Genomic DNA, 57671 nt, shown 5'->3' with positions numbered 1-57671 from the left:
ACTCTTTAAGAGATAGTCAGAGTTTGAAGAGATGGTCATGGATTAAGCCTGATGAAACCGTTCGCGCAACCGTTCTTGGTGCTGGTACACAAACGACTGAAATCAGTGGAGCTACGATTCAAGTGGAAAGCAAAGATTTACCTGTACGAAATATACCCGTTTATCAAATTTCGTTTAAGGATGGGTTTCAAAAAAGTGTTCATCACTTAAAGGATGCTGTAAAAGATGCAATTGAGATAAATGACCCGCAGCAGGAGGGGCAAAATTTTGCCTTGTACTTATCTGGGCTTCCGTACGTAGGATTTCGAGATATTCAGCAATTAGCAAAAGGTCTGCTAGAAGCGGTGAAACAAAAAAACAAAAGAGATCAGCCGCTGATTATTGTTCTTGAGAGCGATCATGCCAAGGTATTGGGTCAAACGCTTGTTGCTCAAGATTCGTCGCAAAGCATTATTTGTATTGATCAAATTAAGGTGGAACACGGTGACTACTTAGATATTGGCCAATTGCTGCAAACAAGTGTGGTACCGGTAGTAGTCAAAACCCTTACGTTCCATTCATAAGAAAGGGGGCTTCACTGTTGAAGTTACATACACATTATTTAGGTGCTGTCTATCAATTTTCTGATTTGAAAGATTTGTTTGCTAAGGCAAATGAAGAAAAGTCTGGTGACCGGCTGGCAGGTTTAGCTGCAGAAACCGTTCAAGAAAGAATTGCAGCAAAGGAAGTGCTTAGTGAATTAACACTTGCTGATATTCGCGAAAACCCAATGATCTCACCTGAAGAAGATGAAGTATCTCAAATTATTGAGAGTGAAGTAAATGAACCTATCTATCAAGCAATGAAAAATTGGTCCATAGCAGAGCTTAGAGAGTATATCTTAAGTGATGAAACAACGGGTGAGGATTTAAAGAGGATTAGTCGAGGGTTAAATAGTGAAATTATTGCTGCAGTAGCAAAATTAATGTCAAACCTCGATTTAGTTCACGCCGCAAATAAGGTTGAAATTTTAACAAAATGCAACATTACTATTGGCCAAAAAGGAGTCTTAGCTTCTAGACTGCAGCCTAATCATCCTACAGATAATGTAGAGGGTATGATTGCTTCTTTAAAAGAAGGGCTGTCTTACGGAATTGGAGACGCTGTTATTGGTATTAACCCTGTAGATGATTCAGTTGAAAGTGTAAAACGACTGCTCCACGCCACAAAAAATTTTATGAATGATTGGGAGATTCCAACTCAAAACTGTGTCTTAGCTCATGTTACGACTCAGATGAAAGCCATTAAACAAGGAGCACCAGCGGATATGATTTTCCAAAGTATTGCTGGAACAGAAGCCGCTAACCGTTCATTTGGAATCAGCGCTTCCTTACTAGAAGAGGCAAATCAATTAGCAAAAAGTCACGGAACAGGAACAGGGCCTCAACGCTTATATTTTGAAACAGGACAAGGTTCTGAGCTATCAGCTGAAGCGCATTTTGGAATGGATCAGCTAACGTTAGAGTCGCGTAACTATGGGTTTGCACGTCATTACGACCCTTACATTGTAAATACCGTGGTCGGTTTTATTGGACCTGAGTACTTATATAACAACAAACAAGTTATTCGCGCAGGCTTAGAAGATCATTTTATGGCAAAGATGCATGGAATTCCGATGGGTGTAGATATTTGTTACACCAATCATATCAAAGCAGATCAAAATGATATTGAAGATCTGGGTGTATTGCTAACAGCTGCAGGTGTTAATTTTATTATCGCAACACCAATGGGTGATGATTGTATGCTTAACTACCAATCAATGAGCTACCACGATGTAGCGACTTTAAGGCAAACGATGGGGAAACAGCCTTCTCCTTTATTTGCAGAATGGCTTGAGAAAATGGGGATTTTTGAACAAGGGAAATTAAGTAAATATGCAGGAGATCCAAGTATTTTTACAAGGTAGGTGATAAAGAGGATGAATCCTGAATTGATTGAAAAAATTACACGATCCATTGTTGAAAAGCTAGAAAAACAATCTAGTTTCGAACAAAATTCTCCTACTGACGAACGTCAAAGCAGCGTAGCTTTTTGGGCTCACACATCCAATGCCAATACGAAGGTAACTAATGGGCCTCTAGCTGAAGTGGTAGAAGAAGAGTCGGCAAAGGAATTAATTAAATTTCCGAATATTCAAGAAGATAATTCGGCATCTCTGCCTGAAAGTAAAATGCCTATTCAGCAGGAAGAGAACATTGAACCAAAGCAGCAGGTGCCGGGTATTAAAAACCCAGTGAATCAAGAAGAATTAGATACATTGATTCAAAAAACACCTGCCCGAATAGGGATTGGCAGAGCAGGTTTACGTCCGCGAACAGAAACATGGCTGAAATTCCGCTATGACCATGCAGCAGCCGTTGACGCTGTGTATGGCAATGTGAACGACGACCTTTTAAAACGGCTGAACTTATTTAAAGTAAATACTCAGGTAACGGATAAAGAAGTATACATTCGCCGGCCGGATTATGGACGAAAGCTATCAGACGAAGCAAAAAAGTGCATTCAAGAGAGATGTACCAAATCACCAACTGTTCAAATTATTGTTTCTGATGGTTTAAGCTCCAAGGCCATTGAAGAAAATGTCGAAGATGTTTACCTATCTCTTCAACAGTCCTTAAAAAGCGCTGGTTTAGATGTCGGCGTTCCGTTTTACATAGAAAAAGGTCGAGTTGCTGTAATGGACGACATTGGTGAACTTCTGACGCCAAAAGTGGTGGTACTTTTGATTGGAGAACGCCCGGGACTTATAAGCGCAGAATCTTTAAGTGCCTATTTATGCTATGAACCGAAAAAAGGAATGATTGAAGCTGAGAGAATGGTGGTTTCCAATATTCATAAAGGCGGTATTCCTCCAGTTGAAGCGGGTGCTTATCTCGGTACATTGGTTCAAAAAATTTTAAAATATGAAGCTAGCGGAGTATCGCTTGTTCAAAAAGAACAATAGAGGTGAATAAGAGTGGCTTTAACACGTATCCATGCTGACATTTTAGCTGTTCGTGTGATTCCAAATGTGGATGACGCCTTAGTTCAACAGTTTAACTTGCAGCCTTACCATAGAAGTTTAGCCATGTTTACATCAAGTATTGATGACGTAGGCTATACAGCTTTAGATGAAGCCACTAAAAGAGCAGACGTTGAGGTAGCTTATGCCCGTTCCTTTTATGCTGGCGCTGCCCATGCGTCAGGTCCGCTATCAGGTGAAATGATTGGGGTATTAGCAGGTCCAAGTCCAGATGAAGTTAAAGCTGGTATTGAGGCTGTTTTACAAGTGACAAAATCAGATGCCTATTTTGAAGCGTTAGATGAAGAGAAAAATCACGCGCTGTATGCACATGTGGTGGCAAGAACAGGTTCTTATCTTTCTAAAGAAGCAGGAATCGATATTGGCGAACCGCTAGCTTATTTAATTGCCCCTCCACTAGAGGCTATGTATGGACTTGATGTAGCGCTTAAAGCAGCTGATGTAGAACTTGTGAAATTTTTTGCCCCTCCTTCTGAAACAAATTTTGGCGGTGGGTTTTTAACAGGATCTCAATCAGCCTGTCAAGCAGCTGCTGATGCGTTTCGCCAGGCTATTTTAGACATTGCAAGAAATCCAGTTCATTATTAAAAAGCTTATAGACAGTAGAAAGGAGTTGTTGGATATGCAGTTTGATCAAGATCTTCAATCTTTGCAAGAGATGCGAGATGCAGTGGAAAAGGCAAAAGCCGCACAGCAGGTATACTTGAATTTTTCACAAGAACAAGTAGATCGCATTGTTGAACAAGTTGCCGAAGCAGCCTATTCTAAAGCATTGGAATTAGCGAAAATGGCAGTGGAAGAAACGCGAATGGGTGTTGCAGAACATAAGAAAATCAAAAATGAGGTAGGATCTAGAGCTGTTTATGAATCAATTAAAAATGAAAAAACAGTAGGTATTGTTCACGAAGATAGAGCGAACAAAGTGATAGAAGTCGCCTCTCCTTTTGGAGTTGTTGCTGGAATTATTCCTACAACTAACCCAACTTCAACGGCTATCTTCAAGACATTAATTAGTTTAAAAACTAGAAATGCTCTAGTGGTCAGCCCTCATCCTCGGGCAATGAACTGTACAGTAGAAGCACTTAAAATTTGTTCCCGTGCAGCAGTTGAAGCAGGAGCTCCAGAAGGGATTATTGGTTGGATTTCTAATCCTTCTATGGCAGCAACCAATGAATTAATGAAGCATAAAGATGTGAACTTAATTCTAGCAACAGGTGGAAGTGGTCTCGTTCGAGCAGCGTATAGTTCTGGGAAACCAGCTTATGGTGTAGGTCCAGGAAATGTACCTGTATATATTGAAAAGACTGCGAAGGTTGACCAAGCAGTAAAAATGATTGTCGATAGCAAAACGTTCGACAACGGCACGATCTGTGCAACCGAGCAAGCAATTGTTGTCGATCTTAATATTCAACAAATGGCTATTAGAGAATTAAAGAATAATGGAGCCTACTTTTTAAATTCAGAAGAGAAAGCCAAGATGGAAAAAGTGATTTCACCGATTCCAAAGAAGCTTAATCCGAATATTGTTGGTCAAAGTGCTGTGAAAATTGCTGAAATGGCAGGTATTACAGTACCTTCTGATACACGCATCTTAGTTGCTGAAGAAACAAAGGTGGCCAAGGATGTACCATTTTCGATAGAAAAGCTAGCACCTATCTTCCCATTGTATACAGCTAAGAACAACGAACAAGCAAGGGAATTATGTTTAAGCTTATTAAACCTTGGAGGAAGAGGTCATAGTTTATCGCTTCATACAAACGATGATGCTGTAGCTAAAACGTTTGCTCTTGAAATGCCCGTCTCAAGACTTATGGTTAACACACTCTCGTCAGTTGGAGCTGTGGGTGGTACCACTGGACTTAAGCCTTCCTTTACATTAGGATGCGGTTCGTTCGGAGGTAACATTACATCAGACAATGTGACCGCTCGACATTTATTAAATATTAAGCGAATGGCTTATGGTACAAAAGAGGTGACAATTCCGAAACCATCCCTATCTTTTACCTCTGCTTCGTCAGATACAAAAGATCATCAAGACGTACAGGAAATTGTCAACGAAGTTATGAATCATTTAAAACCACAGGGACCAATTGATTCGGCAGCAATTGCTGAAATGGTTAATCAAGCACTTCAAAAATATCAAACAAACTAATTAGGGGGAATTAAAAATGGCAAGAGAACTAACAGCATTAGGAATGATTGAAACAAAAGGATTAGTAGCATCAGTAGAGGCAGCAGACGCAATGGTAAAAGCAGCAAACGTACATTTAGTTGGTAAAGTTCACGTAGGTGGAGGGATTGTAACGGTTTTAGTACGCGGTGACGTAGGCGCGGTAAAAGCAGCGACAGATTCTGGTGCAGCAGCTGCACAGCGCGTTGGAGAACTTATTTCCGTTCACGTTATCCCACGCCCACACAATGAATTAGAAAGTATTTTACCAAAAATTGATAGTGAACTATAAGCTTAAAAAGTTAGGAGCATAGCGCATGAATAAGCAGGCCATTCAATCGATTGTAGCAGAGGTTGTTCAGCAGCTAAGTCAAACAACCAAGCAAAGCAATACAGTCCCAATGGCTGTATCTGCTAGACACTGTCACTTAAGTATAGAAGATGTAGAAGCTCTTTTTGGAGCAGGGTATGAGCTAACAAAAAAATCAGACCTGTCTCAGCCTGGGCAATTTGCAGCTAATGAAACAGTTACCATTGTGGGACCTAAAGGAAGCATCGAAAAGGTGCGAGTCCTTGGTCCAGCAAGGAGTATAACTCAAGTGGAGGTCAGTAAAACAGATTCAATTAAACTTGGTTCTGTTCCTCCACTACGTGAGTCTGGAGATATAAAGAATTCAGAAGCGATTACATTAGTTGGACCAAAGGGTAGCATCTACAAGAAAGAAGGCTTAATCATTGCACGAGCTCATATTCATATGACGCCGGATGATGCTGAAGCTTATGGTGTGAAAAATGGTCAGTGTGTTCGCATTACCGCTCAAGGAGAAAGACCTACTACGCTCGAACGTGTATTAATTCGAGTTTCGCCAAAGTTTAAGCTTGAAATGCATATTGATACAGATGAAGCGAATGCTGGGCTAATTTCTACTGGAGCTACAGGGATTCTTTCTCTATACGAGGAAGCTTTATGAACAATCATGCTCTGATTGAACAAATTGTAGTAGAAGTTTTAAAACGATTAGATAAATCAGACAAGCAGCACCTAAATGTAAAGCCAAAGCTGCTGATCGTGAAAGAGTCGGCGGAAATTGATCTAATTCAAATCAAAAAGTTAGAAACAAGCTGGACACTGGTTTACAGCGATGACCAAAAAGAAAACCTTCCAAAAGATATACAAGGTATTTTATTTGCAGAAGCAAAGCAGGACCTGCTAGTAAAAGGGGCTCTTGGTATGACAGATACACTAGAAAGTTATCTTTTAGCTGAGGCTTTGCTAGAAGGAATTTCTGTTTCACTCATTCCTTCTGTAACTTTAGGAAACGTTTTGCTATCCAGTAATCAAAAAAAAACAGTAAACAATAAGTATGCAGCACATTTAATCGCTTATAAAAATACATTAGAAAGCTTTGGAGTAAAAATCCAATCATTTGAGAGATTTTTGCAATCAGGCTTAAACAGACATTCTGTATCATTTACAGAACGAGTGCTAACCCAAAGACATGTGAAATTAGTAGAAGAAGAAAAAATTACTGTTTCACCTAAAACGATTATCACTCCTTTAGCGCGCGATACAGCAAGAGAATTAGGAAAAGAAATTTGCGTGATAGACGTAGAGGGAGCGGATGTTTTATGAAAATAGGGACAGTAATTGGCAACGTCTGGGCAACAAGAAAAGAAGATAACTTACGCGGTTTAAAGTTTTTAGTTGTTCAACCTGAACTTTTAAATAAATCGAATAACGACTCTTCTTTTATTGCAGTTGATCGTATTGGAGCCGGGATTGGTGATAAGGTAATGGTTACTCAAGGAAGTGCCGCAGCACATATGGCATCCCACACTCCATTACCCATTGATGCAATTATTATCGGGATTATAGATTCTGTTGATATAGAAAGAGGTGGAGAGAATGGCTAAAGCTCTTGGCATGATTGAAACAAGAGGCTTAATAGGTTCAATCGTCGCAGCGGATGCGATGTTAAAATCAGCTGATGTCCGCTTAGTGAAGCAAGAAAAAGTGGATGCAGCCCTTGTAACAGTGTTAGTTGAAGGTGATGTTAGTGCAGTACAAGCAGCTGTAGATATGGGAAAAGAAGAAGCGGCTCGCGTTGGAGAATTAGTGTCAGCGCATGTAATTCCCCATCCTGATGAAGAGGTTGGAAATAGCCTATTAAAAGATGAAAATAAAGAATCGCAGTCAAAGGAGACACCTAAAGACAATAAAGCGACTAAAAAATCATCTGCTGCTAAAACAAAATCCAGTATTCAATATAAAGCAAAAGCAGATTCTGCTGCTGTAGAAGAAGATCAAAAAGTAGAATAACATACATATAAACGACGGAGAACGGGGGATAAATCATGGCATTTAAGCGTAAAAAAATAGCTGTAATTGGAGCGGGATTTACAGGAGCCACAGCAGCATTAATGATGGCACAAAAAGAACTTGGAGACGTAGTGTTAGTTGATATTCCTTCCCAGACTAACCCGACTAAAGGAAAAGCACTTGATATGTTAGAGGCAAGCCCAGTCCAAGGATTTGACGCTAATATTAAGGGAACATCTAGCTATGAGGACATTCAGGATGCAGATTTAGTATTAATTACTGCAGGACTTCCAAGAAAACCGGGAATGAGCCGTGATGACCTAGTCTCAACAAACGCAAAGATTATGAAAGAAGTATCGGAAAATGTAAAAAAGCATGCACCAAACAGTTATATTATTGTATTAAGTAATCCAGTTGATGCAATGACATACGTTTGTTATAAGACTACGGGGTTCCCTAAGAATAGAGTAATAGGCCAATCTGGTGTATTAGATACAGCCCGCTTTAATACATTTGTGGCTCAAGAATTAAATATCTCTGTTGAAGATGTATCAGGATTTGTTTTAGGGGGCCACGGAGATGATATGGTACCATTAGTTCGTTATTCGTATGCCGGAGGAATTCCACTTGATAAAATCATTTCACCTGAACGTATAGAAGCGATTGTAGAGCGAACCCGCAAAGGTGGAGGAGAAATCGTTAACCTGCTTGGAAATGGAAGTGCCTATTATGCTCCTGCTGCTTCTATGGTTCAAATGGCAGAAGCAATCCTAAAGGATAAGAAGCGAATTCTCCCTTCTGTAGCTTATCTAGAAGGGGAATATGGCTGTAATAACCTTTACCTAGGTGTACCCACAATTCTAGGAGGAGATGGAATTGAACATATCATTGAACTTCCTTTAACGGAAAAGGAAAATGAAGGGCTAAAACGTTCAATCGAATCCGTACAAAGCGTTATGGCTATCTTAGAGTCTTCAGAAGTATTCAGCTAAACCAGCCTTTAGTCAAAGCAAAACATAAAATAGCTTTTAAAACCCTTTAGCTGCTCGGGACTGCCCCCATGAATGAGACAAATAAAAAACACCTTTAAGTTAAAAAACAGGTATGTAGTACCTAACAATAACCTAGAGGTGTTTTTTCTATGGGAGCAAGAGTGAGCTATCCAGTAGAAGTGAAATTAAAAGCAATTGAATTGAATCGTTTCATTCCAGCCTGAAGTCTGAAACATTTTACCTCGATGAGTTAACATGTACTACGACTGACATCGTAGAACAAACTGTCGAAAGCTATATTATTTATTATAACCATATCCGTATTCAAACAAAACTAAATAACCAGTCACCGGTACAATACCGAAAACTGGCTGTTTAAAAGGTGTTTTGATCCTTGTCTCGAAATCAGGGGCCCTTCCCATATAACTAAGTGCTTTTTGGTGAATGATGAGCAAGTTTCTTTTTCAACGGTAGAACAATCATAAAAACGCCTATGATACTTAATATGCTCTCTAGAACGTAGAATTGATGTTCTTTTATATATCCCATAACGCATTGGCTACCAAAGATCAGAAATAAAACAGCTCCTAAATAAAACGAAGGATTTTTAATACACCAACTCATTTTTGATTCCATCTAATTCCTCCTTGTACGCTGTCTATCGCGTATTTATTGTATGTCTACTAAGAAAGGAGTAAGGTTGCTTCTTATGGATCTACGAGTGGGTGTAAGAAAAGTTTCAAAAATAACATCAACTCTCTTTTAGTATAGGCGTTTATTTTACATTCAAAAATGAAACTAATTTTTTTAGTGTTGTTCCTTGAACAAGAAGAGAAAAGACTACATTACTAAATGTCATGGCTAATAACAGATTTTTCCCTTCAAATTCGGGTGTAATGCCTAAAACAAGCGCAATTGAAAGAGAGCCTTTTAACCCTCCCCACGAAATAATAGGTTTCCATGAAGTTGGAATGGATTTATCAAAAGCTAAGCTTATATAGACAGCGAGAAAACGTGCTAAAAGAACAATAAGAATACTTCCAACGATAAGCCATCCTTTATCTAAAAAATCAATACGACTCACTTCTAACCCTACCAGTAAGAAAATAAGTGCATTAGAGAGAAAAGCAATCGTTTCCCAAAAGGAATTCACTTTTTCATGTGTTAGATCTGACATACCTACGTTTCGTCCATAAGTTCCTAAGATTACGCCACCTACTACTACAGATATTACCCCAGAAACATCAAAGTGTTCAGCTAGCTGAAACGTACCATAAAATAGAACCATCGATAATCCAGTCTCCACTAAATAATGATCAATCTTAGATGTAATACGAGAAGCTAATAAACCAAACACTCCACCAATCAATATGCCTCCACTTACAACTTTCAGAAATTCAAGCAGCGCATTCAATGTACCTGTTAAGCTCAAGGCAGTAGTTACCACAGCAATTTGAAATAGTACAACAGCAACTCCGTCATTTGCTAAACTTTCTCCTTCGACCACAATGGAGAGGCGCTTGTTTAGGCCCATTGACTTAAAAATACTTAGAACGGATACAGGGTCAGTAGCTGCCATAAGTGCACCGAAAATTAAGGCTTCCTGTAAAGAAAGGTGCAAGAAAAAATAAGTAGAAGCAGCAACTAGTAAGAAGGTAAGAAATGTGCCTAAAAAAGCTAATAAAGAAATAGATTTCTTATTACTTTTTAGTTCATCAAAAGGCAGTTTAAGTGCTGCATCCCCTAACAAAGCTGATAAAAAGATAAAAATAACGGTCGTTTGAAACACGGTATCATTGGCTGCATAACTTTTTATTTCTCCCAATGCAGGAATTGGTACCAAACCAATGATTAATCCTATTACTACAAGAAAAGTGGGATAAGGTTGTTTCATTTTTTCTGCGATAAATACTACACCTACAGCGATAGCTAATAAAATAATCCAATATGTAACCATTCTTATGCTCCTTTGTCTCTTTAAAACTAAAATTATGCTTCATGTGCCAAGTATTGGTAAGGGTATATTCTCTTTAGGGATAGGTTTCTGTTCACCTGGAGAGATGTACTGCTTTACTAATTTTTGTTTCAATAATGCGCGATCCTTATAACTTTGTTTATTATAGATGATATTTTCCTAAGGTATCATTAATAAGTAATAAATTACTTATATAATGCTAAATAATATCAATTTGAATACAACTTCAATCATAGAAAAGTAAGTTTGTGCTTACAAACATGCAAGAAGAGAAAGGTTGTTTCCTCATTAAGAGGAAACAACCTTTAACATAGCTTACATACATTATGTGTAATATAAAGTTTCCCTCAATCAAAAGATATAAATGCCGATTTAAAAATAAATCGTAAACCTTTTAAAGCTGCTTGATATTGAAATAAGTTAAGCAGTTTTTTTCTTTTGCTTTTTATCTTCAGAAACTTCTTGTCGGAAGGACTTAATTAATGCGTAAGACATGAATAGAAGAACAATCCCTAAGGGTAATGCAGTGACAATAATAGCTGCTTGCATGCCTTGCAGGCCACCTGTACCTAATAAAATTGCTGAAATAGCAGCTAAAATGATTCCCCAAATAAATGTAACAAAGAAAGGTGGATTTAAATTCCCATTTGTAGTTTGCATCCCCAGAACAAAAGTGGCTGAGTCTGCAGAGGTCACAAAGAACGTCAAAATAAGGACTACAGAGATAGTAGAAAGAAACCCTCCAAACGGCATTTGATCATACACAAAGAATAGAGACGTTTCTAAGCTTTGTTTTGCCACATCTAATCCTTTAACAAAATCAAAATAAATACCGGTACCTCCAAATACGCCAAACCATAGTGAGCATACAAGTGTTGGAACGATTAATACAGCCATAATAAATTCACGAACCGTTCTTCCTTTAGATACGCGTGCAATGAAAGTTCCCACAAATGGGGTCCATGATATCCACCAAGCCCAATAAAAAATGGTCCAATCTTTTACCCACTGGTTATTGTCAGAATTAAAGGGAGCAAATCGCAGCCCCATGCTTGGTAATTGTTGAACGTAGGAACCAAAGGTTGTAGAGAAAAGCTCTATTAAGTATTGTGTAGGTCCAAGAAAAAGAAAGGAAACAAATAGAACGACAGCTAAAACCATGTTAGTGTTGCTCAAATATTTGATACCTTTTGAAACACCAGTTCCTGCAGAGGTAATAAATAAAATAGTCGTAATGGCAATAATAACGAGTTGAACTTTATAGCTAATTGGCATACCTGTTAGGTAATGGAATCCACTATTTATTTGTGAAGCGCCTAACCCTAAAGATGCTGCCACCCCAAATATAGTAGCAAACACAGCTATAATATCCACTGCGTATCCAATTGGTCCTTTGCTCTTATTTCCAATAAGAGGGGTCAGGGTTGCACTCATTAATCCAGGCATGTCTTTCCGAAATTTATAATAGGCTAAGGCAAGTGCCACTACAGCATAAATCGCCCAAGCATGAAATCCCCAGTGTAAATATGTATATTCTAGACTCAGTTTTGCAGATTCAATTGTTTGAGGTTTCCCAAAAGGGGGAGTGGCATAGTGGGAGATTGGCTCAGAAATCCCGTAAAAAAGTAAACCAATTCCCATCCCAGCGCTAAATAACATAGCGAACCAAGTAGGGGTACTAAACTCAGGTTTTTCATGGGGTTTCCCCAATTTTATTTTTCCAAATCGACTAAAAGCTAATACTAAGGCAAAGATTAAAAAGAATGTGGCAGAAAATTGATAAAACCAACCAAAACGATTAAGCAAATAACTTTCGGCGGTGGTCATGACGTGAAGTAGATTATTTGGGTTTAATATACCCCAGCCTACAAATAAAACGCTAATGATTAAAGATATCCAAAAAATAGGTGTTGTTTTCTTCACGATCTTCCTCCTTTATATTTTAAATTAAAATTAAGTCGTTTCAGAAAGACTTAATTTTACTATTATAATTTCAAACATAAGTTTTGGAATATTTCAAATTGCTATTTGCATTTACCTATTTCAATTTCTCTATTTTGATTCCCTTAATAAGGAATAAAAAAACGTCTTTTATACCAGCTATTCAGTAAGGATAGAGCTTTTACAACCTTATAATCATTTCAATAGACTAAGCCTGGAATAAATGTCTTTTAAAACAGAAATAAGTTTTTCTTTTTTTGCGATCTATATTCTCTTTTTCATAACGCCCCAATCTTAATTGATATATAAATTATGATAAAAAGAAGACATGAGAATATAAAGACTCTGTTTCAAAATTTTATCCAGTATAAGTTGGCTATAGCAATCAAACTAAAAACTATAAATCTTGCAATTTTTAAAGGGTGAGTAATTTTATATTCAACAAAGGGGTTAATCTGCCTTATTACCTATGCAAAGATTAAATTATCTGTGAATGCAAGAACTATCGCAAATCGTAAGACATTATCATTTAACTTAACGAAATCAAAAATTAAATAAATAAGAAAAATTCATACATAAGCTAAAATATAGTTGCAGCAAAACACAAAAATTAAGTTATTATTTATTGTGGGGGTGAAATTTATGAAAGTAGCAATTTTAACGTTAGGCAGTAGAGGAGATGTACAGCCTTATATTGCACTTGCTCGAGAAATGATTAAGAATGGGCATGAAGTAGTTATTTGTACAGGTGCGACGTTTCAACGTTTTATTGAAGAAAATAGGGTTTCTTTTCATCCCGCTTCTACTGATTTGATGGCAATAATGGAGAGCGAGGAAGGAAGAGATATACTTAATGGTAAAAGGTTTTCACCTTTTAAGATAATGAAGTTTTTAAAAGAAAAAATTGCTCCATCCTACAGAAAAAGTATGGATGATTTTTATCAGGCTTCCCAAGGAGCAGATCTAATCATTTATCATCCTAAGGCTCTTGGTGCGGTTGATATTGCTGTGTACTATCATATTCCTTGCATTTGCTTACCGCCCGTTCCAATTATGTACCCAATTACAGAGTTCCCAAATTTCTCTTTATCGTCAAAAAAAAGCTTTGGCTCTACATTAAATAAATTATCCTACAAGCTAATAAAATTCAGTGAATACCCTTTTATGAAAGAAATTAACGATTTTAGAGAAAAAACGTTAAAATTCCCAAAGAGAAAAGCCGGACTTTACACATATGACGTAAACGGTGCACCTATTCCTATACTTTATTCGATTAGTCCTTTTCTTTTCAAAGAAGTAGAGAGTTGGAAAGGTTCTGTATTTCTACCAGGGTTTTTCTTTTTAGATGTAGAGGAAGAGGTGCTACCCAATCAAATAGAAAACTTTCTAGAAAAAGGAAAGAAGCCTATTGTAGTATCATTTAGTTCTATGCCTTTAAAGAGTCCATCAATTTTTAAACAAAAGTTGGTTCAGGCATTAGAGGAGACGGACAATCGCGCAATAGTGTTAACAGGAACAAGCGGTATGAAGTTTAATCAACAAGAGAATATACTCGCCGTTGACCAAGCACCCCATAGACTTTTATTTAAACGTGCTAAAGGCATTATTCATCATGGAGGTGTTGGAACAATGTCTGAAGCTTTACTGAGTGGCGTACCACAAATTATCGTTCCGTTTACAGTGGATCAACCGTTTTGGGCAAATCTCCTCTATAAAAAAGGGTATTCACTAAAGCCGTTACAAGAAAAAAATCTCCAGGTATTCGAATTGGTTCAGGCGTTAGAACAAGTAGAAAATAAAGAGTATATTGAAAACGCTCAACAAATAAAAAGCATCATTCAATCGGAAAATGGTGTATACCAAGCGGTGAAACATATAGAAAGCGTAGTACATAAATTGCGGGATAAATAGATGGGTTGAAGGATAGCTAAACAGCAAGTATGTGTTTTAAGAGAAGGGTCTTATCCAATCAACTCTTATATATGAAAACGGCTTTGTTTGTAATAAAGTTACGTTCTCCAGTCATACGTTCTCCAGTCAATAGTAAGTAACGGCAGGAAGTGACTGTAAGTTGGCTTACATACATAGGTGTAGAAGAGCACTTTTTAAATAAAGGAGTTTTTATGGATATAAATAAGGGAAAGCAAAAGCTCGAACTAATAAAAGGATTAATACTTATAGCCAAAATATCTATAGCTTCGGGTGTATCGTGGGAACTGGCAAAAATGTTAGGCTCTAAACATCCTTATTTGGCGCCTTTAACCGTGATTCTTTCTATTCAAGAAACCATCCAGCATTCTGCTGTGTATGCTTTTTATCGAATTATCGGCACTCTTTTTGGAATTGCTGCTACGATTTTTATCATTAAACATTTAGAAGTAAACGGGTGGACAATAGGATTATTATTAACAATGGGAATGGTGCTTCCTGTTGTACTAAGGCTACATAAGACGATCATTCATCAAATTGCTCTTACCATTTTATTAGTTTTTGTATTCGTTCATAAAACAAATTATTATGTCTCTGATCGAATAAGAGACACGATCATAGGAGCTCTTGTCGCTATTATAATCCATATCATAATTGTTCCTCCAAATTACGTAAAAGAAGCTCGCAGAACCTTGACCCAATTTGGAATAGACCTTGGACAATTATTTAAAAAGGCGGCTTATTGGGTAAACAATAACTGCGAATTCGTTGAGGGAGAAAATTTAATAGATGATACAACTAACCTGCTTCAGGAACTTCATCAGGTTGAAAAGGAATTCGAAAAAGCAGAGAAGAGTTTAAGGTTGAACCCATTTGGCAGAAATAAAAAGCAGCAGTTAAAACAAAACGAACAATTCCTTTTTCAACTGAAGCATGGCTACATCTATATTTCAGGTGTGCTCACTACATTTAATGACTGGTCCGAAACGAATTCTCTACCCACAGTTGATCGGCAAAAATGGGCTGTTCAACTACAAGTATTAGGAGAATACGTCACAAAACAAGCTAATCAAAACTTAGAAAATGGGGCTATAAACAAATCATCTCTGGATTTACTGGATCTGTCTTCAATTCCTTTACAAATCCGTATCCCACCTGAATTAGAGTCCCACCGACATCAATTAAGTCTATATAATGATACGCTTAAATTAATTGATAAATTAGGAACAAAATGATACTAATTCAAGTGATGTAGATATCCCTTTTATAAATGGGGTGATAACTGCAGTATCTGCTTATTGAACGATACATGCATAGTAGAAGAGGAAAAGAAGTTACCAAGGGGTGACTTCTTTTTTTATTCAATAAATAATACAATTTAGCTTTTATATTTTCCGTTCCCGTGCTCATATCCATATAAAATCATGAATATGTTTTTAATACGTCGTTAAGCGTTTCAGCTAACTACAAAAAAATATAAAAATTTATGTTGACAGGGGAACCATATGATTTTATAATTATCCTTAATTAAAGATATTTTAATTCGAGATTTTAAAGTGATGAAAAAATAGGAGGAATAAAAAATGGTGAGCATTGGTTTATTGTTAATACGTTTAGTTATTGGATTATCTTTTATGGCACATGGAACTCAGAAATTATTTGGATGGTTTGGCGGCCACGGCTTAAAAGGAACGGGTGGCTGGTTTGAATCCATCGGAATGAAGCCAGGTGTTAGAATGGCGTTAATGGCTGGATTATCCGAGCTAGTAGGCGGAGCTTTATTTGCTGCAGGACTTCTTACACCGCTAGGAGCGCTTTTGATTGCCGGAACAATGGTCATGGCGATTGTGAAAGTACACGGTCCGAATGGATACTGGGCAACACAAAATGGGTATGAATATAACCTTACGCTTTTAGTTGTAGCAATCGGTGTAGCAATTGCAGGACCAGGTTATTATGCACTAGATACGTTTATTTTCTAAAAGAGAAAATGGGTTGAATAAGAAAGACGCTTTTATTTTTTGACCAATATCTCGAATTCGAGATATTTATGATAAATAGTTGTAATTTTAAGAGGGATAACGAAACATATGACGAAAAATGTATCGAAGGAGATGGTAGTAATGAGTAAAAAAGCAGCGGGTATTCATCATATCACGGCGATTGTAGGTCATCCTCAAGAAAATGTTGATTTCTATGCGGGCGTGTTAGGATTACGCTTGGTCAAACAAACGGTAAACTTTGATGATCCAGGAACTTATCATCTTTACTTTGGGAATGAAGGGGGAAAACCTGGAACGATTATTACATTCTTCCCGTGGGCAAATGCACGACAAGGAAAAATAGGTGACGGGCAAGTTGGCGTAACTTCCTATGTGGTGCCAAAAGGTGCGATGGACTTTTGGGAACAGCGATTAGCTAAGTTTGGGGTTCCAGCTACAAAGATGGAGCGATTTGGAGAACAGTATTTAGAGTTTGACGACCCTCATGGTTTACATCTAGAGATTGTGGAAAGAGAAAAAGGAGAAAAGAATACGTGGCAAGTCGGTGAAATTAAACCTGAAGTGGCTATTAAAGGATTCGGAGGGGCTACGTTATTATCTGTTAAGCCTCATGAAACAGCTCAGTTATTAGAAAGCGTAATGGGTCTACAAAAAGTAGGGCAAGAAGGAGATTTTATACGTTTTCAATCATCAGCTGACATTGGAAATGTGATTGATTTAAAATTAACAACCATTGGACGCGGGCAAATGGGCGTTGGAACGGTTCACCATATTGCATGGCGAGCAAAAGATGATGAAGATCAATTAGAATGGCAGAAATACGTAGCCGACAGCGGATACGGAGTAACGGCTGTTCGAGATCGAAATTACTTTAATGCGATTTATTTTAAGGAGCACGGAGAAATTCTATTTGAAATTGCAACAGATCCTCCAGGCTTTGCTCATGATGAGTCACTTGAAACAATGGGAGAAAAACTCATGCTGCCTGAACAGTACGAAACCCATCGAGATCAAATTGAAAGAGCTTTGATTCCTTTTGAAGTGAGAGAATTAGACTAAATTTTACTAAAAGAATTCTTTTAGTAATAGTAAAACGCTAGTTCAATCCCGAATTAGGTATAAAGAAGGAATTAATTTATCTATATATAAAACTAATATCTATATTTGAAACACCGTGGTAATATGAAATTAATTCCAAGTAAGGAGGTGAATAGATGACGAAAACTATTGGTCTTATTTGTGGAAGCTTACGAAAGAATTCGTATAACCGAATGATTGCTGAGTCATTGACTACATTAGATGACTCAGCTCAATATCGCTGGATTGAAATAAGCAGCCTGCCTTTTTTTAATGAAGATTTAGAAGCTGACGGATCACCAGAATCTGTCGCATCCTTTAGAGCTGCGATTCAAGATGTTGACGGCGTTATTATAGTTAGTCCAGAGTACAATTCAGGAATTCCCGGAGTGTTAAAAAATGCCTTGGACTGGGCATCAAGACCTCGGACCTCTTCTGTTTTAAACAGAAAACCAGTTGGCCTAATTGGAGCAACTCCAGGAGGCTTCGGTACGGCTTTTGCTCAAATGCAAACGAGAGAAGTACTGGAAGCTATGCAAGTCAACGTTTTACCATTTCAAAAAATGCTGATTTCGCAAGTTCATGAAAAAATTGATGCTCAACAAAAAGTACTAACCGATGAATCAACAAAACGTTATCTTCAGCGCTACCTACAGCAGTTCATTCATTGGGTTGATCAAGCGCCTGTTCCTGTTCTAGATTAAGAGAAAGAACACACCTCACGAACCTTCACCTCAGAAATAGCTTTTCTTTCTATACATGTTTTACCTAACAGATCATAAATGAAATCCAAAAAACCGTTCAAATTATAGACCGCTTGTAAGGAATGGAAGAGGTACATGTATCCTTACTTGCCTTAATTTAAGGAGGATTATAAAATGTCTGATCTTTACTCTCGCCTTTCAAAAGATGATGCTGCCGTGCTTTTAGTTGACCACCAAACGGGGCTTATTTCTGGCCTTGTACGTGACTATGGTGTTGATGAATTTAAAAACAACGTATTAGCTCTTGGTGATACGGCTAAATTCTTTGATTTACCGGTTATTTTAACAACTAGCTTTGAAAATGGACCCAACGGCCCGCTCATGCAAGAACTCGTTGATCTGTTTCCTAATGCGCCAAAAATAGCTCGTCCTGGACAAATTAACGCGTGGGACAACGAAGAGTTTGTTAAAGCCATTAAAGCGACCGGGAAAAAACAGCTAATTATCGCCGGTGTAGTGACAGATGTCTGCGTTGCTTTTCCTGCACTTTCTGCCATTAAAGCAGGCTACGAAGTGTTTGTTGTGACGGATGCTTCCGGAACGTTTAATAAGCAAGTCGCAGATGCAGCATTAACTCGTATGGCTCACGGGGGCGCACAGCTTATGAACTGGTTTAGCGTAGCGTGCGAGCTGCAGCGTGACTGGCGCAACGACGTTGAAGGTTTTGGCAATTTAATTTCTAGTCATCTTCCTGGTTATCAAAACTTAATGGGCAGCTATAGAGGAGCTCAGCGCGATTTCAGCAAGCAGAGTGTCTAATAACATAGCATGAGCATGCTAAAGGTCGTTCTCTTTACATATAAGACATGAAAGTAGAATGGCATCTGTGGATCATTTATGTGACGGAGAAAACGTAACGACATAAAAGTAATTGTTAGATAGGTGAGCCGACTGATGAACAGCTGGCTCACCTATCTTTTACTACGCTACCTGTCATGAAATATGCGTCTCTTGTATATAAAATAAAGTATATTAACGACAGCTTGATAGATGATAGGAAGGGATGCGGAGTAGTGGAAGAAAAAAAAGTTACGTGGCTGGAGCTTTTTTATGATTTGTTATTTGTGGCAGCCGTTGCGACTGCTACGCATGTTTTGCTTCACGTTGAACAAGGGTATATTCATGGAGAGTATTTGTTAAAGTTTGTACTGATCTTTATTCCGATATGGTGGGCGTGGACGGGACAAACGATGTTTATCAATCGATTTGGACAAGATTTTTTGCACCAGCGCATCTTTATGATTCTTCAAATGCTGTTTGTTCTTATCATGATCTCAAGCTTGTCCATAGATTTTGATCAATATTACGTGTCTTTTTTGATTGGCTATATCGGGCTAAGAGCGTTAACCTCGATTCAATATCTTATTGTCCAAAAATTTGAACAGAGTGAGAGAAAAAAAGTTGCTGTGTTTTTAGGAACATGCTTTGGAATTGGGATTGTTATCTCGCTTCTGTCGCTCTTTTTTGATTCATGGGTCCGCTACGCCGTGTTATATACAGGAATTGCAGTGGACATGATTTTACCTATTTTAGGACATAAGCGACTGGCGAAATTACCGACCAACACGGCTCATTTGTTAGAACGCTTTGCGTTACTAACATTAATTTTGTTTGGAGAATCCGTTGTCAGCATTCTTGCTGTGATACAGCCACAAAAAGGGGACTGGAATACCATTTTATTTTCGGTTATTTCATTTGTCCTGATCATCGCCATGTGGTGGCAGTACTTTGAGAACGTAGAAAAGAAAGTGAACAAGTCTATTCAAAGAGCCGGACAAACGATTATTTACGGACATTTACTTATCCTCATGTCTCTAAGCATGATTGCAGCATCGATTAAGCTCATGTTTTTACATGAAGTTCAGTACACATTCAGCTTATATTTTGTATTCGGATCCGTGCTGCTTTACTTCATGGCAACCACTCTTGTTTTTCACCAGTATAGATTCGAAGAACATCGTTTGAAAGTGTATCATTTAGGCTTGTTTTTAGGGATTTTAGCTGTGTTTTTTATTATTAACTTACTTTTAGTCGTCCCGAACACCCTCATCATAGGAGAGTTAGCCATCTTTTTTATTATCTACGCTAGGTTTACGACCACTTAACCAAATAAAGAACGACTATATACTGGAGGTAGCGAAATGGCAAAAATTAATTTAGGAACAGAAAATGAAGCACCTATTGAACTATACTACGAGGATCACGGGACAGGAAAGCCGGTTGTCTTAATTCACGGCTGGCCGCTAAGCGGACGGTCTTGGGAATATCAAGTTCCGGCTCTTGTTGAGGCTGGATACAGAGTTATAACGTATGACCGCCGAGGGTTCGGAAAGTCTTCTCAGCCATGGGACGGCTACGATTATGAAACATTTGCTGCTGATTTACATCAGCTGCTAGAACATTTGGATTTAACAAATGTGACACTAGTCGGGTTTTCAATGGGCGGCGGAGAAGTAGCTCGTTATGTAGGAACTTACGGAACAGATAGAGTAGAAAAAGCTGTATTTGCAGGAGCTGTACCACCATTTCTTTATAAGTCAGAAGATCATCCTGAAGGAGCATTAGATGATGCAGGAATCCAAGAATTTGAAAACGGCGTAAAAAATGATCGCTTAGCTTTCCTTGATGATTTTACAAAAACATTTTTTGGGGTTGAAGACGGAAATGACTTAGTCAGCGAACCATTTCGACTTTACAACCGCGATATTGCAGCCGCCGCATCGCCTAAAGGGACGCTAGACTGTATAGCTGCTTTCAGCAAAACGGATTTCAGAGACGATCTAGCCAAGTTTACAATACCTACTCTTATTATTCACGGTGATGCAGACGAAATTGTTCCATTCGAATATAGCGGAAAGCGAACGCATGAAGCCATTTCTGGTTCCAAGTTAGCTTTAATAAAAGGCGGTCCACACGGCTTAAATGCCACGCATGCACACGAATTTAACGAAGCGCTGCTGTCATTTTTAAAAGACTAAATATAAATGATTATTTTGTAAGTGAAAATCTGACGTATGAATAGGAAAAGCGAAAAGAAGTTGCCGGAGGGCGCTTCTTTTTTATCAGTTCATGCAATTAACAAAGGCATTCTGATCGCTCCAAGGATTCTTTAGGGTGACGCATCTGATTCTTAAGCATAAGATTACAAATAAAGTCCCTAAATAGCTATAATAACTTTTACTTTATTTTTTCTGCTTACCATAATAACTAAAATGATTGATGAAAACAAAGAGCAAACCTTTAATTAAAGGCTGCTCTTTGTTTTATACATCTTGTTTTGCTTCTGTAACTAGAACAAAATGTCTTAATAGTTAAGTGTGGTAATACAATGCTATTTACGTAATTCTTCTAATTCCGCAAGAAGGGTTTCAATCATTTCATCGCTTCTTCGAAGTTCTTGATTAAGCATATGAATCGTTTCCTCTTCCCAATTGAAAGGGTTACCATAAGAAGGGGTAATAGGAAGATCTTCATACACATCTCCATTTTCTTCACTGTGCTTTGTAAAATATATAGCAACTTCACACATTGGATGACCAAGAGCAATACGCTGACGCAAGCTCACTTTTCCATAGCCAAATTTACGAGCTGCAATTCCTCCAAACACACTAGACGTCATCTTACATAAATGAGGAGCATCCTGTACGACGTCACCAAATGGACATTGAGTAGCGCTTACAACCACATGGTCTGGATAAACGGACACAATTTCAAAGTGACCTCCAATTGAATTTTTAAGGTCAATTATAACTTCTGCATATTCTTCTACCGTCCACTTTTCATGCTTATCGCTATAAAAGTCTTCCATCCATTCTCCAGTACGAATACCAATTTGTTTAATATATTCTTCAGCTACGGGACCTACCGTTTTTTCATGAATCATTGCGTACTGTGTAATAAGTTTAGACAAAAATACATGTCCGCTTAGCTGACCTTTTTTTAAAGCCATATTGTAAATCCCCCTTTTGTTTTGTAAAAGAGCAAAAGTATCAATTCAATAGGCAGCACTTTTTCTATATCTCTTTATTTCTTAATTATTACAGATTAATAAGATCGCGTGTTATGTTTTTTGAATTTAAAAATATTTTTTTCTAAATACTGGCTTCTTTTTAAAAAGAAAGAAGGAGACTAGCATCATGGACCTTATAGGAAATAAAAATCCCTTAGAAGCTCATCAGTTTCTAAGAGATTTTAACTGCTCTTTCTAGATATAATTGCTTCAAAAGAAAAGGTGGTACAACTCACTAATCTGTTAAAAAGGACGTAATAAAAAGTTCAATATAGTGTTTTGAAGGTCCTCATGAAACTCCTTGCGATTAAAGCCTGCCGGGTCCTGAGAAGGGGGGAAAGAAGGAGATTTCATAAAGTCGGGAAATGGGCTGAGAAATGAAAAATGCCCTCCGTTTTTTACAGCTATATGCTGAACTTTTTCCGAATCAGAAACCCCATTTAACACAAATTCCCCGTGAAAAGAAGGAGTAATCGTATCTTTTTCGCCTGTAATCATTAAAATAGGTATATTCACGTCTTCAAGAGCGCCTTTTTCCCTGAACCATCCGGCGGCTGGCGCTAAAAGAATAAGTGATTGAACCCGCTTATCATGAGTAATAGATAAACAATAAGGCTTTTGATCAGGAGATTCAGAAGGAAAAGAAGTGGGAACTCCACCTGCTACAGCAAGAGCCGTATATCCTCCCATTGAATGGCCAATAAGAGAAATATTATTTGATTTAATGGATGGAGAAAAGGAACTTTCTTTTAAAAACCAATCAATTACAGTACGTATATGGATAGGCCGATTTTTTAGGTTATCTATTGTTCCAGATAGCGTATTATCCTCTCGATTATTAAAGAGATGCTGCGGTATCCCTACAATAAAACCATTACGTGCTAAAAACTGAGCAATGGTTCGATAAGCAAGAGGCGTGCTTCCATCTCCATGAGAAATAATGACTAAAGGAAATGATCCATTTGAAAGCGGAGCATCTTGCGCAGCGCTTATCGTGTAAGGTCCTATCTTTTCAACTTGTTCTTCTTTATATGTAGGATACATAATAAGGAGAGGCAAGGCGTGTTCATTTGCTTGATCTTCTATATCTACGAATTGACATCCGGCATAAAATGACTGTCTTTCAAGTTTTCTTATTTGCACTTATATACTCCTCCTTGCTTTTAACAATCTTTATTATAACAAACTTCTATATGAAATTTTTTTGAGTTAGCTCTCTTGAAAAAGAGTAATTAACCTTTATTTTAATTATTCGTCGGGCTGTTTTTGTATCGATAAAGCACATTATGATAACTAAATTTATGCATGCACTTATATAATGAAGACAGTGATATTTATTAAGGGGGAAATCAAATGCATTGTTTAGAACCAAAAGATTATTACAAGATAAATAACATGTTAGAAGCGTCATTTAAGACTCCTACATTTGCTTTTTCTGTCGTTAATCATGTTATTCCAGGAGCTGTGTACGTAAATGATATGATGAGTCCATCATCAGGATTTCTTAGAATACGTGCAGGTGACTATTATGTATTTGGACAAGGGAATGACGAGGTATTTAATAACTTTCTCTATCGTTATTTTGTTGAGAACGTGTATGATAAGGAGAAACGGTTTACGGTTTTTACTCCATCCACTGACTGGGAAACTGTTTTTGACGAAACTTTCAAAACGTATGTAAAGAAAATGAAACGTTCTAAGTATAGGTTTCTTCCTTCAAAAGTGCATTCTACGTACAGCTTGTCCAATCCCTATGAGTTACAAGATTTTAACGCTGATTCTTTAAGGAAAAGTGAGAATTTCAATGAATCATATATAGTGGAGTACTGGGGATCAGAGAGTAATTTTCTGAAAAACGGATTAGGAGTTTGTCTAATCCATAGAGAAAAGATTATCGCTGAATGTGTGTCCATTTTTCATAGTGGAACCATAGCTGAAATTGATATTGTGACTAACCCTAACTATAGAGGACAAGGTTTAGGAAAGATAGTGGGCCAGGCGTTTATAAATAAATGTTTGGAAAAGAACGTTATGCCTGCTTGGGATTGCGATAATCACAATAAAGCCTCGAAAGCACTAGCCAATAAACTTGGGTTTTCGAATGAAGAGGATTACGCTTTATATATATTAAAATAAAAAGAGAATGAGACATAAATAAATCAATACAATCTACAGACGAACGAATGGAATGCATGAGCGAATGGCTTGTTACACCGCGGTTGATTTCCGTGCAAGACGTTGCTTTCCGCAGGCGGCCGATAAGCCTTGCCCTCTAATTACCAGCACACAAGATGATTTTACTGTAAACTGAATCCTATGCTCGTTAGGTTTAACAGTATCTACTTTATTAAAATATCCTGAATTCTTATTTGGGTAGGAGGACCTTATGATATCGTTTAATAGAATTATAAAATTGCGGGATTTGGAAATTTTTCGAGTGTCAAAAAACGGAACAATCTTTTCTTATGTAGTTATTGAAGACACGAGAAAGCCATTTACAGAAGAAGATAAAAAGCTAGATCCATTATGTTATATGGAGGAAGAAGATATTAACGCGATTTTAAATGTGTTTAGGATTTCATTAATCAATGATGAAAAATTAAGTGAAGAAGAGTCACTTTTTCTAAAATCGTTCTTTTCAGATTTTGTTAATAATACAAATTTAACGAATTTTATTATTACGGAATACATTCAAGAAGATTTGTATGATCATGACGTCAATATAAAATTTTTCAATAAAATTTTAAAGGATATAGGTTCAAATTATATTATTGAAGAATTTGATGAAATGAACTGGATTTATTTATCTCAAGATTAAAATATAACGATGGGTACTATATACAAAGCTAATTTACATAAATACTTTTCTGGAAACTCAATTACATTTATTAATTTAAAAATATTCAAAAAAACGCCATTATAGTGTAAAATTACACTATAATGGCGTTTTTTCTTAATGGAAGGAGAAAGAAATGAATAAAAAGAGCATCTGAACGAATAGTTAGATGCTCTTTTTATTGTCTAGAACGATGAAGTATGTTCTATATATGAAGAAAAACAATTTGAACTAGGCATATTTTGTATAATATGTTTCTAGAAGCGAAATCGTATAATTTTAGGGAATAGGAGTACAAAAATAGCATGAAGTGGACGAAAGTAAAGAAAAATATGGAGAATTTATTCTGTGATAAGTTGAAGTATAGATTGAGTATTCATTTCACTAAATATAACGTTTCTCTTGGAGAACAGGCACGTATTTGGATTACTCTAGATAAGAAGGAAATTTTTAATGCTTCTTCAGCAGAATATTTAATGGAACATGATAAACTTTGGGAGGAAGTGAAGAGAAAAACAAGCAAACCCTTTCCAGAGTGTTTATTTGAATGTTTCCCGGAATTCATTGGGAAGGTAAATGATATGGACTACACTGCAAGTATTCTAGAACATAGAGGTGTTTTTAACGTTGATCATGTTTATAACGCCTTCATCCAGTATCCTCAGCTATCCATTGATCGAGCATTAAATTCTGGGAACGTTATTTCTCAAGCTCTTGCATTAGTAGATAGAAGGTTAGGGAAAAGGACGCTGGAAGCTTTAAAGTACAATTCGGACGTGCACCCTTTAATTATGCAAGTTTATGAACTAAGATGTAAGGTTGAAAATATCAAGCCCAGTTAGTAAAAGAAGGAGGCTATACTGTGAAGGCCACAAATTTCTTTATTAAAGATATCAAAGAATTTCAATCCGCTAATAAAAATCTAAAAAATATCTTCAACACAAATAAGGAATTGCCCCATCAAGTATTTAACCAAAGGTGTGATTATTACTTATTTGAAGAGTTCTACTGGGGCATGTGTGAGGAGTTTTGGCCTACTGTACAATATTTAACAAAAATCTTTAGTGAAAAGGAAGTTACAGTTGCGGTTTTAGATCCACATCCCACAAATTATTTTTATAAAGAGTTTGGCTATTTTAATTACTTGAAGCTTCCTGCTTCTTTATCAAGTGAAGAGTATAGGACTGTCCTAGAAATTGGACCGGAGGACTACCCTGCGGATGCTCCATACTATCATTCAGAAAAAATTGTATGGTTTTCTTCTTCTAAGAAGTGGGCGATATGGGGAGAGCGGAGCTTAGATATATGTGTCATAGGTTTTAATGAATCTGTTTTGTTAGACCATTTAATGAAATCACCATCTAAATGGTCGTATTTAAATGAAGATGTTGAAGATTTAATTGGCTTAAACTTTAGAAATATGAAGCTTCCTCAAGATTTTAAAGACAGCTTATCAAAAAACTATGCTCATGATAGAGATAGTGGATGAGTATTATATTAATCTGTAAAAGGGATCAAACTCTTTATAACTATAAAAAATCCTTTGCTTCCAGAGCAGAGGGTTTTTTTAGGTGAATACGTTATTCTACGTAAGTGTTGATCTACGATAACGAAGATTTAATTACCTCTACAACATTCTTTTTTGTCTGACTCAAATAGGTTCTTTTTTCAACAGACATTAATAATCCTATAGGCATCTCAGGGTCAAACCCTTGTACTTTAAACGGGATATTAGTTGGTTTTAAACTAGTACCACTAGGGATAATTCCTACTGCATATTCAAACATCATTTCTGGAATGAGGTGCAGGGCACTGCAGTTGTAGACTTGTTTAAAGGCTAAATTATTCTCGGATAAAAAGTGGTTGACGGATTGATAGTAATAGCAGCTATTTTCTCCTATTAAAATGGGATAGTGAATAATATCAGCTATTTCAACTGATTTTTGCTGTAGCAGCGGATGGTTAGGCGTATTAACGATAAATTCAATTTGTTCTTTACCAAGCGGAGTAAAAGTTACGCCCGAAAGGTTTGTGTTCTGTCCGCAAACAGCAAAGTCTAGTTTATCTTGACGTAATAGTTCTGATAAAAGTGCCGTGTTTCCAATGGTGAAATCGCAGTGTATGTAAGGTTTTTCGTCATTTAAATAGCTTAATATAGCTGGCATCAACCTTTGAGCAATCGATTCTGATAAGCCTATTTTGATTGTTCCTTTTTCCTCTTTGCTTCCCAGCCTCGTTCAAATAAAAGAAATCCAAGATCTTTTTCTAACTTTTTAATATGAGCAGTGACGGTAGATTGAGCGTAATTCAATTTTTTTGCTGCAAGTGAAAACGTTCCTTCTGCCACAATTGTTTTAAACGTCGTTAATTCTTTAATTTCCACTTCCTAACCCCATCTCTATCGGTTTTTTCGATAATTATTAGACATGTTTTCAATTATACAAATGAAGAGTGTGGAAGTACACTGAATATAGAAAGGAAGATGATCGATGCCATTTGTTAACGTTTATTATCCAGAATGTCAATTAAACGATAAGGAATTAAAAAAAGTAAGCAATTGTATTCATCAGTCTTTAATCCAACATTTTCACATTCCAAAAGACGATTATTTTCAACTATTTTTACCATATCCACCTCAGCATTTTTTCTATGACTTACAGTATCTCTTAGAAAATGGGGGAAAAAGGACAGATCAAATGATTTATATCTCCATTACATGTGGGCAGGGGAGAACGATTCAGCAGAAAAAGAAGCTGTATCAATCTATTGCTGAGGAACTTTCCACTCACTTGAATATTTCTACAAATAATATTTTTATTACATTAAACGAGACACCCCTTGAAAACTGGTCATTTGGGCAAGGAATCGCACAAATGGTGAATCCAAAGGAGGGAAAATAGAATGAATAATCGCATTGAGTCTAAGCTGATGGAAGAAATGAGAGATCTTGCTCCTGACTTTGTGAAATATGGAGAAAATATTTTATTTGGAGAAGTGTGGAGAGACCCGACTTTAACCTCAAAAGAAAGAAGTTTAAGTACACTTTCCGCTTTAATCAGTATTGGCAACACCGAACAAATGCCTTTTCATCTGCAGTTGGCAAAAAAGAATGGAGTGACTGAAAAAGAAATTATTGCACTAATAACCCATATGGCTTTTTACGTTGGGTGGCCAAAGGCATCTGCGGCACTAAATTTAATAGCGAGACGATAATAATAATAAACATGTGTGAAAACGAGGTAGTGTTTGAAACCTCTGGTGACCTAGAGGTTAAAGAGGCTGCTTCCTAGAATTTTTGCTAGGACAACAAAAAAAAGAGGTAGGGAATTATTATTTTCTTTTAGAAAATTTATTAAATATAATTAATATTAATAAAGATGCTGTCAAACAAATCAACCATTCTTCTTTTTCTCGATATTTGTCATACAAATTTCATTTTTCATCTTCACACGCAGAAAAGTTTGTGATACAATTCACATGTGAAGATATCCATAAGGATCTAACACACTCTTGAATGTAAAGTAGAAAAAGCTATTTCACTCCGATGCCAATACGATTGAAATAGCTTTTTTTGCGTTCATATTATAAATGCCAAAAAATTGTTAGCATAATAAGGAAAGTTTATTTTTCGATTCTAACTAATGTTTTTTCAGGCATTTCAATAGCATCTATATCAAAGTAATGGATGTTTAAAGTTAGTTCTCCTTTTCGCTTTTCAGCTTCTTCTCCTATCCAACAACTATACAATTCAAAAAAATCACCTGATTTAAGATAGTGATGCATCAATTGACACAGTGCAAGTAGTTTCTCTTTTGATTCTTTCAGTCTGCTTTTATTCATATATTCCGTAATTTCAATTCCCCAGTCACTTGACACTTCATAAACATAAGAAGTAGTAAAATGATGTTTTTTTATGCTTAATCGATGCATTTCATCTGAAAAGCATCTTCCAATAGTAACTATATCATCCAGTTCGTCATTAATAGGTGGTAATTCTGCATTCGAACCTATATAGGTGGCTAAACTCATTTGTATTCACTCCTTTTTCCTTCTGAATAATCTATTACATTTCATAGAATGAACCTAATAAAAACCTACATAGTATGATCAAAAAGGTTTTTCCTTAAATTTTATTATAGATGATCAGGTTTTATTCGAGCTTGACTATTATTCTATTTAATATAAAGGGTAAAATTCTAATTTTTATAAAAAGAAAATTAAGAAAAACGTAAGATTTAAGTAAGAGAAAAGAAAATTTCATTTTATACAATAACAATATAAATTGAAAAGGGGAAAATAGCAGTATTTTTTCAGATATCTACGACTTGTTTGACGAGATTGAAATGTATAGTATACCTGTTGACAAAGAAGATGGATTTTGGGCGTTCTATAAAACTTCCGCACAGGAAATATAGGAAGGTGAAACAAAAGCCATTGTAGAATGGTTTGTAGAGTGTCGAAATAAGGCAGACGGAAAGGGTAGTACGTTATCTACCTATTTTAGTTTTCATGATTATGATACATGCTATGATTTGCAAAATGATAAGTGGATTACGGATGGAGATAAATGGGAGGGTTAAACTCTAGCATTTGTTCACTCTTATGTACGGTCATTTAATAAGAGGTAGAGCAGCAAGGAATAGATCTTGATGATATGCTTTATACAGAGATGAGGCATCAGCTTTTTTATATGAGAAGGCTGCCAATAACAATTATAAAAGGAGGGACGTAAATGAAATTTGATGTAGCTGAATTAGTTGAAGCAAAACGTCAAATTGATTCAACTTTACATAAACTCAGACAGACAGTAAAAACGTTTGAAGGTAAAGAAAACGCTGATAGATATAAATCTCAAATCACCTTAGCTAAAAGACGGATACAAGCATTCGAAATTTCAGTGGCTCTTATTGAAAGGGAGATAAACGAACTTTCTAAAAGCTAGATGCTAGCTTTCAGAAAGTGTGTATTCAACGACGTTATTTACCTTATGAATTACAAAACGTCGGAAAACGCTATATCACAGTAACAGCATTTTAATTCATCTTCAATTGTCGCTTAGAGTGGAATATTTTTAAAAAAGAAACCTTGAAAATACGAGGGTTTCTTTTTTTGTAATTAGTACTCTGCAGACGCGAGTATACCTTTTGGCTAAACTTGTTTCCAAAGCGGGCAGTCTTTGCACTTCTCAAAACGTATCCACGCTTTCTTTATCTCACTAAAAATAATTCATTCATTTATTTAAAATATTTAAAAATAAGGGTTGAAGGTGACGCAACGTAATCTAATATAGTTGAACTATGACATACCAAGAAGGAGAGTAACAAAAATAAACAATCCTTTTTAGGAACGGTATTAGAGTAAATGTAACGGATGGAGAGATGAGAAGTGAAGAATAAAGAACGAATTCGCTCTTTAGATATATTAAGAGGATTAGCGATTCTGGGAACACTAGGAACGAACATTTGGCTGTTTGCCTATCTGGGAGATATAAATTATATATTTACTTTTACCCATAACAAATGGTGGTTATCAGGAGATGATTTTTTAAGAATCCTTTTTCTATCCTTAATTAACGGGAAATTACTTGGGCTCTTAGCTATTATGTTTGGTGTTGGTTTAGAACTGAAATATCAGCAATCAAAACGATTAAATCAGACTTGGCCGGGAAGGTACATATGGCTGTCTTTAATCTTATTAACGGAAGGGCTTTTGCACTTTATTTTTGTCTTAGAGTACGACATTTTAATGTCTTATGCAGTAACTGCCATTGTCGTATCGTTTATCGTGAAAATGCGGAAGACGCTGATACGAATAACAATAATTAGTGCAGCAGCGATTCATCTTTTCTTTATAGTACTTGTGTTCTTAGGTGTGCTAACTAACTCAATAGGAGATGAGCTAGTTGCTGTCCCAAAAGAAGTGGTGAACCTTTATCAACATGGATCGTGGATGAATCAAATTCAGTATCGACTTTTTCATTTTTGGGAGCTGCGCACAGAAGCAATTTTCGTCATTCCATTTAATATATGCATGTTTTTAATTGGTGCTTTACTAGTGAGAATAGGAGCTTTTGACCATAATTCCAATGGTATTAATATCAGAAAGAGGATGATGAAGGCGGGACTTTTAGTTGGGCTACCTCTAAACCTATTATTATTTGTTCCTGGAGGATACTTTGATTTTCCAGTGAGGTATGTATTTGCCCCTATTTTATCGCTTGGATACATGGGAGCCATTAGTTTCCTAATTGAAAAATTTCAGGACTTTTCATTATGGAGCGTTTTAGAAAAAGTAGGTAAGATGTCTTTAAGTTGCTATGTGTTACAGAATGTTTTAAGCTCAATTTTATTTTATGGATGGGGCCTTGGGTGGGGTGGACACCCTCGTTCATTCTTCGTCATTTTTGTTTGGATACTAATCTGTTTGTTTCAAATGTTATTTGCTACTTTGTGGCTTCATTATTTTAAAATGGGTCCTATGGAATCAGCGCGCAAACGCTTAGCCAGTTTAGTTATAAAGAAAAATATAAAGAAAGATCTTAAATTGTAAGTCAGCTTCTTTTTGATGAATATAAAACATGTTATAAGAAGCAAAACTTTCACATAGAATGTTATGTTAAAGTTATATTAGATATTGATAATTTTAACCAATTAATAGTCCGTAGAGGAGAATTAAAGAAAATGGCTAACTTTTTCTTAATACTTATCGGATTCTTTATTATCATTTCAAATATCGTTGGATTTATATCCTACAAAAAAAAGAAAAGTTTATACGCTGCTGCTTTTACAATATTGATACTGGCGGCTTTATTTGGGGCAATAGGCGGTACATTAGCACTGTTGATCATTAGAGACGCTTTTGCCATATTTTATGGTTTACAAGTTGGATACTACTTACTTATAAATAGCGCAATTGTTCTGTTACTGGCAGTTATAATTACAGTTATAAAACAATATAACAATAAATAAAAAATTTGCTTAGTACGACTTATACTTCGTAAGTTTATAGTTGTCATAACCAGCATTACAGAAAGCTATAAATTAAAAAAAGGGAGATTACATTTGTGGACTCCCTTTTTCTTATATTAAAATATTTATTATTGAATCAGCATTATTTTTTTGATACTGGTATCCAAATCTCACTTTTAAAAGTCGGTGAGGTTACATCCTTATGTTCATTCCATAAAATTTCTGGTCCCTCTACTTGTTCGTAATTTGAGGATGGAAACCATTCGGAATAAATCCGTCCCCATACATCTTGTAAAGTATCAGGGAATGGCCCAACGGCTTCAAATACAGCCCATGTCAAAGCAGGTACTTCAAGCTTTATTAAATTATGGGGGCAATTCTTGGTTGTTGCTACCCCGATGTAATGATCAAGCTCCCCCTTTTCCTCCATTCGTCCTTCAGAAAAATTTACAGACGCACTAAGCAGCCCTAATGGTTTAACATTAGAAAGTTTTTTTAGTTTATCTATTGTTTCATCCTGTAAACTTTCCCACATAGCAGCAATCTTTGGGTTAACTCCGTGAAAAATTATAGGAACTCTTTCTTTAATGCCGACTATACGAAATGCCTCTTTTTCTTCAATTCGATAGTTCATTTCATCTCCTCCTTTAATCGATAGCTGGAAGGTCATGGGTGGATAAGCCTTAAGTGAACGGCCATCCTTTTTGGCTTCTGAAGGGCTTATACCATGCAAGTTTTGAAAAGCTCGTGCAAAAGAATCCGGTGAGTTGTATCTGTATTTAATCGCAATATCAATAACCTTCACGTTCTTATCTTTAAGTTCGAATGCTGCAAGAGTAAGTCTTCTTCTGCGAATGTATTCTGACAAAGTAATACCTGCAAGAAAAGAAAACATTCTCTTAAAGTGATACTCCGAGCAAAGAGCTAGCTTTACTACTTCTCTAAAATTTATATCGTTAGTTAGATTCTCTTCAATATAATGCAAAGCTCTGTTCATATTTTTAAGCAAATCCATTTTTATGACCTCCCTTATTGTCAGAATAGCAGGATTCAAACAATGCCATCCGACATTTTATGCACAATTATGTAGGTTTTTTCTCTATTCTAAGCTATATATGATATCAAAAACTAGTACACATAAATTATTCTTTCTGGCACACACCCAAAAAAATCCCTTGGTAGGCAAGGGGTTCAATGAAGCTATAATTTCCGTTATATACAGATCTTTATCCATCCTCGATATAACGAGTTTATTCTCTTTCTCGAATAGCCCAAAGGTAGATGTTGATATACTTTCTACCTGTCGCTCAAAATTGTTAACGAGGAGTTTATAAGGATAGGGTAGACTTACTCCTCAAGAGATAGCTATAGAATTTTTAGAATTATTTTTCCTCTTTTTTTAAAATAAAATAAAAAAACACTTGATAATTTGTATGCGTTTTCATATTATAAGTAAAAAGGTAGTAACTTTTTTTGAAACATTGTGATGTTATGAAAAGAGAGGTGATTTTAGTATCAACCTAGAGGAGATTATAAGTTTGGAAGTGTATCAAGGTTATAATCTCTTATGTGATGCATGTTTAATGTGAAGTCTTAAAATGTGTTAAACAAAGGGGGAGAACTTATGGGACAGCCATTGGTTCAAAATGTAGAACATTCAATTAATACGCCTAAGAAACTAAGACTTAAAGAGAAGGTTGCTTATGGATTGGGAGATGTAGGAAATAACTTTATGTTAGACTTGGGTCAAATTTATTTGCTGAAGTTTTATACCGACGCGTTAGGCTTGCCTTCTGCAACAGCAGGTTTAGTATTTTTAATTACGAAAATATGGGATGCGTTCGCTGATATTACAGTAGGTACTTGGATTGATAATCGAAAGAAGATAGGTCCTAAAGGCAAATTTAGACCATTCTTTCTTTATGCTGCAATACCGCTTGCTTTGATAACAATAGTCAGCTTTACTAATCCGGATTTTTCACTAACCGGAAAGATTATATGGGCATATGTAACGTATATGGCATTTGGAACGATTTATAGCATTTCAAATATTCCTTATGGATCAATGGTACCTGCGATGACAAAAGATCCTGTTGAAAGAGCAGAAATGGCATCATTTAGACAAGCAGGCTCAAATTTAGGACTTCTTATTACAACTGTAGGATTTATGCCGATTGTCTTAATGTTTAACAATCAATCTACTGGTTATTTAGTGGCTGTATCTATTTTTGCATTTTTGGGTGTTTTGTTACAAGTCTATTGTTATGCCAATGTAAAAGAAAGATATGTGTATGAAAAACCCCAAAATACAAATGTGAAGCTGACTGATAGCTATAAAGGGCTTTTTAAGAATACGCCTTTACTAATTCTTTGTTTAGTTAATTTGTTTACCTTTTCAGCTTTTAACGTAAAGCTTGCTGTACAAGTTTATTTTTGTCAGTACGTATTAAAAAACGTAGCAATCGTTCCTTATATGGGCTTTTTCAGTATTGGTTGTGTATTTATTGGCGTAGCAATGGTTCCTTTCATGGTTAAAAAGATTGGAAAGAAGTCTACGTACATATTAGGCTGCGCAATTTGGGCTGTAGGAGACATTTTAGCTTATGTTTTTGCGGATAACGCAGTAATCTTTATTACATTAGCCTGCTTTGCTTTCTTCGGAAGCTCATTTGTAAACAGTTTGAACTGGGCATTAGTTTCTGATGCTGTAGAATACGGTGAATGGAAAACTGGCAATCGATCTGAAGGTGTCGTGTATTCTTTCTTTACTTTCTTCCGTAAACTTTCTCAAGCGCTTGCAGGCTTTATTCCGGGTGTTGTGTTAGGAATTGTGGGTTACGTTCCAAATGCGGTGCAGAATGCAAATGTGCTGCAAGGAATTAGAGGATTAATGTTTATTTATCCAAGTACATTAGCCATTGCAACAATTATTGTAATGTTTTTCTTTTATAAACTTTCAGATGATAAATACAATAAAATCGTAGCGGATCTTGCTAAAAGTAAAAATAGAATACCAATGTAAGATGATAGGTAAATTGGACGAAATACAAAATTAATTTAATAATCTAGCAAAAAGTACTTGAAATATTGGTGGCGTTTTCATATTATAAATACAAAGGTTATTACAAATTATATAAAGGTTATTATCTTTTAAGGATAATAGTCACTTAACTGGAGGTATAAAGATGAAGTATTTTTTAGATAGTGCAATTTTAGAGGAAATTCGTTACGCGTATGAAAACTGGGCAATTGATGGAGTTACAACAAACCCTCGTCATATTATGAACAGCGGCAAGCCATTCTTAACGGTTCTAGATGAATTTGCAAGTGAGTTTAAAGGAATCGAAAATTTCCCAATTTCAGTAGAAATCAATCCTCATTTGGATAATGCCAAGGATATGGTAGAAGAAGGGACAAAGATTGCTAAGTTATCGTCAAACTTTGTTATTAAAATTCCATGCACAGAACCTGGTTTAATTGCAGCAAAGGAATTTGAAAAAGAAGGTATTTCTACTAACGTCACTCTTGTCTTCTCGCCATCACAAGCACTTCAGCCTGCAAGAATTGGTGCTAAATTTGTATCTCCATTTGTAGGTTGGAAAGAAAATAGCGGGGACGATACAACTCAATATATTCAGGATATTGTGAATATCTATAAAAACTACGATTACAACACAGAAATCATTGTTGCTGCTTTACGTAATGGTAAACAAATTGTAGATGCGGCAAAAGCTGGAGCGCATATTGTGACCTGTGGATTTGATGTATATAAAGAAAGCTTCCAGCATGCGTTCACAGACTATGGATTAAACAAATTCCGTAATGCTTGGGATAATACAGTTACAGAAGCTCCTGTCTTAAAATAAACATATGTATTTTATAAAAGGCGCCTCTTAGAATCTTATTATCTTCTTTGAGGGGCTTTTTACATAGAAAAGGAGAGAAGAAAACGTTGAGCAGCTTTGAATACATGAAAGACTTAAACAAACATGTGCCTTTCTATCATATAGAGGACAGCGAATTTAAACCTTATGGAAAGGCAGTAAACGAATATGACTTCAGTGAACTAGAAACATATATGGATAGTTTAGCTATTCCTCAAGATCAGAATGTATATGTAGCATCCGTCACGGAGATGGAAAATACCATTATTAAGAACCAACTTCAAGAAGCGTTTTATGGTGATATGCCTATTCAAATTGGATATTGTAATGGTCCTAATTCAACCTTAAATGGCCTTGAGTATCATAAAAGCAGTGAAATCAACATCGCTATAACAGATATGGTTCTTTTATTAGGAAAGGTACAAGACGTCGAGGATAACTTTTTTAATTCAAATGATGTAATCGCTTTCTTCATACCTAAAGGAACAGCAGTTGAGTTATATAGTACGACATTACATTTTGCTCCTTGTAAGGTAAATAATGAAGGATTTAAAACAATCGTTATTTTACCTAAAGGAACAAATGATCCGTTATTGTCTAATATTCAAAAAAGAACAAAAGAAGATGAGTTATTGTTTATGAAAAATAAATGGTTAATTGCTCATCCTGAAAGAGAGCAATTAATCAATAAAGGTGCACATCCAGGTATAAAAGGAGAAAATATTAAAGTTTATCAATAGAGCGTATGAATGTTAGACAAAAGACTAAGATCTATTAATTGATGGGAGAGATAAAAATGTCAGGTACCTTAAACGTAACTAAAGGGGTAAATGTGGAGATCTTACAAGATGGATTCGAAGTTGCTCTTAACGGTGTAACTCTACTTCAGCATACCATACAAAAACCAATGCTGTTTGTTGGTTATGGAGAAGAAACGATTGAAATGTATAGAGGTAACTTTGATATTAAAGATTACGTTACTGAACGTACAGCTCTTCGCTACGCAACTGTTGAAGAAATAGAAGGGGCATATAAAATAGATTTCTCCAACTATAAAAATGGAGATAACATGCTGTCTCTTATAGTTAAAGAAGAAGAGAATCGGCTAAAAGTAGAATATCAAAAAAACGATGCGAACATTAATCGTTTTTGGTTACGAGTAGCTGCAGATAAACAAGAGAAAGTATATGGATGCGGAGAACAACTTTCTCATTTTAATATGAGAGGAAAAAACTTTCCTTTATGGACATCTGAGCCTGGTGTAGGAAGAAATAAAGAAACATATGTAACATGGCAAGCTGATGTAATTGATAAGGCTGGAGGAGACTATTATAATACCAACTTTCCTCAGCCTACATATGTATCTAGTAAAAAGTACTATTGTCATGTTGAAACAACGGCATACGCGGACTTTGACTTTCGCAATGAGACATTCCATGAACTGCAGGTTTGGGAAGTACCTAAATATATGCTGTTTGAAACGGCGGATACGTACCTTGAATTAGTTGAAAAAATTACAGGTTTATTCGGAAGACAGCCCGAGCTACCAGACTGGGTATATAACGGCGTGGTTTTAGGTATTCAAGGTGGTACAGATGTTGTTGAGCAAAAATTAGAAAAAGTTTTAGCAAAAGGTATGAAAGTATCTGGAGTATGGTGCCAAGATTGGCAGGGCAAACGTATTACTTCTTTTGGCAAACGTTTAATGTGGAATTGGAAATGGAACGAGAGTGAATACCCAGATTTAGATAAAAAAATTGCAGAGTGGAAAGAAAATGACATTCGTTTTCTAGGTTACATTAATCCCTATGTAGCCATTGAAGGTGATTTATATAAGGAAGCTGAAGATAAAGGATACTTAGCATTAAATACGGAAGGAAATACGTATTTAGTGGATTTCGGTGAATTTTATTGTGGAGTTGTTGATTTTACCAACGAAGAGGCTACTGAATGGTATAAACAAGTTATTAAAGAGAATATGATTAATTTTGGATTAGACGGATGGATGGCCGACTTTGGCGAATATTTGCCAACGGATGTTGTGCTCAAAAACGGAATCGACGCTAAAATGATGCACAATGCTTGGCCAACGATGTGGGCAAAAGCAAACTATGAAGCGGTATCAGAAGCAGGCAAACTTGGTGAGATTGTATACTTTATGCGTGCCGGATATACGGGCATACAAAAATACTGTACGCTTCTTTGGGGCGGAGATCAAAGCGTAGATTGGTCGCTAGATGATGGTTTGGCTTCCGTTATTCCTGCAGCTTTATCATCAGGAATGATTGGTTGCGGCTTACACCATAGCGATATTGGAGGCTATACAAGTTTACATGGCAATAAACGTTCGAAAGAGCTGCTGATGAGGTGGGCAGAAATGGGAGCCTTCACGCCTATGATGAGAACACATGAAGGAAATCGTCCGGATGATTGTTTCCAGTTTGACGGTGATGAAGAAGCACTAGAACATTTAGCAAGAATGTCTAATGTTTATGTAACGATGGCACCTTATATTAAATCGCTTGTAGAAGAAAATGCTCGACGAGGAATTCCTGTTCAGCGACCTTTGTTTATGCACTATGAAGAAGATGAAAAAACATATGATATTCAATACCAATATTTATTTGGTGAAGATGTACTTGTTGCTCCCGTTCACCAAGAAAACCAAACAGAGTGGGAAGTATATTTACCAGAAGATCAGTGGGTCCATGTATGGAGTGGTGAAGAGTATACAGGAGGATCTATTACTGTTCAGGCGCCATTAGGTTATCCACCTGTATTTTACCGCAAAAAATCGATTTGGAGTGAGTTGTTTTCTAAACTAATTCACATCTAATTTAAAAGCTATTTATATAAGAAATGTAGTCAAACGGAAAATTAGTGTTGATAAAGGTAATGATGTATTTTAAAATGGTTATAACAAATAGTTTTACGACAAGGGGAACTCTATATGCAAAACACGACAGTTTTATATGTGCCTATAGGTAGAAAAACATTTGATATTGAAGCAGCAGAAATTTATCGTCAAAAAAGTATGGAGTGGCTGAAAGGTAACTGCAGTACTGTGATTGCGCCGGAGCAAATTGTAACTTCAGTTGAAGAACTACAGGGATTTCTTGATTCAATTAAAGGGAATAAGATTGATACCGTTTTATATCAAAGCGTTACGTTTGCTGACGGTGAATTTATGGTTAAGATATTGGAGTATTTTAAACAGCCTGTAATTGTTTGGTCAGTACGTGAACCAAGTGTAGGTGGACGTTTACGTTTAAACTCGCTAACAGGTGGAAATAGCACCAGTAATGTGCTGCGCAACCATCAGCATCCGTTTGCATTTGTATTTGGAAATCCAGATGAGAAAGCTTTACAGGAGCGTCTATTAAGACAAATTAATGTTATGCGCGTGTTAAAAGCATTGAACGAATTAAAAATTGGGGTAGTGGGAGATTATCCACCAGGATTCTTTTTTTCGGCAGCTAACGAAGAAGAATTAAAAAGCGCACTTGGAGTAACTCTTCATAAGATGGATTTACAAGAAGCGTTTAAAGAGTGTGTAAAGCTTCCAGAACAAGAATGGATAGGTGAAGTTGAGCGGGCAGAAAAGCAGGTGATTGGTCTAAATCGAAATGATGAAACCGTTACTAAATTTGCTCAATTTTCCACATATATTAAAAAGCACATTCAAAGTGAAGAGTTAGATGCACTAGCTATGCGATGCTGGCCCGATTTCTTTAATGATTTAGGAGCTGCTCCGTGCTCAACGCTGTCTCAGTTTACGGAAGACGGAATGGTGACATCTTGTGAGTCTGATATTCACGGATCAATCTCCATGTTTATCCTGCGTGAGTTAGCAGGCGGAAATGCACCTTACCTTGGAGATTTGGTTCACATAGACGAAGAAAAAAACTCGGTTGTTTTTTGGCACTGCGGTGCAGGAGCATATTCACTTGCCAATCCTTCTACCGGAGCAACAGCAGGGGTACATCCTAACAGAAAAATTGGTTTTGCGATGGATTTTGGATTAAAAGCAGGAGAAGTAACGATCTTCAGGGTAAGTCATACGCCTGATGGGTATCGCCTTCTAGTGATGAAAGGAAATGCATTAGATGTAGAGCAGCCTTTTACAGGTACATCTGTAGAAGTGGAACTGGCGACAAATGCATCAGACACACTTTATGAACTTATGCACGCGGGGTATGAGCCTCACTTTGCACTAGTGTATGGTGATGTGACAGAACATCTAATTGAACTAGGGCGTATGCTTAATTTAGAAACAAAGGTGTATGTATAAGAAGATTGTACTTCTCTGCTACAGTAAAAGTTAGCCAATACTATATAATAATACCAAACGCTAACTTAAAAGGAGTTTGAGAAAATGAAAGATACAATAGGTTCTAATAAAAATATCGCGCTTTATCTTCAAGTAAAAGATGTCTTAATTAAACGTATACAAGAAAAAGTTTGGAAGCCCAATACGTTAATTCCAACAGAACAAGAATTAATGCAAGAATTTGATGTAAGCCGTACTACCTTAAGACAAGCTATTTCTATGTTAGTACAGGACGGGCTGCTGGAAAAAAAACAAGGCAGGGGAACAATTGTAAAGCCTCAGCCACTTATCGGCGGCAGCTTAGGCAAGCTTAAAGGGCTAGCAGAAGAAGTAGCGGAAAAAGGATTAACACCGAATTCAAAGCTCATTCGTACTGACTTTAAAAAAGATTTGTATTATGAAACTTCCATGCTGGAATTGGACGCTGGAGAAGAGGTTTTAGTTATTGAACGAATTCGTTTTGCTGATGAAGTGCCTATTGCGATTGAACGTTCTTGCTGGCCTCTGCATATTGGGAAAATACTAGTTGAACAAGATTTAAATAGTGCAAAATTTTATGAAGTACTAGAAGAGAATGAAATCTTCTTAAAACGAGCTAAAGAGAAGGTATCTGCTATTAATGCAACGATTTATGAAGCAGATCTGTTAGGCATACGGGGCGGAGAAGCTTTACTTGAAATGACAAGAGTAAGTTACGGTTTTGATGATAAGCCACTTGAATTTACGGTAACAAAATATCGCAGTGACAAATATCATTACAATATTGAACTTACAAGATAAAATGCTAATACAATTGGGGATGTGGAGATAATGACGAGTTTAACTCAAGTCAAACAATATGGTTTATATGTAAACGGGGAATGGGAAACAACAGCAGAAAAAATGGAAGTCTTAAATAAATATACACAGCAGCCTGCAGCTGAAATCTCAGTGGCAACAAAACACGATGTAAATAAAGCTGTGGCCAGCGCGAAAGACGCATTAAAAAACACTTTTTCACCATATGAACGCTACGAGGTATTAATGAAAGCAGCTGAGCTACTGCTAAGCCGCCAAGAAGAATTTGCTGAAATTTTGGCTATTGAAGTTGGAAAGTCTATTCGTGAATCTCGCGGAGAAGTTGAGCGTGCGGCTACAACTTTACAAATTTCAGCGGAAGAGGCAAAGCGTATTCATGGAGAAGGTGTACCTGTTGAATCGGCTCAAGGCTCGGAGAATCGCATGGCTTTTACAGTAAAAGTCCCAGTTGGCGTTGTTGCAGCTATCACACCGTTTAATGTACCTATCAATCTAGTTTGCCATAAAATCGGACCAGCACTTGCAGCTGGGAACAGTGTAGTATTAAAACCTGCTGAAGTCACTCCAATTTGTGCTCTCAAGCTCGCTGAATTAATGGAAGAAGCAGGGCTGCCAAAGGGGCGCCTTCAAGTATTGACTGGAGATGGGGCAGAAATTGGCGAATGGTTATTAGAAAACCAGGATGTTAATATGTTTACTTTTACAGGAAGCCCAAGAGTAGGAGAACTCATTCGATCTAAGGCAGGTTTGCGTAAAGTTTCACTTGAACTAGGAAATAATTCGGCTACTATCGTACATAAAGACGCTGATTTAGAAAAAGCTGCATCTTTAATTTCTCAAAAAAGCTTTAATAATGCGGGACAAGTTTGTATATCCGTTCAACGAATTTATGTTCACACGAATATTTATACTGCATTTGTTAATAAGCTAAAAGAAAAAACAGAAAAGCTAGTAGTCGGTAATCCAATGGATGAGCAAACGGATATTGGACCGATGATTCGTCTCAAAGAAGCAGAGCGAGTAGAAGAATGGGTAAAAGAAGCAGTGGAAGAAGGGGCAAAAATTGAACTAGGAGGCAAGCGTGATGGTGCTTTCTATCTTCCTACAATTTTGACCAATGTAAATGATGATATGAAAGTTTGTCGTCAAGAAGTATTCGGGCCAGTAGTAGCTATTGCTCAATATGATGAGATTGATGAAGTGATTTCAAAGGTAAATGATTCTGACTATGGGTTGCAGGCAGGCCTTTTTACAAACGACTTACAGTTTGCTATGAAGGCAGCTCGTGAAATCGAAGTAGGCGGATTAATTGTAAATGATGCTTCAGCGTATCGTGTCGATCATATGCCATATGGCGGTGTGAAAAAGAGCGGTAACGGAAAAGAAGGACCGAAATATGCAATTGAAGAAATGACTGAAGAACGTATCATTGTTCTAAATTTATAATTTATTAGTTTAAATGAAAGACCTAGATTTTTAATTTTCTAGGTCTTTCATTTGGAAAATAACAAAGAAAAAATGACGAAGGTGAACAAACATGGAGTTCCTAACAATCCTTCTTCCTATTTTCGGGATTTTTGCACTTGGATTTATTGGACAAAAGAAAATAGGATTTGATACAAAAACGATTTCAACAATGGCACTTTATTTGATGTCTCCAGTTCTCGTGTTCAAAACATTTTACACAACCAAATTTACGATTGATTACTTATATCTTACGTTATACACATTCGCACTTTGCTTTGCATTAATTGTTGTCGTCTATATTATTGCTTATTTTCAGCGATATTCTACTTCAGAAACCTGTGGAATGATATTAGCGTCCTCATTTATGAATAATGGAAACTACGGTACACCTGTTGTTTTATTACTTTTCGGCGTTACAGGCTTAGACTCTGCCATCATTCTAATGGTGATACAGCAACTGGTCATGTGTACAGTTGGAGTTTATTATGCCGCTAAAGGAAGTCCACAAGGAAATGGTATAAAATCAGCCGTTGACGCAGTCCGACGGATACCAATTGTATATGGGGGACTTTTAGGAGCTATATTTCAGTTTCTTCATATTCCATTAAGCAACTCTGTAAAAGAAGCGGTTGATTTAGTAGCCGGTGCAGCTATTCCTACCATCATGATTGTACTTGGCATGCAGCTTGCTAAAATATCAGTTAGAAATTTAGCTAAAGCCAAAGTTTCATGGTCATTAGCTATTAAACTTGTTATTTCACCGTTTATTGCCTATATACTGACACTTCTGCTACCTGTGGATGAGATGGTGAAACAAATTATGATTATTATGGCTGCTATGCCCACAGCTGCGAATACAACTATGTACGCGCTTCAATTTAATACAGAGCCGGAGTTTGTATCAAGTGCAACGTTAATTAGTACCTCTCTAAGCCTTGCTACATTACCTATCATTTTTCTAATTGTTTTATAAAATGACACAGAAAAACGTTCGAATATAGGTTGAAAAATAATTTTATTATATGACTTTAAAAGGAGTAGTCAACGTGAATTCTCCTCATAACGCAGTTTTAAAAAGATATTTAAAATTTATTTTCTATTTTAGCTTTGTGTTCTTCTTATACTTCTACTTCACATACAGTTTTCAACACTACCTGACGAAATACTTGTTTCTTAATTGTTTACTGACAGGGATATCTTTTTTAATTCGAAATTCAAGGGGATATACGGAAAAACTGTAAGAGCATCTGTATCTGTAAAAGAAAAAAGCTTATTAAAAGGATTTATGGGTCCTTTTAGTAAGCTTTTTTGTATTGCTATTTAGTAACCATTTTTTCAGGAACTGTCATAAATATTTTTATTTAATTTGTAAAAATATTTTGAATTAATGATCGTTCTATGATAATATTTAAATCAGTAAATCATATATAAAATTTAAAATCACATATGTGATTTAGAAAGGATTTCTTCATGTCAGTAAAATCAGCAGAACGTGTATTAAGGGTATTTGAATTGATTGCTCAACACCCTGAGGGATTAACAGTAAAAGAGGTTAGTGATTTACTTTCGCTTCCGCAAAGCAGTACGTTTAACCTTGTGGGAACACTTCACAATGAAGGATATTTAAATCAGGACTCATTAAAGAGGTACAAGCTAGGGCCAAAGCTAATTCAAATTGGAACAGCGGCTATGGAATCACTGGATATTTCTTCTGAAGGAAAACCGTATTTAAAGAAACTGATGGAGGATGTTCAGGAAACGGTGTTTATGGCCTTGCTGTCAGATGGAGAATTAGTCTATGTCGTTAAGATTGACAATAATCGCTCGATTAGAACAACAGCTCAGCCTGGTAACCGTAAGCCGCTCTATTGTACAGGATTAGGAAAAACCTTTTTAGCTTTTCTTCCTAAAGATCAGCGAGAACAGTTGCTTGAACATATAGAGCTACTGCCTATTACAGATTATACAATTACAGATAAAAAAGTTCTTAATGACAATTTAGACTCTTTTATTCAAATGGGCTATGCAATTGATGATGAAGAAAATGAGGAAGGGTTATTTTGCCTTGCTGCACCTGTATTTGGAGCAAAGGGAAGCATTCAAGCTGCTATTAGCGTAGCTGGCCCTAAGGAAAGAATGCTGAAACATAAGGGCTTTATAGTAGAAAGGCTGCTTCAAACGTCAGCTAATATATCTTTTATTGCTGGATATGAAGAGGCGAAGAGATAAATGAAAAGAGGGGTAAGATGGATGTGATAAGCATGGGGGAAACGATGATTCTGTTTACCCCACACTCGAATGGAAAGATGCGATATGCTAAAGATTTTTCTTCGAAAATGGCAGGGGCAGAAAGTAATACGTTGATTGCCCTGTCAAAACTCGGTTATCAAACGGGATGGGTTAGCCGATTAGGAAAAGACGAGCTAGGAGAGCGGATTCTTTCAAGTATAAAAGGAGAAGGAATAGATGTAAAACATGTGATATTTGATGATAATGCTCCTACAGGTCTGTTTTTAAAACAAAAAACAAATGAAATGAATAGTAAAGTGTTTTATTACAGACAAGGTTCAGCAGCAAGCTTTATGAATCCGCGTGATATGAATGAAGAGTACATCTCTTCTGCTAAATACTTGTACGTGACAGGGATTACACCTGCACTGAGCGATTCCTGCCACGAAGCTGTTTTTCAAGCGATGAAAGCTGCTAAAAAAAATGGCGTAAAAATAGTGTTTGATCCAAATTTGCGAAAGACGCTTTGGGATGAATCAGCTGCGCGTCAAACACTAACTAAAATGGCTACATATGCGGATATTATCTTACCAGGAATGAATGAAGGTCAGTTTTTATTTGAGAAGGATAATCCTGAAGATATTGCATCAGCGTTTCATCAATTAGGTGCAGAACTAGTCGTTATTAAGCTAGGTGAAGAAGGAGCTTATTACTCAACTAAAAATGAATCCGCTTACGTAGAAGGTTTTAAAGTTGCTAGAGTGATAGATCCAGTAGGAGCTGGTGATGGGTTCGCCGCGGGGATACTATCGGGACTAATAGATAAATCCTCTTTAAAAGAAACGGTCAGAAGAGGGTGTGCTATAGGAGCTATGGTCGTAACCGTAGAGGGTGACATTGAAGGCTTGCCTGATAAGAAAGAGCTTTACGAATTTATGAATGCGATTACAAAAGAAGACGTTATACGATAAAAGAAAGGGGCTTACCAATGACGGATAGTTTATCACATTTATTAGAGCATAAAATCGTTGCGATTATTAGAGGAGCCAAACCGCAGGATGTAGTGAAAATTGCCTCTGCGCTTAATGACGGCGGTGTAAAAAATATAGAGATTACTCTAAATTCGCCTGACGCACTTTCAGCCATTAAAGAGGTTTCTACAGAGTTGGGTGATCAAGTGTTAGTAGGAGCAGGTACAGTGCTTGATCCTGAAACAGCACGTTCAGCTATTTTAGCAGGAGCAAAGTTTATCCTTTCCCCAACTGTTAACACGGAAACGATTAAACTAACGAAAAGATACGGTGCGGTGAGTATTCCAGGGGCTTTTTCACCTACTGAAATTCTAACGGCATATGAAAATGGGGGAGATATTATAAAAGTATTTCCTGCTAGGCTGGGTGCTAGCTATATTAAAGATATTCGAGGGCCGCTTCCCCATATTCCACTTCTTCCAACAGGAGGAGTGAGCTTAGACAATATTCAAGAATTTGAAGAAGCAGGTGCTGTAGGGTTTGGTATTGGAAGTTCGTTAGTTGATACAAAACGTGAAATTACTCATGCATACCTGCAGGAGTTAACACAAAAGGCTAAAGCGTACGTAGCCGCAGTAAATCGTATAACGAAAGGGGAAAAAGTACATGAAAATTACTAATTATGAATTGTTCCAAGTGCCGCCACGCTGGTTGTTTTTAAAAATAGAAACAGACGAAGGAATTGTTGGATGGGGGGAACCTGTTATTGAAGGAAGAGCCTCTACCGTTAAAGCTGCAGTAGATGAGCTGATGGAGTATCTTATTGGCAAAGATCCATTAAATATTGAAGATCATTGGAACGTTATGTACCGAGGCGGCTTCTATCGAGGCGGACCTATTTTAATGAGTGCCATATCAGGGATTGACCAAGCTCTGTGGGACATAAAAGGAAAATATTACGATGCTCCTGTACATCAACTATTAGGAGGAAAAGCAAGAGAATCCATTAAAGTGTATTCGTGGATCGGAGGAGACCGGCCTTCAGATGTAGGCGAAGCAGCAAGAGAAGTGGTTTCAAAAGGATTTACAGCGGTAAAAATGAATGGAACAGAAGAGCTTCAATATGTGGATTCATATGAAAAAATTGATCAAGTAGTAGAACGTATTGCTGCTGTCAGAGAAGCAGTGGGACCTTATGTAGGAATAGGTATTGATTTTCACGGACGTGTACATAAGCCAATGGCAAAGATTTTAGCTAAAGAACTAGAGGTCTATCGCCCAATGTTTATCGAAGAGCCGGTTTTGCCGGAAAACAATGAGGCGTTAAGAGAAATTGCCAATCACGTATCCATTCCTATCGCTACAGGAGAAAGAATGTTTTCAAAATGGGAGTTTAAAAAGCTCTTAACGGACGGATACGTCGATATTATTCAGCCTGATTTATCACATGCAGGAGGAATTACAGAATGTAAGAAAATTATTTCAATGGCTGAAGCCTTTGATGTAGCAGCTGCACCTCATTGCCCGTTAGGACCAATTGCATTAGCTGCGTGTCTTCAAGTAGATGCAACGTGTCACAACGCATTTATTCAAGAGCAAAGCTTAGGCATTCACTATAACCAAGGCAGTGATTTACTAGATTATATTGTTGATAACCACGTATTTAAATACGAAGAAGGCTTCGTGAAAATTCCTGATGGACCTGGTTTAGGTATTGAGATTAACGAAGACCATGTTAGAAAAATGGCTGATATCGGCCATAATTGGCGTAATCCAGTATGGCGTCATAAAGACGGTTCTGTAGCGGAATGGTAAAGGGGAAACCATTTTAGTACAAAAGATCTGATTGATAAATGACCGTCAGTCAGATCTTTTCTTAAACTAGTCATATACAGGGGGATAAGGGAATGAAGGGGTATAGCGAAAAGCCGACTCGCGTTAGATTTCGTGTTTTAGCATTTATTTTCATAAGCGTTGTCATCAACTATATGGATCGAAGCAATATTTCTGTAGCTGCCACAGCCATGTCCAAAGATTTAAAGCTATCATCAGTAGAACTGGGTCTCATATTTTCAGCCTTTGGATGGGCTTATGCTGCTCTGCAAATACCAGGAGGGGTAATGGCTGACCGCTTTGGCGCTCGTGCTACGTATGCCTTTAGCTTAATTACCTGGTCTATTGTTACGCTGTTACAAGGGTTTACTAAGGGATTTGTGAGTCTTTTTGGTCTGCGTTTAGCAACAGGAGCATTCGAAGCACCGGCTTTTCCGACCAATAATAAAGTAGTCACCAGCTGGTTTCCAAATCAGGAAAGAGCATCAGCTATTGCTTTTTATACTTCAGGACAGTTTGCAGGGCTAGCATTTTTAACACCGACACTAGTTACCATTCAGCACTTTTTAGGGTGGAGAGGTCTGTTTATTACTACTGGGATTATCGGTATAGCGTGGGGCATTATATGGTATATCTTTTATCGTGATCCTTCTCAGCATAGCAAAGTAAATAAAGCAGAATTACAGCATATCGAAGAAGGTGGAGGCTTAGTTAAAGCTGCTGATAATAAAGGAGAAAGAGCAAAGTTCGAATGGGGAAATCTTAAAGAAGCCTTTTCTCACAGAAAGCTATGGGGCATCTACTTAGGACAGTTTGCCGTCAACTCTACTTTATGGTTCTTCCTTACATGGTTTCCAACGTACCTTGTGGAATATAGAGGGTTAGATTTCTTGAAATCAGGATTCTTAGCATCAGCTCCGTTTTTAGCAGCGTTTGTAGGAGTATTATTATCTGGCTTTGTATCTGACGCCTTAGTGAAAAAAGGAGTATCACTAGGGATTGCAAGGAAAACACCTATTATCGTAGGTCTGCTTTTATCAACTTCAATTATCGGAGCCAATTATGTAAATAGCACATCTCTCATTATCATGTTTATGGCTATTGCGTTTTTTGGAAATGGCCTAGCTTCTATTACATGGGTGTTTGTCTCAACGCTAGCACCTAAACACTTAGTCGGTTTGACAGGTGGAGTCTTTAACTTTATCGGAGGTCTAGCTTCTATCATCGTTCCAATTGTTATTGGTTTCTTAGCTAAAGGAGGAAACTTTGCTCCAGCGCTAGTATTCATAGCTGCATTGGCTCTTTTAGGAGCACTTTCGTATATCTTCCTTGTAGGAAAAGTGGAAAGAATTAAAGTGGTTAAAGATAAAGAATTGAATCGAGATATTGTGTAAGGTTGTTTATAGTTTTATAGGAATCATACATCTGAAATTATTTGTGGCTGGATTAAAAGAGAATTCGTAAAAGTTTTATTAAAGATAGAGCATAAATTTTGTTGGAGACCAACGGGTTTATGCTTTTTTTACTTATAAAAAAGGATTTCAGTCCCTACAAGAATAAGATTATTAGGTTAGGTAGTAGTGATATTCATGAATACAAAAAACATGATAAAATATACAAAGTTTCTACCTTTTATTAACAATAGTCAAAGAATAATAGATAGAAAATGGTTATTAGAGAATGGAAGGTGTATTTATGAAAAAGGTTTTAACAACTTAAACTGTATTATTGCTAGCATTATCAGCTTGCAGCAGTAATCAAAACAAGTAAATAAGAGCAGACCTTCCTTATAGTAGGGCCTGTTTTTTTCTTTTTCTAAAAAGGAGCCGATGTTGTTTGTCCATGTGTCAAAGTCAACAGTATAAGCAGTCTTTATTCATAGATGATTGTTACAATACTAACAGTGCAGGTTCGATTAAAAGCCTAAGAAAGAAATAAAATCGGAGGTAGCAAAATGGGGAAGAGTGGAATGTTTAAAGATTTTAATTTTAAACTAGTGGTTATTGAAGCTTTATTAGATCAAGACCCGTTATTTCTAAAAGAATTAACCGACTTAAAAGATAAGTATACGAATAATTTTGAATGGTATTCTGGAGCTGGACCCATTGTTGAAATCAAAGATTATTTAGAAGAGTTAACCCTAGAAAAGAGTGATTTGGAAAAGATTGAATCCCTTTGCTTTGATGGAGGTAATGAAATTTATCATATTTTAAAGCCAGATTGGGATGGAGAAGACAGTTCATTTGACGTACTATCTGTTGAAGGATTTCAGAACTTAAAGAATCTAAAAACAGTGGACTATATTTCAATGTGTCATCCAGGAGTATTACAACCATTCAAGGAAGCCGGAATTAAGATTGAGGATTAATGAGAAGGATGTTATTGTAGTAAGGGAAGCAATTCGTCTTTATGAAGAATAAAGAGAGAACCAGTAATGAAATATAATGTTCAAATTTATGAAGATAAACAAGGAATGCTTATGATAGATGTTCCTGATAAAATTTTTTTAGTTATAGATTTATTATTAAGTGATGTACAAGAAGATGGATCGAAATTATGGCTAGATTTAATTGATAAAGTACTTTCAAAGAAATCTTCTTATGAAGAATTGACTGGAAATGCCTGTACTATAGAAATTAAATATGATGTAACAAAAATTGTGAATGAATATGCTGAAGAAGATCAAAAGCCGTATTGTCTAATTGAAACAGCTGAGCTAAAACAGATTCTGCTTAAATGGGATGATGCTGTTAGAAATAAATACGCAGAATAGAAATTAATTAATTTAAAAGTATGGTGGAGCCTTTATAGGAGATGAAGAAAAAATAAATCTCTTATAAAGGCTTCTTTTTATTTCTTTCTAGCTCACATAAAACGTATTATCGGCAGAAAAAGAGTACCTAATCACTTGTCGGTACTTTTTTCAGATATTAATACAGATTCATAGACAAACCAATAAACTAATGGTTATACGATAATCAAAATAAATCCATTTTCAAAAGAAATTTTGTTAAGATTACAATATATGTATGGAAAGATTAAATGTTCATGTAGATACATTTGGCATACACAGAAAGGGGAAAAAGTTTTGTCGATTTACCATAAAGTAATTGGAGATGGATATCCCATCGTTATGTTGCATGGTTGGACACTTGACCATCAAGTGATGTTAAATGCAATGGAACCGTTATTCGAGAAACGAAGCCATTGGAAGAGAATATACATAGACTTACCAGGGATGGGGAATTCCGAGCCTCAATTGTCTATTCAGAACTCTGATAATATTTTAGAAGCGATATTATGTCTTTTGGACGAAATTATTCCTGACCAAAAGTTTATTGTTTGTGGCAATTCATATGGAGGGTACATTGCCAGAGGTATAGTCCGTTCATGTCAGGACAAAGTTCGTGGATTACTGCTAATGGCACCATTGATTATACCTGAATATGATGAAAGGGTGGTGCCCCAACAGACTGTTCTAAAGAAAGACAACGACTTGATATCACGTTTGTCTCCAGAGGAAGCTGATGAATTTTGTTCCATGGGAGTAGTCCAAGGTCAAACTGAATGGGAGAGGTTTCAAAATGAAATTTTACTTCCTTCTAAACAAACAAATCATGAATTTGTAAATAACATTCGTCAAAATGGATATGGCTTTACATTTGATATTTCATTTAAACTTGAGTATCCCACACTCATTATAACAGGACGTCAGGATAATGTAGTGGGATATCAGGATGCGTGGCAACTGATCGAAGATTACCCAAGGGCAACTTTTGCAGTGCTTGATATGGCTGGTCACAACCTACAAATTGAACAAACTGATGTATTTAACGTATTAGTGCATAACTGGTTAAACAGACTTGAGCTGGACAACTTTTGATTGGTATAACTTATCTTTATACTCATACTTAACATAACCAACATTATAGAAGCCAATTGAATAAGTAAAAAGCTACAACTAAAAATGAATGAAACAAAGACCCTCAAGTTCTCTATACTGTTGAATTTGAGGGTGTTATGTCATATTTAAATTATTAACTATTTTTCATTAATAGTAGAGACATTAATAGAAAACTCCTCAATAACTTAACCTCTATAAACACTAGCACATGTATCTGGTTTTGGTTCATAATAACAATGATTTTTAAATTGACCAGATGCAGGTTGACCGTACCATGTTGGAGGGCACGGAGCATGGGGATTAAAATACCAAAGAGCAAATTTCGCTGGGTGTTGTCTCCAATAATCCAAATTCTGCTTTGCTAATCTTTTTTCAACACCTCTTGCTCTTTGATAAAATACATTGCCTTTTTGAACAGCTTCAAACGAATAATTCCCCCCCTGGACTTGATAAATGACTTGTGAAACGGTTCTTAAATTTTTAAAGTCTATACAATTTGCTGCAAGACGATTAACAATTACATTTCCCACATATAACATTCCTTGTCTTCCTTCACCTTCAGCTTCTGCTCGCATCATCCTTGCCATTAAGTTAATGTCTGAATTACTGTACTTTACTCTTGCCATTTATTCACCCCCAAAACATAGTATGAAAAAAAGCCTATATTGATGTCATTGTTTATAAGCTAGCAATGCTTAGTTTTCACATATCATCGCGCATATTTAATCATTACCATTAAATAAATTGATACTAATTAGCTACCGCAGTAGGTGATCGTTAGATGCTTATCGAATACGTTATAGGCAGTAACATTGTAAATCCAATGCCTCAAGTTTTAAAAATATGCCTTCGCAATAAATATCATCTCTCAGCCTGTACTAGTTACAAATCTGGCACTGATTCATTTGTGCAATTTACTAATATTAAACTTTTAAGGAGAGAGAAAATGGGAACATTATTTAATCAAACAACACGAAAAGATTATTTTGATAATGATGCTGTTAAATTTCTTGATACAGTAAAAACTCTTGCAAGAGATCATGGCCTGACAGTTGAAGAGACCTGTCGTGTTTTAGAACTATCTATGAAAATTGATGATTATGATCGCAAAGATGAACACATAGTAGCATTAGGACGATTAATAAAAGATTTAATTAATGAAATTTCTATGTTAAGAGAAAAGTTATAACCTAATAAAGTAGAAAAAACATCTAGAGAGTAAGACATTTCTTCTACTTTAAGATGGCTAAAACACAGTTAAACTAAAAAAGAGAAGGTTTTTAACCTTCTCTTTTTCTATATCATCGATGTTTAAATACTCTTTTTCATTCCGCATTCTCGACATTCACGTAAGAATACGCCACCCTTTACAGAACTTTTGAAGTAAGATGAATTGCAGTTGTTACATCTGCCACTCACCTTATCCGGAAATGCAGCATAGTCATACACTTTATCTAGATCGATTTCTTGCTCTTTTATTTCTTCCAGGTTGATCACTCTTTTCTATTTGGCTTTTATTAGACTACCACAATTACATCTATATAGAAGGGGTATGTTAAAATTACTCTGGTTTTTCCACTAGTTGCATCTGAAAAATTTGCGTTTCTTGAATATTGGCTCTTTGAAGTTCCTGTTTAAAGGATTCTCCTTCTTTTAGTTTAATAATTTTCTTTGAAGCGTCACGTAACGTGTATACTCTAAAATTGTACATGAATGTACCTCTACCAAAATAAATGCTTCCTGTACACGATTTCTTCAGGAACTAAGCCAAGCGAACATCGATGAGATCGCTTAACCTCATTTTATTCTTCAACTCAAATACGTCATCAATGAAAATAAATAAATCCCCAAGAGAATCGACAAACTGAATGAATCCTGTCTCTGTTATGAAATGACCTTACCTATAGTATTTCTTAAAGGCATAGACTCTTTCACTCTACGAAAGGTTAATATTTAAATAACAGTTCGTCGTTATTAAAATATTCTTCACTTCTATGAGGCCTGTCTAAATAAAATGTACGCGAAATGAATAATAATCTTCTTGATTTATCTGTTGTATATAAATATAATGTAACTGAAGTACGCAAAAAGAGAACATGAAATTTAAAATACACTTTTCGTTATTATCATTTTTTGATTCCATTCATTACCTATATGCAAGAAACGCATGTTTATTATAATGAGATTACAGTATGAAGAGATTGAAGGAGATACTCCAACTTAATGCTGTAGTTTCGTTAATTAAGTTACACCTGGAATAAATACTAAATTCCTTTAGCTTTCGGAGAAAATATGTGCAGTTACTACGATTTAGATTTTTTGAAAGCGATATCATTTTATTAAAAGAAAAACATTTTAAGGGATTTAATTATTTTAACAAGTTATAGAAATATCTGGTGTTATTGCTACCTTATCTCTAGACACTAGATAAAGAAGATATTTCTTTATCTGAAATGGGGGAATAATAGATTAGGATATTATTGTTAGACAATAAACAGGATTTCAAAAAGGTTAAAAGGATAATAGAAAACCTCTTTATAAACGATACTATATGCTCAGGTATATAAGGTGAGCCGAAAAAGTGTATTTTACATTAAAAATTTTGAAAACGCTTTACTGAAGGGGGGAGTTAATTTCAAATTATATGATTACCATTTATTTTAAAGATTATTTACACATTGGACTTATTTTTAATTATTGTCTTTTTTTATAGACGCTAGCCTAAGCATAGGCTCTCTTTAAGTGTTTTAATGAACCGCAAATTGAAAGGGGTTACAACTATGAAGAAATTGGGATTAGCTACACAAATATTTATTGGACTTGCGTTCGGGATTGCTATAGGCGCTATTTTTTATGGGAATAATACAGTGATGGCCATTCTTCAACCTTTAGGGGATATTTTTCTTCACCTAATTAAAATGATTGTTATTCCTATCGTTGTATCCGCACTCATCGTATCTATAGCTGGTGTAGGTGATATTAAAAAGTTAGGAAGACTAGGTGGAAAAACCATTCTTTATTTTGAAATTGTGACTACAATTGCATTAGCAGTGGGCTTATTGGCCGCAAATTTATTCCATCCAGGTACTGGTATAGATATGGGAAACCTTGAGAAAGGTGATATATCCAAATATGAAGAAACATCTAAAACGACTGAGAGTGCAGGTGTAGCAGCTCAAATCGTTCATATCATCCCAACTAATATATTTCAATCATTGACTGAAGGAAATTTATTAGCGATTATCTTTTTCTCAGTCTTATTTGGTCTAGGAGTTGCAGCAATTGGAGAAAAAGGCAAACCAGTTTTAAACTTTTTTGAAGGTGTACTAGAATCCATGTTTTGGATGACAAACTTAGTTATGAAATTTGCTCCATTTGGCGTATTTGCTTTAATTGGTTTGAATGTGGCGAAGTTTGGCATTGGTTCATTAATCCCTTTAGGAAAGTTAGTACTCGTTATATATCTGACCATGATTTTCTTTGTTTTTGTAGTATTAGGTATTATTGCAAAAATGGCTGGAACTAATGTTTTAGTCCTTATAAAAATCTTAAAAGATGAGTTAATTTTAGCGTTTACAACCGCAAGCTCTGAAGCAGTATTGCCAAGGTTAATGACTAAAATGGAGAACTTTGGTTGTCCGAAAGCTGTTACATCATTTGTTATTCCGACAGGATATACCTTTAACCTTGATGGATCATCCATTTACCAAGCCATTGCTGCCCTTTTTATTGCACAAATGTATGGCATTCATTTATCTTTCATAGAACAAATTACACTTTTACTTGTGTTGATGTTGACTTCTAAGGGAATGGCAGGAGTTGCAGGAGCATCATTTGTTGTTGTATTAACAACATTGGGCTCAATGGGATTACCTTTAGAAGGTATGGCATTCATTGCTGGCATTGATCGCATCTTAGATATGCTTCGTACATCTGTCAACGTAGTAGGTAACGCATTAGCTGCTATTGTGATGTCTAAGTGGGAAGGCGGATTCGATAAAGAAAAAGCAAAACATTATACAGATTCTATTAAAAAATCAGATGTAGCTTAAAATAATTTATTTGTTTATAAAGAAGGAGATCAATATTATGACAGATATGGGAACGCTTGAAAAACAAGATGTAAGAATTGAAAAAGATTTCTTAGGAACGAAAGAAGTGCCTGTCAGCGCTTATTATGGAATTCAAACATTACGTGCAGTTGAAAATTTCCCAATAACAGGTTACCAGATTCACCCGGAACTCATTAAAGCATTAGGAATTGTTAAAAAAGCTGCTGCTCTTGCTAATATGGAAACAAAAAGGTTATATGATGGGTTGGGTAATTCAATTATTGAAGCAGCAGACGAGGTTATTGAAGGGAAAAGAAATAATCAATTTATTGTTGATCCAATACAGGGTGGTGCGGGGACTTCAATGAACATGAATGCAAATGAGGTTATTGCAAATAGAGCTTTAGAGTTACTTGGTCATAAGAAAGGTTCTTATTCCGATTTAAGCCCTAATAGTCATGTAAACATGTCACAGTCAACAAATGACGTATTCCCAACTGCTATCCATATTGCAACGCTTAATCTGTTAAATAAGTTACTGAAAACAATGAATTATATGCACAGTGTATTTCAGCAAAAGGCAGAACAATTTGATTCTATTATAAAGATGGGACGTACTCACCTACAGGATGCGGTTCCAATCCGTCTTGGTCAAGAATTTGAATCATATAGTCGTGTTCTTGAGCGCGATATGAAACGTATTAAGCAATCTTATGGACATTTATATGAGGTTAATATGGGAGCAACTGCAGTTGGAACGGGTTTAAATGCAGATCCACGTTATATCGAAAATGTTGTAAGATATCTAGCAAATATCAGTGGTTTACCACTTAAGAAAGCCAATCATCTTGTAGACGCGACTCAAAATACAGATGCTTATACAGAAGTCTCTGCTAGCTTAAAAGTTTGCATGATTAATATGTCTAAAATTGCGAATGATATCCGATTAATGGCATCTGGTCCTCGTGCAGGATTAGCTGAACTTATATTACCAGCTCGTCAACCTGGTTCATCTATTATGCCTGGGAAGGTCAATCCTGTCATGCCTGAAATGATTAATCAAGTAGCTTTTCAAGTTATAGGTAATGATCATACAATTTGCCTGGCATCGGAAGCAGGTCAACTTGAACTAAATGTGATGGAGCCTGTTCTTGTGTTTAACTTGCTTCAGTCGATCAGTATTATGAATAACGCATTCCAAGTCTTCACAGACCATTGCCTGAGAGGCATTGAAGCAAATGAGGGACGTTTAAAAGAGTATGTAGAAAAAAGTGTAGGGATTATTACAGCCGTAAATCCACATATCGGATATGAAGTAGCAGCACGAATTGCTAGAGAGGCTATTTTAAATGGAAAGTCGGTACGAGAACTATGTTTGCAATATGACGTATTGACTGAGGAGGAGCTTGAGTTAATTTTAAATCCCTATGAAATGACGAACCCAGGTATATCTGGCAGCTCTCTTTTTGACAGAAATTAATTTTTAAAGCGTGCTCCATATTAAGTTTATCGTATAAGCCACCTACTTTGGATATCCCTAGGTGGCTTATTTTCTACATACACGTCAAAAAATACCAACTACCATTCAAACCATGCTATTTTTTATAGTCTAAGTACCACCTAAATGCTTTTCTTAATGCCACACTCTCGACATTCACGTAGAAAAATGCCCCTTTTATAGAACTTTTGAAGTAAGATGAATTGCAGTTATCGCATCGGACACTAACTTTATTCGGAAATTCAGCATAGTCGTAAACTTTATCAAGGATGATTTTTTGCTACTCTTTTTCTTCTATAAGGAAAAGAGGTATCAGAGAGAGCAATTAAAAATACTTCATCATATAAAGCCATGGCAAAAGCATTAGAAAATCTTTCAAAGGAAGATATTGCTTCATTGTTAAACATGCATAAAAGTTTATTGACTTCTTTAAAAGAAATGCACTTCTAAAATGCACTTCTAACAAGTAAAGAGCCTAATTGGATATTCGATTTGCTTTCTTATTTTCCTACCGATAACACTTTTTATATTAACTAAAGGCGTATATCATATACAACTTAAACACAGAAAAAACTACTGCTCCTGGGGACTGACCCCATAGAGTGAGACAAATAAAAAAACACCTTTAAGTAAAAAACGGGTATGTAGTACCTAACAATA

General features: G+C 36.2%; 56 protein-coding genes and 3 pseudogenes (1 of these 59 running past the window's edge). 48 read left to right on the top strand and 11 right to left on the bottom strand.

The window, feature by feature from the left end; all coding sequences use genetic code 11:
• From ACFX4G_RS23855 to ACFX4G_RS23800, 12 genes and pseudogenes are all read left to right on the top strand, one after another.
• Positions 1–563: the final stretch of an ethanolamine ammonia-lyase reactivating factor EutA gene (locus tag ACFX4G_RS23855; RefSeq protein ID WP_377577417.1), read on the top strand. It extends 883 nt beyond the left edge of the window; 563 of the gene's 1446 nt are visible here — the last part of the coding sequence; its start codon lies beyond the left edge, outside the window; it ends in the stop codon at positions 561–563.
• A gap of 17 nt (positions 564–580) precedes the next feature.
• A complete protein-coding gene (locus ACFX4G_RS23850) occupies positions 581–1945 on the top strand; it encodes an ethanolamine ammonia-lyase subunit EutB (RefSeq protein WP_377577414.1) in 1365 nt (454 codons plus the stop codon).
• A gap of 12 nt (positions 1946–1957) precedes the next feature.
• Positions 1958–2983 carry an ethanolamine ammonia-lyase subunit EutC gene (eutC, locus tag ACFX4G_RS23845; protein ID WP_043978252.1) on the top strand — a complete coding sequence of 342 codons (1026 nt, stop codon included), beginning with the start codon at positions 1958–1960 and terminating at the stop codon, positions 2981–2983.
• 12 nt (positions 2984–2995) lie between these two features.
• Positions 2996–3649 carry an ethanolamine utilization microcompartment protein EutL gene (gene eutL, locus ACFX4G_RS23840; RefSeq protein ID WP_043978254.1) on the top strand — a complete coding sequence of 218 codons (654 nt, stop codon included), beginning with the start codon at positions 2996–2998 and terminating at the stop codon, positions 3647–3649.
• Between the two features lie 34 nt (positions 3650–3683).
• Positions 3684–5213 (top strand): acetaldehyde dehydrogenase (acetylating), encoded by a 1530-nt coding sequence (locus ACFX4G_RS23835; RefSeq protein WP_377577411.1) that lies wholly within the window; start codon positions 3684–3686, stop codon positions 5211–5213.
• Between the two features lie 16 nt (positions 5214–5229).
• On the top strand, positions 5230–5523 hold the full coding sequence (eutM, locus tag ACFX4G_RS23830) for an ethanolamine utilization microcompartment protein EutM (protein ID WP_013058365.1): 294 nt from the start codon (positions 5230–5232) through the stop codon (positions 5521–5523).
• Between the two features lie 25 nt (positions 5524–5548).
• Positions 5549–6202 (top strand): phosphate propanoyltransferase, encoded by a 654-nt coding sequence (locus ACFX4G_RS23825; protein WP_043978256.1) that lies wholly within the window; start codon positions 5549–5551, stop codon positions 6200–6202.
• Positions 6199–6864, top strand: a complete 666-nt coding sequence (locus tag ACFX4G_RS23820) for a hypothetical protein (RefSeq protein WP_377577408.1) — start codon at positions 6199–6201, stop codon at positions 6862–6864. Before ACFX4G_RS23825 ends, ACFX4G_RS23820 begins: the two co-directional genes overlap by 4 nt.
• Positions 6861–7145 carry a EutN/CcmL family microcompartment protein gene (locus ACFX4G_RS23815; protein ID WP_165574806.1) on the top strand — a complete coding sequence of 95 codons (285 nt, stop codon included), beginning with the start codon at positions 6861–6863 and terminating at the stop codon, positions 7143–7145. Before ACFX4G_RS23820 ends, ACFX4G_RS23815 begins: the two co-directional genes overlap by 4 nt.
• Positions 7138–7551, top strand: a complete 414-nt coding sequence (locus ACFX4G_RS23810; RefSeq protein ID WP_013084349.1) for a BMC domain-containing protein — start codon at positions 7138–7140, stop codon at positions 7549–7551. Before ACFX4G_RS23815 ends, ACFX4G_RS23810 begins: the two co-directional genes overlap by 8 nt.
• Positions 7552–7586: 35 nt before the next feature.
• Entirely contained in the window at positions 7587–8543 is a 957-nt protein-coding gene (gene mdh, locus ACFX4G_RS23805; protein ID WP_013058360.1) for a malate dehydrogenase, read from the top strand.
• A 199-nt stretch (positions 8544–8742) separates the two neighbouring features.
• A pseudogene (locus ACFX4G_RS23800) lies at positions 8743–8922 on the top strand (IS3 family transposase); the annotation flags it as partial.
• A 47-nt stretch (positions 8923–8969) separates the two neighbouring features.
• Here the strand turns inward: ACFX4G_RS23800 and ACFX4G_RS23795 are convergent.
• The 3 genes from ACFX4G_RS23795 to ACFX4G_RS23785 form a co-directional block, all read right to left on the bottom strand.
• Positions 8970–9179: a hypothetical protein gene (locus ACFX4G_RS23795; RefSeq protein WP_043978263.1), complete on the bottom strand. Its 210-nt coding sequence runs from the start codon at positions 9177–9179 to the stop codon at positions 8970–8972.
• Positions 9180–9318: 139 nt separating this feature from the next.
• Positions 9319–10500, bottom strand: coding sequence for a cation:proton antiporter (locus ACFX4G_RS23790; RefSeq protein WP_377577404.1), 1182 nt, complete (start codon positions 10498–10500; stop codon positions 9319–9321).
• 438 nt (positions 10501–10938) lie between these two features.
• Positions 10939–12441, bottom strand: a complete 1503-nt coding sequence (locus ACFX4G_RS23785) for a BCCT family transporter (RefSeq protein ID WP_377577401.1) — start codon at positions 12439–12441, stop codon at positions 10939–10941.
• Positions 12442–13101: 660 nt separating this feature from the next.
• On the opposite strand from ACFX4G_RS23785, the gene ACFX4G_RS23780 reads away from it, so the two are divergent.
• From ACFX4G_RS23780 to ACFX4G_RS23745, 8 genes are all read left to right on the top strand, one after another.
• Positions 13102–14370 carry a glycosyltransferase gene (locus ACFX4G_RS23780; protein ID WP_377577398.1) on the top strand — a complete coding sequence of 423 codons (1269 nt, stop codon included), beginning with the start codon at positions 13102–13104 and terminating at the stop codon, positions 14368–14370.
• Positions 14371–14582: 212 nt separating this feature from the next.
• Entirely contained in the window at positions 14583–15623 is a 1041-nt protein-coding gene (locus tag ACFX4G_RS23775; protein ID WP_377577395.1) for an FUSC family protein, read from the top strand.
• 348 nt (positions 15624–15971) lie between these two features.
• Positions 15972–16370: a DoxX family protein gene (locus ACFX4G_RS23770; RefSeq protein ID WP_013084346.1), complete on the top strand. Its 399-nt coding sequence runs from the start codon at positions 15972–15974 to the stop codon at positions 16368–16370.
• Positions 16371–16511: 141 nt separating this feature from the next.
• Entirely contained in the window at positions 16512–17450 is a 939-nt protein-coding gene (locus ACFX4G_RS23765; RefSeq protein ID WP_377577392.1) for a ring-cleaving dioxygenase, read from the top strand.
• Positions 17451–17605: 155 nt separating this feature from the next.
• Entirely contained in the window at positions 17606–18172 is a 567-nt protein-coding gene (locus ACFX4G_RS23760; RefSeq protein ID WP_377577389.1) for an NADPH-dependent FMN reductase, read from the top strand.
• Between the two features lie 174 nt (positions 18173–18346).
• Entirely contained in the window at positions 18347–18991 is a 645-nt protein-coding gene (gene ycaC, locus ACFX4G_RS23755; RefSeq protein ID WP_025753100.1) for an isochorismate family cysteine hydrolase YcaC, read from the top strand.
• Positions 18992–19245: 254 nt separating this feature from the next.
• Positions 19246–20337 (top strand): low temperature requirement protein A, encoded by a 1092-nt coding sequence (locus ACFX4G_RS23750; RefSeq protein WP_377577386.1) that lies wholly within the window; start codon positions 19246–19248, stop codon positions 20335–20337.
• A 36-nt stretch (positions 20338–20373) separates the two neighbouring features.
• Positions 20374–21210: an alpha/beta fold hydrolase gene (locus tag ACFX4G_RS23745; protein ID WP_377577383.1), complete on the top strand. Its 837-nt coding sequence runs from the start codon at positions 20374–20376 to the stop codon at positions 21208–21210.
• 353 nt (positions 21211–21563) lie between these two features.
• Here the strand turns inward: ACFX4G_RS23745 and ACFX4G_RS23740 are convergent, their stop codons facing one another.
• Entirely contained in the window at positions 21564–22181 is a 618-nt protein-coding gene (locus tag ACFX4G_RS23740) for a methanogen output domain 1-containing protein (RefSeq protein ID WP_043980926.1), read from the bottom strand.
• 303 nt (positions 22182–22484) lie between these two features.
• The gene (locus ACFX4G_RS23735; protein ID WP_377577380.1) at positions 22485–23384 is read right to left on the bottom strand and encodes an alpha/beta hydrolase family protein; all 900 of its coding nucleotides are present in this window, start codon (positions 23382–23384) and stop codon (positions 22485–22487) included.
• Between the two features lie 210 nt (positions 23385–23594).
• Between ACFX4G_RS23735 and ACFX4G_RS23730 the strand changes: the two genes are divergently transcribed.
• The 4 genes from ACFX4G_RS23730 to ACFX4G_RS23715 all read left to right on the top strand — a co-directional run bounded on the left by ACFX4G_RS23730 (position 23595) and on the right by ACFX4G_RS23715 (position 26566).
• A complete protein-coding gene (locus ACFX4G_RS23730; RefSeq protein ID WP_377577377.1) occupies positions 23595–24377 on the top strand; it encodes a GNAT family N-acetyltransferase in 783 nt (260 codons plus the stop codon).
• Between the two features lie 250 nt (positions 24378–24627).
• Complete coding sequence (locus ACFX4G_RS23725; RefSeq protein WP_098332779.1) at positions 24628–25059, top strand: terpene synthase; 432 nt, start codon at positions 24628–24630, stop codon at positions 25057–25059.
• Between the two features lie 323 nt (positions 25060–25382).
• Positions 25383–25919 (top strand): SF0329 family protein, encoded by a 537-nt coding sequence (locus tag ACFX4G_RS23720; protein WP_097823034.1) that lies wholly within the window; start codon positions 25383–25385, stop codon positions 25917–25919.
• A gap of 20 nt (positions 25920–25939) precedes the next feature.
• Entirely contained in the window at positions 25940–26566 is a 627-nt protein-coding gene (locus ACFX4G_RS23715) for a hypothetical protein (protein WP_237074262.1), read from the top strand.
• A 112-nt stretch (positions 26567–26678) separates the two neighbouring features.
• Here the strand turns inward: ACFX4G_RS23715 and ACFX4G_RS23710 are convergent.
• A pseudogene (locus tag ACFX4G_RS23710) lies at positions 26679–27460 on the bottom strand (LysR family transcriptional regulator).
• 106 nt (positions 27461–27566) lie between these two features.
• On the opposite strand from ACFX4G_RS23710, the gene ACFX4G_RS23705 reads away from it, so the two are divergent.
• Entirely contained in the window at positions 27567–27977 is a 411-nt protein-coding gene (locus ACFX4G_RS23705) for a tautomerase family protein (protein WP_097823031.1), read from the top strand.
• Position 27978: 1 nt separating this feature from the next.
• The gene (locus ACFX4G_RS23700; RefSeq protein WP_377577372.1) at positions 27979–28290 is read left to right on the top strand and encodes a carboxymuconolactone decarboxylase family protein; all 312 of its coding nucleotides are present in this window, start codon (positions 27979–27981) and stop codon (positions 28288–28290) included.
• A 408-nt stretch (positions 28291–28698) separates the two neighbouring features.
• Here the strand turns inward: ACFX4G_RS23700 and ACFX4G_RS23695 are convergent, their stop codons facing one another.
• Positions 28699–29106 carry a hypothetical protein gene (locus tag ACFX4G_RS23695; protein WP_377577369.1) on the bottom strand — a complete coding sequence of 136 codons (408 nt, stop codon included), beginning with the start codon at positions 29104–29106 and terminating at the stop codon, positions 28699–28701.
• Between the two features lie 703 nt (positions 29107–29809).
• Here ACFX4G_RS23695 and ACFX4G_RS23690 point away from each other — a divergent pair.
• From ACFX4G_RS23690 to ACFX4G_RS23680, 3 genes are all read left to right on the top strand, one after another.
• The gene (locus ACFX4G_RS23690; protein WP_043980934.1) at positions 29810–30019 is read left to right on the top strand and encodes a hypothetical protein; all 210 of its coding nucleotides are present in this window, start codon (positions 29810–29812) and stop codon (positions 30017–30019) included.
• Between the two features lie 443 nt (positions 30020–30462).
• Positions 30463–31626, top strand: a complete 1164-nt coding sequence (locus ACFX4G_RS23685; protein WP_377577366.1) for a DUF418 domain-containing protein — start codon at positions 30463–30465, stop codon at positions 31624–31626.
• A 131-nt stretch (positions 31627–31757) separates the two neighbouring features.
• A complete protein-coding gene (locus tag ACFX4G_RS23680; protein ID WP_043980937.1) occupies positions 31758–32045 on the top strand; it encodes a hypothetical protein in 288 nt (95 codons plus the stop codon).
• A 142-nt stretch (positions 32046–32187) separates the two neighbouring features.
• On the opposite strand, the gene ACFX4G_RS23675 is transcribed toward ACFX4G_RS23680, so the two are convergent.
• Positions 32188–33060 (bottom strand): AraC family transcriptional regulator, encoded by an 873-nt coding sequence (locus tag ACFX4G_RS23675; RefSeq protein ID WP_097823028.1) that lies wholly within the window; start codon positions 33058–33060, stop codon positions 32188–32190.
• Positions 33061–33669: 609 nt separating this feature from the next.
• Between ACFX4G_RS23675 and ACFX4G_RS23670 the strand changes: the two genes are divergently transcribed.
• From ACFX4G_RS23670 to ACFX4G_RS23595, 16 genes are all read left to right on the top strand, one after another.
• Entirely contained in the window at positions 33670–35067 is a 1398-nt protein-coding gene (locus ACFX4G_RS23670) for a glycoside-pentoside-hexuronide (GPH):cation symporter (RefSeq protein ID WP_097823027.1), read from the top strand.
• Positions 35068–35230: 163 nt separating this feature from the next.
• On the top strand, positions 35231–35911 hold the full coding sequence (locus ACFX4G_RS23665; RefSeq protein ID WP_050690312.1) for a transaldolase family protein: 681 nt from the start codon (positions 35231–35233) through the stop codon (positions 35909–35911).
• An 86-nt stretch (positions 35912–35997) separates the two neighbouring features.
• Positions 35998–36669, top strand: a complete 672-nt coding sequence (locus tag ACFX4G_RS23660) for a DUF4867 family protein (protein ID WP_377577361.1) — start codon at positions 35998–36000, stop codon at positions 36667–36669.
• 56 nt (positions 36670–36725) lie between these two features.
• On the top strand, positions 36726–38765 hold the full coding sequence (locus tag ACFX4G_RS23655; protein WP_377577358.1) for an alpha-glucosidase: 2040 nt from the start codon (positions 36726–36728) through the stop codon (positions 38763–38765).
• A 114-nt stretch (positions 38766–38879) separates the two neighbouring features.
• Positions 38880–40220: a sulfoquinovose isomerase gene (gene sftI / locus ACFX4G_RS23650; RefSeq protein WP_097823024.1), complete on the top strand. Its 1341-nt coding sequence runs from the start codon at positions 38880–38882 to the stop codon at positions 40218–40220.
• Positions 40221–40304: 84 nt separating this feature from the next.
• A complete protein-coding gene (locus tag ACFX4G_RS23645; protein WP_043980950.1) occupies positions 40305–41039 on the top strand; it encodes a GntR family transcriptional regulator in 735 nt (244 codons plus the stop codon).
• A gap of 30 nt (positions 41040–41069) precedes the next feature.
• The gene (locus ACFX4G_RS23640; RefSeq protein ID WP_377577355.1) at positions 41070–42503 is read left to right on the top strand and encodes an aldehyde dehydrogenase family protein; all 1434 of its coding nucleotides are present in this window, start codon (positions 41070–41072) and stop codon (positions 42501–42503) included.
• Positions 42504–42594: 91 nt separating this feature from the next.
• The gene (locus ACFX4G_RS23635; protein WP_097823022.1) at positions 42595–43497 is read left to right on the top strand and encodes an AEC family transporter; all 903 of its coding nucleotides are present in this window, start codon (positions 42595–42597) and stop codon (positions 43495–43497) included.
• Between the two features lie 497 nt (positions 43498–43994).
• Positions 43995–44753: an IclR family transcriptional regulator gene (locus ACFX4G_RS23630; RefSeq protein ID WP_377577352.1), complete on the top strand. Its 759-nt coding sequence runs from the start codon at positions 43995–43997 to the stop codon at positions 44751–44753.
• 17 nt (positions 44754–44770) lie between these two features.
• Positions 44771–45724: a sugar kinase gene (locus ACFX4G_RS23625; protein ID WP_097823012.1), complete on the top strand. Its 954-nt coding sequence runs from the start codon at positions 44771–44773 to the stop codon at positions 45722–45724.
• 17 nt (positions 45725–45741) lie between these two features.
• Positions 45742–46404: a bifunctional 4-hydroxy-2-oxoglutarate aldolase/2-dehydro-3-deoxy-phosphogluconate aldolase gene (locus ACFX4G_RS23620; protein ID WP_043980959.1), complete on the top strand. Its 663-nt coding sequence runs from the start codon at positions 45742–45744 to the stop codon at positions 46402–46404.
• Positions 46391–47539: a galactonate dehydratase gene (dgoD, locus tag ACFX4G_RS23615; protein WP_013058319.1), complete on the top strand. Its 1149-nt coding sequence runs from the start codon at positions 46391–46393 to the stop codon at positions 47537–47539. Before ACFX4G_RS23620 ends, dgoD begins: the two co-directional genes overlap by 14 nt.
• 92 nt (positions 47540–47631) lie before the next feature.
• The gene (locus tag ACFX4G_RS23610) at positions 47632–48951 is read left to right on the top strand and encodes an MFS transporter (RefSeq protein ID WP_097823010.1); all 1320 of its coding nucleotides are present in this window, start codon (positions 47632–47634) and stop codon (positions 48949–48951) included.
• Between the two features lie 560 nt (positions 48952–49511).
• Positions 49512–49925, top strand: a complete 414-nt coding sequence (locus ACFX4G_RS23605; protein ID WP_097823008.1) for a DUF6892 domain-containing protein — start codon at positions 49512–49514, stop codon at positions 49923–49925.
• Positions 49926–49991: 66 nt separating this feature from the next.
• Complete coding sequence (locus tag ACFX4G_RS23600) at positions 49992–50330, top strand: hypothetical protein (RefSeq protein WP_230185649.1); 339 nt, start codon at positions 49992–49994, stop codon at positions 50328–50330.
• Positions 50331–50645: 315 nt separating this feature from the next.
• Positions 50646–51440: an alpha/beta fold hydrolase gene (locus ACFX4G_RS23595; RefSeq protein ID WP_377577346.1), complete on the top strand. Its 795-nt coding sequence runs from the start codon at positions 50646–50648 to the stop codon at positions 51438–51440.
• A gap of 206 nt (positions 51441–51646) precedes the next feature.
• Here the strand turns inward: ACFX4G_RS23595 and ACFX4G_RS23590 are convergent, their stop codons facing one another.
• Positions 51647–52087: a cell wall hydrolase gene (locus ACFX4G_RS23590; protein ID WP_028409572.1), complete on the bottom strand. Its 441-nt coding sequence runs from the start codon at positions 52085–52087 to the stop codon at positions 51647–51649.
• 155 nt (positions 52088–52242) lie between these two features.
• Between ACFX4G_RS23590 and ACFX4G_RS23585 the strand changes: the two genes are divergently transcribed.
• Positions 52243–52650, top strand: coding sequence for a hypothetical protein (locus ACFX4G_RS23585; protein WP_377577343.1), 408 nt, complete (start codon positions 52243–52245; stop codon positions 52648–52650).
• Between the two features lie 122 nt (positions 52651–52772).
• Here the strand turns inward: ACFX4G_RS23585 and ACFX4G_RS23580 are convergent, their stop codons facing one another.
• Positions 52773–52949, bottom strand: coding sequence for a DUF8096 family protein (locus tag ACFX4G_RS23580; RefSeq protein WP_097823078.1), 177 nt, complete (start codon positions 52947–52949; stop codon positions 52773–52775).
• Positions 52950–54241: 1292 nt separating this feature from the next.
• Here ACFX4G_RS23580 and ACFX4G_RS23575 point away from each other — a divergent pair.
• On the top strand, positions 54242–55513 hold the full coding sequence (locus tag ACFX4G_RS23575) for a cation:dicarboxylate symporter family transporter (protein WP_043981780.1): 1272 nt from the start codon (positions 54242–54244) through the stop codon (positions 55511–55513).
• 46 nt (positions 55514–55559) lie between these two features.
• Positions 55560–56993 carry an aspartate ammonia-lyase gene (gene aspA, locus ACFX4G_RS23570; RefSeq protein ID WP_230185745.1) on the top strand — a complete coding sequence of 478 codons (1434 nt, stop codon included), beginning with the start codon at positions 55560–55562 and terminating at the stop codon, positions 56991–56993.
• A 140-nt stretch (positions 56994–57133) separates the two neighbouring features.
• Here the strand turns inward: aspA and ACFX4G_RS28195 are convergent.
• Positions 57134–57285 (bottom strand): annotated as a pseudogene (locus ACFX4G_RS28195) (DUF8096 family protein).
• Between the last annotated feature and the right edge of the window lie 386 nt (positions 57286–57671).

Source organism: Priestia sp. YIM B13486 (assembly GCF_042787865.1).
Classification (GTDB): Bacteria; Bacillota; Bacilli; order Bacillales; family Bacillaceae_H; genus Priestia; species Priestia megaterium.
The sequence above is the reverse complement of the archived record's forward strand: the minus strand, read 5'-3'. Positions and strand labels throughout refer to the sequence as shown.

Coding starts and splice junctions, on each gene's coding strand:
- eutC (WP_043978252.1), top strand. CDS start 1,958: ATGAATCCTGAATTGATTGAAAAAATTACACGATCCATTGTTGAAAAG.
- ACFX4G_RS23835 (WP_377577411.1), top strand. CDS start 3,684: ATGCAGTTTGATCAAGATCTTCAATCTTTGCAAGAGATGCGAGATGCA.
- eutM (WP_013058365.1), top strand. CDS start 5,230: ATGGCAAGAGAACTAACAGCATTAGGAATGATTGAAACAAAAGGATTA.
- ACFX4G_RS23825 (WP_043978256.1), top strand. CDS start 5,549: ATGAATAAGCAGGCCATTCAATCGATTGTAGCAGAGGTTGTTCAGCAG.
- ACFX4G_RS23820 (WP_377577408.1), top strand. CDS start 6,199: ATGAACAATCATGCTCTGATTGAACAAATTGTAGTAGAAGTTTTAAAA.
- ACFX4G_RS23815 (WP_165574806.1), top strand. CDS start 6,861: ATGAAAATAGGGACAGTAATTGGCAACGTCTGGGCAACAAGAAAAGAA.
- ACFX4G_RS23810 (WP_013084349.1), top strand. CDS start 7,138: ATGGCTAAAGCTCTTGGCATGATTGAAACAAGAGGCTTAATAGGTTCA.
- mdh (WP_013058360.1), top strand. CDS start 7,587: ATGGCATTTAAGCGTAAAAAAATAGCTGTAATTGGAGCGGGATTTACA.
- ACFX4G_RS23795 (WP_043978263.1), bottom strand. CDS start 9,179: ATGGAATCAAAAATGAGTTGGTGTATTAAAAATCCTTCGTTTTATTTA.
- ACFX4G_RS23790 (WP_377577404.1), bottom strand. CDS start 10,500: ATGGTTACATATTGGATTATTTTATTAGCTATCGCTGTAGGTGTAGTA.
- ACFX4G_RS23780 (WP_377577398.1), top strand. CDS start 13,102: ATGAAAGTAGCAATTTTAACGTTAGGCAGTAGAGGAGATGTACAGCCT.
- ACFX4G_RS23775 (WP_377577395.1), top strand. CDS start 14,583: ATGGATATAAATAAGGGAAAGCAAAAGCTCGAACTAATAAAAGGATTA.
- ACFX4G_RS23770 (WP_013084346.1), top strand. CDS start 15,972: ATGGTGAGCATTGGTTTATTGTTAATACGTTTAGTTATTGGATTATCT.
- ACFX4G_RS23765 (WP_377577392.1), top strand. CDS start 16,512: ATGAGTAAAAAAGCAGCGGGTATTCATCATATCACGGCGATTGTAGGT.
- ACFX4G_RS23760 (WP_377577389.1), top strand. CDS start 17,606: ATGACGAAAACTATTGGTCTTATTTGTGGAAGCTTACGAAAGAATTCG.
- ycaC (WP_025753100.1), top strand. CDS start 18,347: ATGTCTGATCTTTACTCTCGCCTTTCAAAAGATGATGCTGCCGTGCTT.
- ACFX4G_RS23745 (WP_377577383.1), top strand. CDS start 20,374: ATGGCAAAAATTAATTTAGGAACAGAAAATGAAGCACCTATTGAACTA.
- ACFX4G_RS23740 (WP_043980926.1), bottom strand. CDS start 22,181: ATGGCTTTAAAAAAAGGTCAGCTAAGCGGACATGTATTTTTGTCTAAA.
- ACFX4G_RS23730 (WP_377577377.1), top strand. CDS start 23,595: ATGCATTGTTTAGAACCAAAAGATTATTACAAGATAAATAACATGTTA.
- ACFX4G_RS23725 (WP_098332779.1), top strand. CDS start 24,628: ATGATATCGTTTAATAGAATTATAAAATTGCGGGATTTGGAAATTTTT.
- ACFX4G_RS23720 (WP_097823034.1), top strand. CDS start 25,383: ATGAAGTGGACGAAAGTAAAGAAAAATATGGAGAATTTATTCTGTGAT.
- ACFX4G_RS23705 (WP_097823031.1), top strand. CDS start 27,567: ATGCCATTTGTTAACGTTTATTATCCAGAATGTCAATTAAACGATAAG.
- ACFX4G_RS23700 (WP_377577372.1), top strand. CDS start 27,979: ATGAATAATCGCATTGAGTCTAAGCTGATGGAAGAAATGAGAGATCTT.
- ACFX4G_RS23695 (WP_377577369.1), bottom strand. CDS start 29,106: ATGAGTTTAGCCACCTATATAGGTTCGAATGCAGAATTACCACCTATT.
- ACFX4G_RS23690 (WP_043980934.1), top strand. CDS start 29,810: ATGAAATTTGATGTAGCTGAATTAGTTGAAGCAAAACGTCAAATTGAT.
- ACFX4G_RS23680 (WP_043980937.1), top strand. CDS start 31,758: ATGGCTAACTTTTTCTTAATACTTATCGGATTCTTTATTATCATTTCA.
- ACFX4G_RS23675 (WP_097823028.1), bottom strand. CDS start 33,060: ATGGATTTGCTTAAAAATATGAACAGAGCTTTGCATTATATTGAAGAG.
- ACFX4G_RS23670 (WP_097823027.1), top strand. CDS start 33,670: ATGGGACAGCCATTGGTTCAAAATGTAGAACATTCAATTAATACGCCT.
- ACFX4G_RS23665 (WP_050690312.1), top strand. CDS start 35,231: ATGAAGTATTTTTTAGATAGTGCAATTTTAGAGGAAATTCGTTACGCG.
- ACFX4G_RS23655 (WP_377577358.1), top strand. CDS start 36,726: ATGTCAGGTACCTTAAACGTAACTAAAGGGGTAAATGTGGAGATCTTA.
- sftI (WP_097823024.1), top strand. CDS start 38,880: ATGCAAAACACGACAGTTTTATATGTGCCTATAGGTAGAAAAACATTT.
- ACFX4G_RS23645 (WP_043980950.1), top strand. CDS start 40,305: ATGAAAGATACAATAGGTTCTAATAAAAATATCGCGCTTTATCTTCAA.
- ACFX4G_RS23640 (WP_377577355.1), top strand. CDS start 41,070: ATGACGAGTTTAACTCAAGTCAAACAATATGGTTTATATGTAAACGGG.
- ACFX4G_RS23635 (WP_097823022.1), top strand. CDS start 42,595: ATGGAGTTCCTAACAATCCTTCTTCCTATTTTCGGGATTTTTGCACTT.
- ACFX4G_RS23630 (WP_377577352.1), top strand. CDS start 43,995: ATGTCAGTAAAATCAGCAGAACGTGTATTAAGGGTATTTGAATTGATT.
- ACFX4G_RS23625 (WP_097823012.1), top strand. CDS start 44,771: ATGGATGTGATAAGCATGGGGGAAACGATGATTCTGTTTACCCCACAC.
- ACFX4G_RS23620 (WP_043980959.1), top strand. CDS start 45,742: ATGACGGATAGTTTATCACATTTATTAGAGCATAAAATCGTTGCGATT.
- dgoD (WP_013058319.1), top strand. CDS start 46,391: ATGAAAATTACTAATTATGAATTGTTCCAAGTGCCGCCACGCTGGTTG.
- ACFX4G_RS23610 (WP_097823010.1), top strand. CDS start 47,632: ATGAAGGGGTATAGCGAAAAGCCGACTCGCGTTAGATTTCGTGTTTTA.
- ACFX4G_RS23605 (WP_097823008.1), top strand. CDS start 49,512: ATGGGGAAGAGTGGAATGTTTAAAGATTTTAATTTTAAACTAGTGGTT.
- ACFX4G_RS23600 (WP_230185649.1), top strand. CDS start 49,992: ATGAAATATAATGTTCAAATTTATGAAGATAAACAAGGAATGCTTATG.
- ACFX4G_RS23590 (WP_028409572.1), bottom strand. CDS start 52,087: ATGGCAAGAGTAAAGTACAGTAATTCAGACATTAACTTAATGGCAAGG.
- ACFX4G_RS23585 (WP_377577343.1), top strand. CDS start 52,243: ATGCTTATCGAATACGTTATAGGCAGTAACATTGTAAATCCAATGCCT.
- ACFX4G_RS23575 (WP_043981780.1), top strand. CDS start 54,242: ATGAAGAAATTGGGATTAGCTACACAAATATTTATTGGACTTGCGTTC.
- aspA (WP_230185745.1), top strand. CDS start 55,560: ATGGGAACGCTTGAAAAACAAGATGTAAGAATTGAAAAAGATTTCTTA.